The organism is Nocardia seriolae NBRC 15557 (assembly GCF_007990715.1).
Lineage (GTDB): Bacteria > Actinomycetota > Actinomycetes > Mycobacteriales > Mycobacteriaceae > Nocardia > Nocardia seriolae.
Map to the genome: position 1 here is coordinate 1 of NZ_BJWY01000026.1, position 57,671 is coordinate 57,671.

50 protein-coding genes and 2 pseudogenes (1 of these 52 running past the window's edge) are annotated in these 57,671 nt (G+C 68.5%); 30 read left to right on the plus strand and 22 right to left on the minus strand.

Going from position 1 to position 57,671, the window contains the following annotated elements:
* The first annotated feature begins 541 nt into the window (after positions 1 to 541).
* The 4 genes from secA to NS2_RS10940 all read left to right on the plus strand — a co-directional run bounded on the left by secA (position 542) and on the right by NS2_RS10940 (position 6,516).
* A complete protein-coding gene (gene secA, locus NS2_RS10925; RefSeq protein WP_081985838.1) occupies positions 542 to 3,319 on the plus strand; it encodes a preprotein translocase subunit SecA in 2,778 nt (925 codons plus the stop codon).
* A 76-nt stretch (positions 3,320 to 3,395) separates the two neighbouring features.
* Positions 3,396 to 3,635, plus strand: coding sequence for a hypothetical protein (locus NS2_RS10930; RefSeq protein WP_036548571.1), 240 nt, complete (start codon positions 3,396 to 3,398; stop codon positions 3,633 to 3,635).
* Positions 3,636 to 3,920: 285 nt separating this feature from the next.
* Positions 3,921 to 5,702 carry an AAA family ATPase gene (locus NS2_RS10935; RefSeq protein ID WP_261772275.1) on the plus strand — a complete coding sequence of 594 codons (1,782 nt, stop codon included), beginning with the start codon at positions 3,921 to 3,923 and terminating at the stop codon, positions 5,700 to 5,702.
* 10 nt (positions 5,703 to 5,712) lie between these two features.
* On the plus strand, positions 5,713 to 6,516 hold the full coding sequence (locus NS2_RS10940) for a helix-turn-helix transcriptional regulator (protein WP_033087425.1): 804 nt from the start codon (positions 5,713 to 5,715) through the stop codon (positions 6,514 to 6,516).
* Between the two features lie 36 nt (positions 6,517 to 6,552).
* On the opposite strand, the gene NS2_RS10945 is transcribed toward NS2_RS10940, so the two are convergent.
* Positions 6,553 to 6,870, minus strand: coding sequence for a hypothetical protein (locus tag NS2_RS10945; RefSeq protein ID WP_033087426.1), 318 nt, complete (start codon positions 6,868 to 6,870; stop codon positions 6,553 to 6,555).
* A 327-nt stretch (positions 6,871 to 7,197) separates the two neighbouring features.
* Here NS2_RS10945 and NS2_RS10950 point away from each other — a divergent pair, with 327 nt between their 5' ends.
* Positions 7,198 to 9,984, plus strand: a complete 2,787-nt coding sequence (locus tag NS2_RS10950; RefSeq protein WP_082062590.1) for a helix-turn-helix transcriptional regulator — start codon at positions 7,198 to 7,200, stop codon at positions 9,982 to 9,984.
* 27 nt (positions 9,985 to 10,011) lie between these two features.
* Here the strand turns inward: NS2_RS10950 and NS2_RS10955 are convergent, their stop codons facing one another.
* The 4 genes from NS2_RS10955 to aroA are packed head-to-tail and all read right to left on the minus strand — an operon-like array spanning position 10,012 to position 13,147.
* Positions 10,012 to 10,536 (minus strand): nitroreductase family deazaflavin-dependent oxidoreductase, encoded by a 525-nt coding sequence (locus tag NS2_RS10955; protein WP_045437136.1) that lies wholly within the window; start codon positions 10,534 to 10,536, stop codon positions 10,012 to 10,014.
* Between the two features lie 48 nt (positions 10,537 to 10,584).
* Positions 10,585 to 10,782 carry a hypothetical protein gene (locus NS2_RS10960; RefSeq protein ID WP_033087428.1) on the minus strand — a complete coding sequence of 66 codons (198 nt, stop codon included), beginning with the start codon at positions 10,780 to 10,782 and terminating at the stop codon, positions 10,585 to 10,587.
* A 59-nt stretch (positions 10,783 to 10,841) separates the two neighbouring features.
* Entirely contained in the window at positions 10,842 to 11,849 is a 1,008-nt protein-coding gene (gene rsgA / locus NS2_RS10965; RefSeq protein ID WP_071343668.1) for a ribosome small subunit-dependent GTPase A, read from the minus strand.
* Positions 11,846 to 13,147 carry a 3-phosphoshikimate 1-carboxyvinyltransferase gene (gene aroA / locus NS2_RS10970; protein ID WP_033087430.1) on the minus strand — a complete coding sequence of 434 codons (1,302 nt, stop codon included), beginning with the start codon at positions 13,145 to 13,147 and terminating at the stop codon, positions 11,846 to 11,848. Before aroA ends, rsgA begins: the two co-directional genes overlap by 4 nt.
* Before the next feature lie 105 nt (positions 13,148 to 13,252).
* Here aroA and NS2_RS10975 point away from each other — a divergent pair, with 105 nt between their 5' ends.
* Positions 13,253 to 13,543 carry a hypothetical protein gene (locus NS2_RS10975; RefSeq protein WP_033087431.1) on the plus strand — a complete coding sequence of 97 codons (291 nt, stop codon included), beginning with the start codon at positions 13,253 to 13,255 and terminating at the stop codon, positions 13,541 to 13,543.
* A gap of 54 nt (positions 13,544 to 13,597) precedes the next feature.
* Here NS2_RS10975 and NS2_RS10980 read toward each other — a convergent pair whose 3' ends face one another.
* Positions 13,598 to 15,106, minus strand: a complete 1,509-nt coding sequence (locus NS2_RS10980) for an aldehyde dehydrogenase family protein (protein ID WP_033087432.1) — start codon at positions 15,104 to 15,106, stop codon at positions 13,598 to 13,600.
* Positions 15,107 to 15,256: 150 nt separating this feature from the next.
* Between NS2_RS10980 and NS2_RS10985 the strand changes: the two genes are divergently transcribed.
* Positions 15,257 to 16,024 (plus strand): SOS response-associated peptidase, encoded by a 768-nt coding sequence (locus NS2_RS10985; protein ID WP_033087467.1) that lies wholly within the window; start codon positions 15,257 to 15,259, stop codon positions 16,022 to 16,024.
* 28 nt (positions 16,025 to 16,052) lie between these two features.
* Here the strand turns inward: NS2_RS10985 and NS2_RS10990 are convergent, their stop codons facing one another.
* The 4 genes from NS2_RS10990 to ybaK form a co-directional block, all read right to left on the minus strand.
* Positions 16,053 to 16,328, minus strand: coding sequence for a hypothetical protein (locus tag NS2_RS10990; protein ID WP_062614318.1), 276 nt, complete (start codon positions 16,326 to 16,328; stop codon positions 16,053 to 16,055).
* Between the two features lie 115 nt (positions 16,329 to 16,443).
* A complete protein-coding gene (locus NS2_RS10995) occupies positions 16,444 to 18,054 on the minus strand; it encodes an MDR family MFS transporter (protein ID WP_045437156.1) in 1,611 nt (536 codons plus the stop codon).
* A gap of 71 nt (positions 18,055 to 18,125) precedes the next feature.
* Positions 18,126 to 18,674: a MarR family winged helix-turn-helix transcriptional regulator gene (locus NS2_RS11000; protein WP_045437139.1), complete on the minus strand. Its 549-nt coding sequence runs from the start codon at positions 18,672 to 18,674 to the stop codon at positions 18,126 to 18,128.
* A gap of 118 nt (positions 18,675 to 18,792) precedes the next feature.
* Positions 18,793 to 19,287 (minus strand): Cys-tRNA(Pro) deacylase, encoded by a 495-nt coding sequence (gene ybaK, locus NS2_RS11005; protein ID WP_033087435.1) that lies wholly within the window; start codon positions 19,285 to 19,287, stop codon positions 18,793 to 18,795.
* Between the two features lie 347 nt (positions 19,288 to 19,634).
* Between ybaK and NS2_RS11010 the strand changes: the two genes are divergently transcribed.
* Positions 19,635 to 20,261, plus strand: a complete 627-nt coding sequence (locus NS2_RS11010; RefSeq protein WP_096490897.1) for a sigma-70 family RNA polymerase sigma factor — start codon at positions 19,635 to 19,637, stop codon at positions 20,259 to 20,261.
* 8 nt (positions 20,262 to 20,269) lie between these two features.
* A complete protein-coding gene (gene rsrA, locus NS2_RS11015) occupies positions 20,270 to 20,545 on the plus strand; it encodes a mycothiol system anti-sigma-R factor (RefSeq protein ID WP_033087469.1) in 276 nt (91 codons plus the stop codon).
* Between the two features lie 187 nt (positions 20,546 to 20,732).
* Here rsrA and NS2_RS38385 read toward each other — a convergent pair whose 3' ends face one another.
* On the minus strand, positions 20,733 to 20,807 hold the full coding sequence (locus NS2_RS38385; protein ID WP_153805149.1) for a 50S ribosomal protein bL37: 75 nt from the start codon (positions 20,805 to 20,807) through the stop codon (positions 20,733 to 20,735).
* A gap of 85 nt (positions 20,808 to 20,892) precedes the next feature.
* On the opposite strand from NS2_RS38385, the gene NS2_RS11020 reads away from it, so the two are divergent.
* Complete coding sequence (locus NS2_RS11020) at positions 20,893 to 21,114, plus strand: biotin/lipoyl-binding carrier protein (RefSeq protein WP_033087437.1); 222 nt, start codon at positions 20,893 to 20,895, stop codon at positions 21,112 to 21,114.
* A gap of 84 nt (positions 21,115 to 21,198) precedes the next feature.
* Positions 21,199 to 22,713, plus strand: coding sequence for a sensor histidine kinase (locus NS2_RS11025; protein WP_033087438.1), 1,515 nt, complete (start codon positions 21,199 to 21,201; stop codon positions 22,711 to 22,713).
* A 193-nt stretch (positions 22,714 to 22,906) separates the two neighbouring features.
* On the opposite strand, the gene NS2_RS11030 is transcribed toward NS2_RS11025, so the two are convergent.
* Both NS2_RS11030 and NS2_RS11035 read right to left on the minus strand, forming a co-directional pair.
* Positions 22,907 to 23,161 carry a WhiB family transcriptional regulator gene (locus tag NS2_RS11030; protein ID WP_033087439.1) on the minus strand — a complete coding sequence of 85 codons (255 nt, stop codon included), beginning with the start codon at positions 23,159 to 23,161 and terminating at the stop codon, positions 22,907 to 22,909.
* 257 nt (positions 23,162 to 23,418) lie between these two features.
* Positions 23,419 to 24,357, minus strand: coding sequence for a diacylglycerol/lipid kinase family protein (locus tag NS2_RS11035; RefSeq protein WP_147207156.1), 939 nt, complete (start codon positions 24,355 to 24,357; stop codon positions 23,419 to 23,421).
* A 221-nt stretch (positions 24,358 to 24,578) separates the two neighbouring features.
* On the opposite strand from NS2_RS11035, the gene NS2_RS11040 reads away from it, so the two are divergent.
* Positions 24,579 to 25,001: a hypothetical protein gene (locus tag NS2_RS11040; RefSeq protein WP_045437143.1), complete on the plus strand. Its 423-nt coding sequence runs from the start codon at positions 24,579 to 24,581 to the stop codon at positions 24,999 to 25,001.
* A gap of 108 nt (positions 25,002 to 25,109) precedes the next feature.
* Here the strand turns inward: NS2_RS11040 and NS2_RS11045 are convergent, their stop codons facing one another.
* The 4 genes and pseudogenes from NS2_RS11045 to NS2_RS36750 form a co-directional block, all read right to left on the minus strand.
* Positions 25,110 to 25,589: a GNAT family N-acetyltransferase gene (locus tag NS2_RS11045; protein ID WP_033087441.1), complete on the minus strand. Its 480-nt coding sequence runs from the start codon at positions 25,587 to 25,589 to the stop codon at positions 25,110 to 25,112.
* On the minus strand, positions 25,586 to 26,203 hold the full coding sequence (locus tag NS2_RS11050; RefSeq protein WP_033087471.1) for an acid phosphatase: 618 nt from the start codon (positions 26,201 to 26,203) through the stop codon (positions 25,586 to 25,588). Before NS2_RS11050 ends, NS2_RS11045 begins: the two co-directional genes overlap by 4 nt.
* Positions 26,204 to 26,224: 21 nt before the next feature.
* The gene (locus tag NS2_RS11055; RefSeq protein ID WP_033087442.1) at positions 26,225 to 27,472 is read right to left on the minus strand and encodes an Rv3212 family protein; all 1,248 of its coding nucleotides are present in this window, start codon (positions 27,470 to 27,472) and stop codon (positions 26,225 to 26,227) included.
* Positions 27,473 to 28,795: 1,323 nt separating this feature from the next.
* Positions 28,796 to 30,397, minus strand: a pseudogene (locus NS2_RS36750) (DEAD/DEAH box helicase); the annotation flags it as partial.
* Positions 30,398 to 30,807: 410 nt separating this feature from the next.
* Between NS2_RS36750 and NS2_RS11065 the strand changes: the two are divergent.
* Positions 30,808 to 31,842, plus strand: coding sequence for an alpha/beta fold hydrolase (locus NS2_RS11065; RefSeq protein ID WP_033087443.1), 1,035 nt, complete (start codon positions 30,808 to 30,810; stop codon positions 31,840 to 31,842).
* A gap of 18 nt (positions 31,843 to 31,860) precedes the next feature.
* Here the strand turns inward: NS2_RS11065 and NS2_RS11070 are convergent, their stop codons facing one another.
* Entirely contained in the window at positions 31,861 to 32,985 is a 1,125-nt protein-coding gene (locus NS2_RS11070) for an SGNH/GDSL hydrolase family protein (protein ID WP_033087444.1), read from the minus strand.
* A 163-nt stretch (positions 32,986 to 33,148) separates the two neighbouring features.
* On the opposite strand from NS2_RS11070, the gene NS2_RS11075 reads away from it, so the two are divergent.
* Both NS2_RS11075 and NS2_RS11080 read left to right on the plus strand, forming a co-directional pair.
* Entirely contained in the window at positions 33,149 to 33,850 is a 702-nt protein-coding gene (locus tag NS2_RS11075) for a ferritin-like fold-containing protein (RefSeq protein WP_033087445.1), read from the plus strand.
* Positions 33,851 to 33,973: 123 nt separating this feature from the next.
* Positions 33,974 to 34,201, plus strand: a complete 228-nt coding sequence (locus tag NS2_RS11080) for a DUF3107 domain-containing protein (protein WP_033087446.1) — start codon at positions 33,974 to 33,976, stop codon at positions 34,199 to 34,201.
* Between the two features lie 79 nt (positions 34,202 to 34,280).
* Here NS2_RS11080 and fasR read toward each other — a convergent pair whose 3' ends face one another.
* Positions 34,281 to 34,940 (minus strand): HTH-type transcriptional activator FasR, encoded by a 660-nt coding sequence (gene fasR, locus NS2_RS11085; RefSeq protein ID WP_033087447.1) that lies wholly within the window; start codon positions 34,938 to 34,940, stop codon positions 34,281 to 34,283.
* 194 nt (positions 34,941 to 35,134) lie between these two features.
* On the opposite strand from fasR, the gene NS2_RS11090 reads away from it, so the two are divergent.
* From NS2_RS11090 to NS2_RS11100, 3 genes are all read left to right on the plus strand, one after another.
* Entirely contained in the window at positions 35,135 to 36,337 is a 1,203-nt protein-coding gene (locus NS2_RS11090) for a DUF3152 domain-containing protein (RefSeq protein ID WP_147207153.1), read from the plus strand.
* 161 nt (positions 36,338 to 36,498) lie between these two features.
* A complete protein-coding gene (gene moeZ, locus NS2_RS11095; RefSeq protein WP_071343674.1) occupies positions 36,499 to 37,683 on the plus strand; it encodes an adenylyltransferase/sulfurtransferase MoeZ in 1,185 nt (394 codons plus the stop codon).
* Between the two features lie 179 nt (positions 37,684 to 37,862).
* Positions 37,863 to 38,714: a TIGR02569 family protein gene (locus NS2_RS11100; RefSeq protein WP_033087474.1), complete on the plus strand. Its 852-nt coding sequence runs from the start codon at positions 37,863 to 37,865 to the stop codon at positions 38,712 to 38,714.
* 115 nt (positions 38,715 to 38,829) lie between these two features.
* Here NS2_RS11100 and NS2_RS11105 read toward each other — a convergent pair whose 3' ends face one another.
* Together NS2_RS11105 and NS2_RS11110 are read right to left on the minus strand one after the other, a co-directional pair.
* Complete coding sequence (locus NS2_RS11105) at positions 38,830 to 40,290, minus strand: MFS transporter (protein ID WP_033087449.1); 1,461 nt, start codon at positions 40,288 to 40,290, stop codon at positions 38,830 to 38,832.
* A gap of 174 nt (positions 40,291 to 40,464) precedes the next feature.
* Entirely contained in the window at positions 40,465 to 41,148 is a 684-nt protein-coding gene (locus NS2_RS11110) for a FadR/GntR family transcriptional regulator (protein ID WP_033087450.1), read from the minus strand.
* Between the two features lie 238 nt (positions 41,149 to 41,386).
* Here NS2_RS11110 and NS2_RS11115 point away from each other — a divergent pair, with 238 nt between their 5' ends.
* The 7 genes and pseudogenes from NS2_RS11115 (at position 41,387) to NS2_RS11145 (ending at position 50,088) form a co-directional block, all read left to right on the plus strand.
* Positions 41,387 to 42,538 (plus strand): MFS transporter, encoded by a 1,152-nt coding sequence (locus NS2_RS11115; RefSeq protein WP_228102998.1) that lies wholly within the window; start codon positions 41,387 to 41,389, stop codon positions 42,536 to 42,538.
* A 258-nt stretch (positions 42,539 to 42,796) separates the two neighbouring features.
* Positions 42,797 to 44,305 (plus strand): nitrate/nitrite transporter, encoded by a 1,509-nt coding sequence (locus NS2_RS11120; RefSeq protein WP_063864964.1) that lies wholly within the window; start codon positions 42,797 to 42,799, stop codon positions 44,303 to 44,305.
* Positions 44,306 to 44,331: 26 nt separating this feature from the next.
* Positions 44,332 to 46,917, plus strand: a complete 2,586-nt coding sequence (nirB, locus tag NS2_RS11125; RefSeq protein ID WP_033087451.1) for a nitrite reductase large subunit NirB — start codon at positions 44,332 to 44,334, stop codon at positions 46,915 to 46,917.
* A 67-nt stretch (positions 46,918 to 46,984) separates the two neighbouring features.
* Positions 46,985 to 47,377, plus strand: coding sequence for a nitrite reductase small subunit NirD (gene nirD, locus NS2_RS11130; RefSeq protein ID WP_033087452.1), 393 nt, complete (start codon positions 46,985 to 46,987; stop codon positions 47,375 to 47,377).
* Positions 47,374 to 48,519: pseudogene (locus NS2_RS11135) on the plus strand (uroporphyrinogen-III synthase); the annotation flags it as partial. The gene nirD and the pseudogene NS2_RS11135, both read left to right, overlap by 4 nt.
* Positions 48,520 to 48,953: 434 nt before the next feature.
* The gene (locus tag NS2_RS11140; RefSeq protein ID WP_033087453.1) at positions 48,954 to 49,766 is read left to right on the plus strand and encodes a sirohydrochlorin chelatase; all 813 of its coding nucleotides are present in this window, start codon (positions 48,954 to 48,956) and stop codon (positions 49,764 to 49,766) included.
* A gap of 94 nt (positions 49,767 to 49,860) precedes the next feature.
* A complete protein-coding gene (locus NS2_RS11145) occupies positions 49,861 to 50,088 on the plus strand; it encodes a hypothetical protein (RefSeq protein WP_033087454.1) in 228 nt (75 codons plus the stop codon).
* 201 nt (positions 50,089 to 50,289) lie between these two features.
* Here NS2_RS11145 and NS2_RS11150 read toward each other — a convergent pair whose 3' ends face one another.
* On the minus strand, positions 50,290 to 50,919 hold the full coding sequence (locus tag NS2_RS11150) for a TetR/AcrR family transcriptional regulator (protein ID WP_147207154.1): 630 nt from the start codon (positions 50,917 to 50,919) through the stop codon (positions 50,290 to 50,292).
* A 146-nt stretch (positions 50,920 to 51,065) separates the two neighbouring features.
* On the opposite strand from NS2_RS11150, the gene NS2_RS11155 reads away from it, so the two are divergent.
* The 5 genes in view from NS2_RS11155 to NS2_RS11175 are tightly spaced (at most 58 nt apart) and all read left to right on the plus strand, a layout consistent with a single transcriptional unit that may run on beyond the window.
* Positions 51,066 to 52,418: a flavin-containing monooxygenase gene (locus tag NS2_RS11155; RefSeq protein WP_228102637.1), complete on the plus strand. Its 1,353-nt coding sequence runs from the start codon at positions 51,066 to 51,068 to the stop codon at positions 52,416 to 52,418.
* 15 nt (positions 52,419 to 52,433) lie between these two features.
* On the plus strand, positions 52,434 to 53,582 hold the full coding sequence (locus NS2_RS11160; RefSeq protein WP_033087457.1) for an EstA family serine hydrolase: 1,149 nt from the start codon (positions 52,434 to 52,436) through the stop codon (positions 53,580 to 53,582).
* A 58-nt stretch (positions 53,583 to 53,640) separates the two neighbouring features.
* Complete coding sequence (gene casG / locus NS2_RS11165) at positions 53,641 to 55,302, plus strand: steroid-24-oyl-CoA synthetase (protein ID WP_071343678.1); 1,662 nt, start codon at positions 53,641 to 53,643, stop codon at positions 55,300 to 55,302.
* A 6-nt stretch (positions 55,303 to 55,308) separates the two neighbouring features.
* Complete coding sequence (locus tag NS2_RS11170; protein WP_033087459.1) at positions 55,309 to 57,054, plus strand: N-acyl-D-amino-acid deacylase family protein; 1,746 nt, start codon at positions 55,309 to 55,311, stop codon at positions 57,052 to 57,054.
* A 13-nt stretch (positions 57,055 to 57,067) separates the two neighbouring features.
* On the plus strand, positions 57,068 to 57,671 hold the 5' portion of the coding sequence (locus NS2_RS11175; RefSeq protein ID WP_036552461.1) for an SDR family NAD(P)-dependent oxidoreductase. Its footprint extends 176 nt past the window's final position; 604 of the gene's 780 nt are visible here — the first part of the coding sequence; its start codon is at positions 57,068 to 57,070; the stop codon falls past the right edge of the window.

Consider the following 57,671-nt stretch of genomic DNA (forward strand, 5'->3'; position numbering starts at 1 on the left):
GGACACTAGTCCCTGCCTGCGCCCGCGTCAGTGCCCCCTGCCGAGGCGTCGGCTGTCCACGGCATATTCGCCGTCCGAGAGGCAAGCTATCGCAATCCGATCACCTGGGGGAATGGATGGGCCGCACTGCCCTGAATCCCACACCGTCGTCGGCGTCCCCTGCTCCGGCCGCGCGGGCGCAAGCCGTCGCACGCCGGACCCCCTACATCGTACGTCAGGGGTAACGAATCAGCTTTTGCTGCCAGGCGATTCACTGGCCGGTTGCTCCCTCATGTTCGCGGCGCGTCTCGTTCTGGACTGAGTGGAGCGGGGGAGCGAAGCGGAGGAGCGGAGGGAGGGAAGCGGAGGAGCGGAGGGAGGGAAGAACGAGACTTTCAGCGCCGCGAACCCGCCCGGAGCGGAGCGTAGGGCAGATGGCACTGCAGTTCAGCACCTACGATGGGCACCGGATTACCATGGCTAGTGATTGCGCGCCCGCGCGCAGGCTTCCCGCCGTGGTGGGGGGCTACCGACATACACCGACCAGAGGACTACAAGACCCGTGCCTGCGCTGAGTTTTTCAAGGTTGCTACGGATTGGTGAGGGTCGCACGGTCAAGCGGCTCGCGAGTCTCGCGGATGAGGTCATCGCCCTCGACGAAGAGTTCACAGCGCTCTCCGACGCCGAGCTGCAGGCCAAGACCGCGGAGTTCAAGGAGCGCTACGCCGACGGCGAGAGCCTCGACGAGCTGCTGCTGGAAGCCTTCGCGACCGCGCGGGAAGCGTCCTGGCGAGTGCTCAACCAGAAGCACTACAAGGTGCAGATCATGGGCGGCGGCGCCCTGCACATCGGCAATGTGGCGGAGATGAAGACCGGTGAGGGCAAGACCCTGACCTGTGTGCTGCCCGCCTACCTCAACGCCATCTCCGGCGAGGGAGTGCACGTCGTCACCGTCAACGACTACCTGGCCAAGCGCGACGCCGAGTGGATGGGCCGCGTGCACCGGTTCCTCGGCTTCGAGGTCGGCGTGATCCTGGGCGGCATGACCCCGGCCGAGCGCCGCGAGGCCTACGCCGCGGACATCACCTACGGCACCAACAACGAGTTCGGCTTCGACTACCTGCGCGACAATATGACCCACTCGCTGGATGATCTGGTCCAGCGCGGGCACAACTTCGCCATCGTCGACGAGGTCGACTCCATCCTCATCGATGAGGCCCGCACCCCGCTCATCATCTCGGGCCCGGCCGACGCCTCCTCGAAGTGGTACGCGGAGTTCGCGCGCATCGCGCCGCTGCTCAAGAAGGACCTGCACTACGAGACCGACATCAAGAAGCGCACCATCGGTGTGCATGAGGCCGGTGTCGAATTCGTCGAGGACCAGCTGGGCATCGACAACCTCTACGAGGCCGCCAACTCGCCGCTGGTGAGCTACCTGAACAACGCCATCAAGGCCAAGGAGCTCTACACCAAGGACAAGGACTACATCGTCCGCAACGGCGAGGTCATCATCGTCGACGAGTTCACCGGACGAATCCTGGTGGGCCGCCGCTACAACGAGGGCATGCACCAGGCGATCGAGGCCAAGGAAGGCGTCGAGATCCAGCCGGAGAACCAGACCCTGGCCACGATCACGCTGCAGAACTACTTCCGCCTCTACGAGAAGCTCTCCGGCATGACCGGTACCGCCGAGACCGAGGCGGCCGAGCTGCACCAGACCTACGGCCTGGGCGTGGTGCCGATCCCGACCAACAAGCCGATGATCCGCCAGGATCAGTCCGACCTGATCTACAAGACCGAAGAGGCCAAGTACGTCGCGGTCGCCGACGACATCCAGGAGAAGCACGAGCAGGGCCAGCCGGTGCTGGTCGGCACCACCTCGGTCGAGCGCTCGGAGTACCTGTCCAAGCTGCTGACCAAGCGCGGCATCGCGCACAACGTGCTCAACGCCAAGTTCCACGAGCAGGAAGCGCAGATCGTCGCCGAGGCCGGTCGCCCGGGCGCGGTCACCGTCGCCACCAATATGGCCGGTCGTGGTACCGACATCGTGCTGGGTGGCAACCCGGACATCATCGCCGACCTGCTGCTGCGCCGGCAGGGCCTGGACCCGGTCGAGACGCCCGAGCAGTACGAGGCGCAGTGGCATCCGACCCTGGATCGGGTCAAGGGGCAGGTCGACGAGGACGCCGAGGCCGTGCGCGACGCGGGTGGCCTCTACGTGCTGGGCACCGAGCGCCACGAGTCGCGGCGCATCGACAACCAGCTGCGCGGTCGCTCCGGCCGGCAGGGCGACCCGGGCGAGTCCCGGTTCTACCTGTCGCTGGGCGACGAGTTGATGCGGCGCTTCAACGGCGCGGCGCTGGAGTCGATCATGACTCGGTTGAACCTGCCCGACGATGTGCCGATCGAGGCCAAGATGGTCTCGCGCGCCATCAAGTCCGCGCAGACCCAGGTCGAGCAGCAGAACTTCGAGATCCGCAAGAACGTCCTCAAGTACGACGAGGTGATGAACCAGCAGCGCAAGGTGATCTACGCCGAGCGCGCCCGCATCCTCAACGGCGAGGACATGGAGGGCCAGGTGCAGGAGATGATCACCGACGTGATCACCGCCTATGTCACCGGCGCCACCGCCGAGGGCTACGTCGAGGACTGGGATCTGGAGAAGCTGTGGGGCGCGCTGAAGACGCTGTACCCCATCGGCATCGGCTACAAGGACCTCACCGGTGAGAGCGAGACCGGCGAGGTCGGCGAGCTGACCCGCGAGGAACTCCTCGACGCCGTGCTCGAGGACGCGCACGCCGCCTACGAGAACCGCGAGAACGAGATCGACGGTCTCGCGGGCGAGGGCAGCATGCGCAATCTGGAGCGCCAGATCCTGCTGAGCGTGCTGGACCGCAAGTGGCGCGAGCACCTCTACGAGATGGACTACCTCAAGGAGGGCATCGGCCTGCGCGCCATGGCGCAGCGCGACCCGCTGGTCGAGTACCAGCGCGAGGGCTTCGACATGTTCGCGGCCATGCTCGAGGGCCTCAAGGAGGAGTCGGTCGGCTTCCTGTTCAACCTCCCGGTCGAGGTGCAGCAGCCGCAGCCGGTCGGCGTGAACGTGGCCGCGGGCCTGCAGTCCCCGGTTGGCAACCGTCCGCTGCCCACTGAGGAGGACGCCGCGGCCGCGGGCAATGGCGCTCCGGCTGCCTTGCGCGCCAAGGGAATCGACGAGTCCGGCCCGCGCGCCCCGCAGCAAGCGTCGGCACTAGGCGAGCGAAACATGGTGAGCCCCGGGTGCTTACACCCGGGGCTCACCCATTTCCCTACCGGACCAGCATGTTCGGCTCGATCATGAAACGGTCATGAACGGTGCGGTGGAATGATCCCGGTCCGGTCGCCACAGGGCGATCGAGAAGGAAGGGATCACCATCATGCGCAAGACTTTCGCTGTCGCCGCCATGGCTCTGGGCATCGCCGGTTTCGGTGTTGCCACCGCGCACGCCGAGTCCTACTTCGGTGGCAACTACGCCACCATGGACGCGTGTGTCGCGGACGGCTCGAAGGGCTCCTGGACCACTCCGGACGGCATCGCGATCGACGGTGCCCAGGGCTGGCGGTACAGCTGCGATCCGCAGGCCGACGGCACGGTCAACCTGACCCTGTTCCGCTGATCCGATCGGCTTCCGAAGCGCTCCCGGCGAATTCGCCGGGAGCGCTTCGGTTTTCGGGTATCGTGACGGCGGCCGCCCCGCCCGAATCATATTCGGGCTTATTCCACTTTCTGGTGGCGTAATAAGTTGAGCACTCATATCGTACGAACGGGCCTGTGTGTTAATTCAATTCGGTGCCCGAGATTGTGATCTGTGCCATTCGAGGACAATTTGTGCCAGTTGTGAGGGCCGACTTGGTTGCAGGCTATTAGCTCGTCTAAGTTTCCGTGTGTGTGGGTGGATCAAGTGCTGTACGGGCGGGACCGAGAACGAATCCAATTGGATCGAGTTCTCGCGGCGGCACGGTCGGGGCGGGGTACGGCACTGGTGCTGTACGGCGACCCGGCCATCGGAAAAACGGCGCTGCTGCGCGCCGCCGTCGAACGCGCCGCGGACTTCCGCGTGCTGCGCTGCCAGGGCATACGGACGGAGTCGGAGCTGCGCTACGCGGCGCTGCACGAACTACTGTTGCCGGTCGCGGACCGGCTGAACACGCTGCCGCCGACGCAGGCGCGGGCCCTGGGCACGGTGCTCGGCGTCGACTCCGCGCCCGCCGATGTCTTCCTCGTGGGCGCGGCCCTGGTGCGGCTGCTGGCGGACCTGAGCGCCGCGGGGCCGGTGCTGCTGGTGGTGGACGAGGCCCGGCTGGTGGATCCGGAATCGGCGCAGGCCCTCATCTTCGCCGTCCGCCGCCTGTCCTCGATGCCCGTCGCGCTGCTGGTGGCGCTGCGCGACGATCCAGCGGACACGCTGTGGCGTGAACTGCCCGCCCTGCCGATCACCGGTCTGCCCGACGCCGAGGCGCGCCGCCTGATAGACGACCGGTTCGGTCCGCTGGGCGCGCTGCGCCTGGCCCGGATCCTCTCCGTGGCGGGCGGCAACCCGCTGGCCCTGCACGAATTGCCGGGCGTGGTCGGCGATCTCGCGGGCACCGCGCCCGAGCCCACACCGCTGGGCCCGGGACTGCGGGCGGCCTTCCGGGACCGGGTCGCGGGGCTGCCGAATGCGGTGCGAGTGCTGCTGACCGTGGCCGCCACCGAGACCCGCGGCGTGCGCGGCACCGTGACCGACGCGGCCGCCGCGCTCGGGGCCGGACCCGGCGCGTGGGAATTCGCCACGGCCACCGGCCTGCTCGCGGTCGGCGACGGGCGGGTGGAACGCACCCACGCCCTGCTGTGCGCCGCGGTCCACGATGCCGCCGCACCGGCCGAACGGCGTGCCGCCCAGCTGGCCGTGGCGGCCGCCCTGACCGCGCCGGGCGAGGCCGATCTGCGGGTCTGGCACCGGGCCATGGCGGCCGACCGGCCCGACGAGCGGCTGGCCGAGGTGCTCTCGACGCGGGCCGCCGACGCGAGCCACGGCTCGCTGGCGGCCGCCGCCATGATGCGCCAGGCCGCCGCCATCTCACCCGGCCCGGAGCAGGCCGGGGAGCGGCTGGCCGCGGCCGGTCGATTCGCTTGGGCCAGTGGCGATATCGCCTCCGCGCGCGGCCTGCTGGATCGCGCCGTCGAACGGCTGGGCGTGGAGCGGGCGGCGGCGGCCGGGCAGGGATTGGCCGGACTGCTGGAATTCATTGCGGGGGAACCGGAACGGGCCAGCCGGCTGCTGCTGCGCGACGCCGAACTGGTGGACGCCGAGACCGCCGCGAACCTGTGCGTGGACGCCGAACGCGCACGCTGGGCCGCCGGGCACCCCATCTTCGAGCTCGACCGCTCGGAAATCGGCCTGCGGGAAGGTATCTCGCGCTTCCACACCATGATCCGGCCGCTGCCGCCGGCGGCGCTGGTGCTGCTGTGGGGGCTGGCCGGTCCGGCGCTCGAGCCCTACACGCAGGCCGCGGCGCGACTACGCGGCAGTGCCGCCCCCGCCGCGGTGTCGCTGCTGCCGCAGCTGGCCATCATCCAGTTCGCCAACGGCCGCTTCCCGGCCGCCGAGCAGACCCTGGCCGAGGCGTTCGAGCTGGCCACCGCGGGCGGCGTGGAGAACGTGCTGGTCGCTGCGCGCGAAAATCGCCGCGCTGCGCGGTGATTCGGATACCGTGCTGGACGCCGCGGAGCGGACGCTGGCGCTGGCGCGGCCGCGGCGGGCGCAGTCGCTGGTCGCCTCGGCGCACTGGCACCTCGGCTTCCACGCGCTCAGCATGGGTGATCCGGAGACCGCCTATCTGCGCCTGCGCAGCCTCGCGCAACCCGGGCATGATGCCTGCCACCCGACCTACGCCCGGCTGGCCGCGGTGGATCTGGTGGAGGCCGCCACCCGGGTGGGCCGACATGCCGAGGCGCTGGGGTACTACACGGACATCCGGGACTGGGCCGTGCGCTCCCGCGCCGACTGGGCGGTCTCGGCCGCCTACGCCTGCCGGGCGCTGCTGCGCGCCGACGATCGCGCCGACCGCTACTTCCGGCGTGCCCTGGCCGTGCGCGGCACCCGTCACGACCTGAATCATGTTCGCGCCCAGCTGCTCTACGGCAAGTGGCTGCGCCGGGTGCGCCGCCGGGCCGACGCCGCCGAGCAATTGCGCTCGGCCGCGGAGGCTTTCGAGCGCATGGGCGCCAATCAGTGGGTGCTGCGCGCGCGGCAGGAACTGGAGCTCACCGGACGGCGCAGCGCACCGGTCACCGCGCACGGCGAGACCTCGGTGCTGACGGCGCAGGAGCAGCGGGTCGCCCGGCTGGCCGCGCAGGGGCTGACCAATCGCGAGATCGGCACCGAGTTGTTCCTGAGCCCGCGCACGGTGGGGCACCATCTGTCGCGGGTGTTCGGCAAGCTCGGACTCAGCGGCCGCGCCGATCTCGGCGATGTCGATTTCGACAACGGCATGCGAATCGTGCGGCCGCGCTGAGCTGTTCGGGTTGGCGCTGAGCGGTTCGGGGTCGGTTCACTCCAGGTGGACCGACTCGCCCCAATAGCGGGGATCCCAGTTGATCAGGATCATCCCGGCGACGCTGCCCGCGCAGCCGCCGCACGCGTGCACCTGGATCACATTGTCCACGTCCGTGTCACCTGCCAGCACGGCCCGGGTGGAGAGCCAGACCGCGCGCAGGTTCAGCGTCGCGGGCCGCCCGCAGCGCACGCACTCCGGCAGCGGTGCTCCCGGATCGTTGCGCCCGATCCGGACCTCCGGGGTGACGGGCGCGCCGGGCCCGAGGGCATCGTCGAGGAGCGGCGAAAATTCCTTGCGCTCACGGTCTTCCACCTCGGCAGGCTAACGACTTCCGGCCGCGCCCGCATCCCTCGTTCTCCGGGGACGGCGACCGCGATCCGGATCGGCGACCCCCTTCGGCGTCGATCCGGGATCGCGTGGGATGCGGGCGCGGAATGTTTATCCGGCGATCTTCTGGGAAAGCAATGGACGGGATATTCGCGGCTGCTCCCAATTCGGTCGCCAAATTCGTGCCCGCACAATACGCGTACCCGGTCGCCGCAAAATCGGTCGCTGTATCGGTCACCGTATCTGTCATTGTCCGCAAGACTCGGAATCGCATATCCCCCATGCAATCTCACCCGCTGGGACACGTCCGATATGGAATTTGTCGGCGTCTCGCGAATCGAGGTAACTTGCTATGTGCGCGAGATCGGGGAGCTCCTGGGGAGGGAGCGGGAACAGGCCGACCTGTCTCGTCTCCTGACCGAGGCGCGCGGCGGCCATGGCCGGGGAATGGTGCTCTGGGGCGAACCGGGGATCGGGAAAACCGCGCTGCTGCGCGATACCGAACAGCGCGCCACCGATTTTCGATCGATCGCCTGCCGGGGATTTCCGGCCGAATCCGAGCTGGATTTCGCGGCCCTGCACGAACTGCTGCTCCCGCTGACCGATCGCATTGCCGCGCTGCCCGCCCCGCAGGCGCGGGCGCTGGCCTCGGCTCTCGGCCGCGACACCCGCCCCGCGGACGGCTTCCTGGTGGGCGCGGCGCTGGTCACGCTGCTGGCATCGGTCGCCGCCGAACAGCCGCTGCTGCTGCTGGTGGTCGACGACGCCCAATGGGTGGACGCCGCGACCGCGCGCGCCCTGTCCTTCGCCATGCGCCGGCTGACCGGCAGCCGGGTGGCACTGCTGGCCGCGACCCGGGACTGCCCGGCGGTCTCGGTGTGGCAGGCGCTGCCGGTGCTGCCCATCGACCGGCTCGCCGACGCACCGGCGCGGCGGCTGCTGGCCCGGCGGGTGGGCGAGCTCGGTGACCCGCGGGCGGTCCGCATCCTGCGGGTGGCCGACGGCAATCCGCTGGCCCTGCGGGAACTGCCGGTCGATGCCGAGGAATTCGCGGGAATCGGCTGGGGCCCGGTGCCGTTCGGGCCCAAGCTGCGCTTCGCCTTCGCCGCCCGGCTGGCCGAAGTGAGCGAGCCGGTCCGCACCCTGCTGACCGTGGTGGCCGCCGAGGATCGGGGCATGCTGGACGCGGTCACCACCGCCGCGAGCGAGCTCGGCGTCACCGCCGCGGACTGGCAGACCGCCCTGGACAGCGGCCTGGTGGCGGTCACCGACGGCCGCGTGGAGATGCGCCAGCGCCTGCTCTGCGGCGCGGCCTACGACGCCGCGGCCCCGGCCCGGCGGCGTGCCGTCCACCTCGCCCTGGCGGCCGCGCTGCCGGGGGCCGACCACGCGGAACTGCGCACCTGGCACCTGGCCGCCGTCGTCGACGGCTCGAATCCCGAACTGGCCCTTGCGCTCTCGAACGGTACGGACCGGGTGTACCGCAATGCCGGGGCGCTGGCCGCCGCGGCCGTGCTGCGTCGTGCGGCCGCCATCACCCCCGATCCGGCGGTGGCGGGTGCGCGCCTGGCCAGCGCGGCTCGATTCGCCTGGGAGGGTGGCGATCTCGAATCCGCGCGCCGACTGCTGGCACTCGCCGATCAGCGCACCACCCCGCCGGAGACCGCGGCGGCCAGCGGCGGCCTGGCCGGGCTGCTCGAACTCTTCGTAGGCGAACCGGCGCGGGCGCGGGAGCTGCTGCTGCGCGACGCCGCAGCGATCGACGAGCGCGATTCGGCAATCGAACCGCGCGACAAGGCAATCGATGCGCACAGCACGGCCATCGGTGTGCGCGACAAGGCGATTGATATGCGCGAGACGGCCATTGGCGTGCGCGATTCAGCCGCAGCGGGTGGGTTGCGGCTGCTGGCCGACCGGGTGAACTGGGTGCTGGGAGCGGACGAGGACCCGGCCGTCCTCGCCGAACTCGACGACATCGACGCCGAATCCTCGCCCGCCGCGGCGGCCCGGCTGCTGCTGCCCGCAATGCAACTGGTGGAGTGGGGGCTGGCCGGGCGGGCGCTGGAACCGTACCTGGCGGTGGCCGCGGGCCTGCGCCACGCCGAGACCCGCGCCGCGGCGTTCGGACTGCTGCCGCAGGTGGCCATCGTCCAATTGGCCTGTGGCCGTTGGGAAGCGGGGGAGCAGACCCTGGACGAGGCGTTCGACCTGACCCGCGGCTCGGGCCCGGACAACAATATCCTCGCCGAGTGCTGGGCCGTGCGCACCCGGCTGGCCGCCCAGCGTGGCGAGACGGAGGTGGTCGCGCAGGGCATGGAACGCACGCTGGCCGTGGCCCGCCGCCACGAGATCCCGTCGCTGACCGGACTCGCCTACTGGAACCACGGATTCCACGCGCTCACCACCGGCGACGCCGAGGCCGCCTACCGCCGCCTGCGCGGGCTGTACCTGCCGGGGCACGAGGCCGCGCATCCGACCGTGGCCCGGCTGGCCGCACTCGACATGGTCGAGGCGGCCTGCCGCACCGGCCGTTTCGATGACGCCGCCGCGGGCGTCGAGCTGATCACGGCCTGGGCCGAGCACTCCCGGGCCCGCTGGGCCCTGGCCGCCGCCGATATCGGTCGCGCCCTGCTGGCCGAGGAGGACCGGGCCGAGTATTACTACCGGCGCGCCCTGGCGCTGAGCGAGCCCCGGCCCACCAACTTCGCCCGCGCCCGCGCCCAGCTGCTGTACGGCAAGTGGCTGCGCCGGGTTCGTCGCCGCCGTGATGCCGCCGAGCAATTGCGTTCCGCCGCCGACGCTTTCGAGTTCATCGGGGCGAGCGCCTGGGTCGGGCGCGCCCGCAACGAACTCGAGCTCACCGGCACCGGCGCCAAGCCCGCCGGCGGCGCCACGCCGCTCACCGCGCAGGAGTCCCAGGTGGCCCGGCTGGCCGCGCAGGGCCTCACCAATCGCGAGATCGGTGCGGAGCTGTTCCTGAGCCCGCGCACGGTCGGGCATCACATGTCCCGCATTCTCGAAAAGCTCGGCCTCACCGGCCGTTCCGAATTGCGTGGCATCGATTTCGACAATGGGATGCGGCTGATGCGGCCACGGTGAAATCGATGTCAGCGAATTCTCGGCAAGTTAGATGCGGGTGAGCTCGAAGAGCCGGCACCGGCGTTCGCCCGCCAGTCGTTGCTCCATGGCGTAGCCCGGCCAGAAGTCCAGCGCCCGCCGCCAGGCCCGATCCCGGTCACCGCCGGACAGCCGGGTGACCCGGACCGCGAAGCGCTCCTGCCGCACCCGCAGTTCGGCGCGCTCGACGGCGCGCAGATTCGCCGACCAGGCGGGCTGTCCGGGGCGACCCCAATTCGACGACACGATCAGAAAACGTTTCTCGTCGAGGGGATCCGGCACGTAGAGCAGGGTGACCGTGCGCGGAATGCCGGTGTGCCGGCCGGGCACCGTCAGCTCGAGCGCCGGCAGCCCGGCCACATCCAGGATGCCCTTGCGGTCCTCGGTCACCCGCCGCGTGAATCGCTCCAGGGCGAAGACGGCCGGGGCCATGCGCATGACCGTGCGGCGGCGGGCCAGGGCCCGGCCCAGCCTGGGAAGTGGATTCCAGCGCGCGGGTGCGTCGGGGCGGCGACGCCAGTCAGCGAAGACCATGCACCGATTATGTTGCTGCGCGGCCGCGACGGCGTTGCGGCACGGTGGTCACGGGGCCCAACGTGCCCGATCCCACTCGTCCTGCCAATCGTGCGGGTCGGCGGGGGAGCGGTCCTCGTCGTGCTCGCGCGGCAACTTCTCGTTCGCGTCCCGGTTCTCGTCCCGTGCGGCCGGTTCGTTCCGTGCGGCTTTGGCGATTCGATGCCGCCGCTCACTCGGCGGCGGCTCGGGGATTTCCTTGCTCATGTCATCCCTTCGTGCCGGTTATGCGCAAAAGGTATCGAATGAGCTATTTTATGGCTAACTCAGGGTTCGGTGTTGCCGCGAAACCACGGGTCATTGGAATTCAGGGCCGTGAGCAACCGGCGAATGGCCGCCACCCGCAGCTCCTTGCCCGGCAGCTGATCGAGCGCGCACTCCGGGTCGGCGGGCGGCCCGAGGTGGGTGCAGCCGCGCGGGCAATCCTCGATGGCCTCGGCCAGATCGGAGAACGCCTGGATGACATCGTCGGGCGTGATGTGGGCCAGGCCGAAGGAACGCACACCCGGGGTGTCGATCACCCAGCCGCCGTCCGCGAGCGGCAGCGCCACCGACTGCGTCGAGGTGTGCTTGCCCTTGCCGACGCCCGAGACCTCGCCGACCGCCCGATCCGCGTCCGGCACCAGCCGGTTCACCAGGGTGGACTTGCCGACCCCGGAGTGCCCGATGAGCGCGGTCAGCTTGTCGTCCAGCAGCTCCAGCACCGGCTCCACCGGATCCTCGATGCCGCCGTAGACAATGGTCAGATCCAAATCCTCGAAGGCCGAGGCGAATTCGGAATCGGCCGCCAGATCGTGCTTGGTGAGGCACAGAATCGGTTGCAGCCCACCGACATACGCGGCCACCATGGCGCGTTCCACGAACCCGGTGCGCGGCGGCGGGTCGGCCAGCGCCACCACGATGAACAGCTGCTCGGCATTGGCCACCACCACCCGCTCGAACGGGTCGGTGTCATCGGCGGTGCGGCGCAGGACGGTTCGCCGATCGGCCACCCGCACGATGCGGGCCAGGGTGTCGGGCTTGCCGGACAGGTCACCGACCACGTCCACCCGGTCGCCGACCACGATCGGGGTGCGCCCGAGCTCGCGCGCCCGCATGGCCGTCAGCGGCCGGTCCGGATCCCCGTCCAGCACGCACCCCCAGCGGCCGCGGTCCACCGAAACCACCATGGCCGCTTCGGCATCCAGATGCTGCGGCCGGGTCTTGGTGCGCGGCCGCGAGCCCTTGCCGGGGCGGACCCGGACGTCGGACTCGTCGTACTCGCGGCGGCTCAGCGCTCCGCTCCCGGCTTGCCGGAGTTACCCGCTCCGGCCAGCATGCCGTCCCACAGTTCGACGAAGCCGGGGAGCGTCTTGGCCGTGGTGCCGATGTCCTCGATCTCCACGCCCGGCGTGACCAGGCCGATGATCGCTCCGGCGGTGGCCATCCGGTGGTCGGCGTAGGAACGCCACTGCCCGCCGGTGAGCGGATTGGGCACGATGGCCAGCCCGTCCTCGGTCTCGGTGACCTTGCCGCCGAGGCGGTTGATCTCGGTGGCCAGCGCCGCCAGCCGGTCGGTCTCGTGCCCGCGCAGGTGCGCGATGCCGCGCAGCCGCGACGGCGAATCCGCCAGTGCCGCAAGGGCGGCCACGGTCGGCGTCAGCTCGCCCACATCGTGCAGGTCGATGTCGATGCCCGCCAGGCGTTCCGGGCCGCGCACGGTCAGCACGCCGTCGAAGATGCGCGTCTCCGCGCCCATGCGCACCAGGATCTCCCGGATCACATCGCCGGGCTGGGTGGTGTAGCGCGGCCAGTGCGGAATGCTCACCTCGCCGCCGGTGACCGCGGCCGCGGCCAGGAACGGGGTGGCATTGGACAGGTCCGGCTCGATCTCCCAGTCCACCGCGCGGATCGGGCCGGGCGCGACGGTCCAGGTCTGCGCCTTGCGCGGATCATTGGGCGCGTCCACGCGAACATCGGCCCGCCGCAGCATTTCCACCGTCATCTCGATGTGCGGCATGGACGGCAGCGCCGCGCCATCGTGGTTGACCGTGACGCCCTGCTCGAACCGCGCCGCCGAGAGCAACAGCCCGGACACGAACTGCGAGGAACCCGAGGCGTCGATGGTGACCGGCCCGCCGCGCAGCGAGCCCGTGCCGTGCACCACGAAAGGCAGCAGGTCGCCGTCGATGTCGAGGCCCAGCGTCCGCAGCGCGTCCAGGATGGTGGTCAGCGGCCGCGCCCGCGTCTGCTCGTCGCCGTCGAAGGCGACATCGCCGTGCGCCAGCGCCGCCACCGGCGGCAGGAACCGCATGACCGTGCCCGCCAGCCCGCAATCGACCATGGCGCTGGTGAATTCGGCCAGCGGGGTGACGGTGAGCGTCTCGGCCTCGCCCTCGATCCCGACGCCCATGGCCCGCAGCGCCTCGATCATCAGGTTGGTGTCGCGGCTGCGCAGCGCACCGGTGAGGGTGGACGGCCGATCCGCCAGCGCGGCGAGGATCAGCGCCCGGTTGGTAATGGATTTGGACCCGGGCAGGGTCACGGTCGCGTGGACGGGAACTCGGACGTGGGGCGCGGGCCAGAAAGTCACCTGCCCATCTTCCCAAACGATCGGCGGCGCGCGGGCCTCCCGTCCCTTTCTCGCCTGCCCGATTCGCCCTGGATATATACGTATATGGGTACGTATACTGGGTCGGTGATCGATCCCATCAGCCTCGTCATCGGGGGCGCGCTCGTGGGCGGCGGCTGGCTCGCGGGCCGGTTCGGGTCCCGCCGGACCAAGGCCGAGGCGAAGGCTCCGGCGCTGTGCGGCTGCGGTCACGACCTGGCGCTGCACGACCGCGAAGCCGGACACTGTCACGCCGAGATCTTCCGCAAGACCGGCGCGGGCATCAAGGCCTGGGCCCCGTGCAACTGCCAGCGCTACACGGGCCCGACGCCGCTCGAGGAGTTCTTCAGCCCGACGCCCCTGCCGCCCAATTCATAACGCACAACGCCGGTCCCCTTGACGGTGACCGGCGTTGCCGCACAGGCTATTTCGTTACTTGGCGCGCCCGTGGACGAACGGCACGATCTTGCGCAGCAGCTTCATGGTGCGGTCCGTGCGGGTGTAGGACAGCAGTGCCATGCCCGGAATGGTGAAGCGCTGCACCGCGATCGAATGCGGCCGCGAGAACTCCAGCAGGCCCGGCGCACCGTGGATGCGGCCGATGCCGGAGTCCCGGACGCCGCCGAACGGCAGGCCCGAGATGGCGGCGTAGGACAGCACCGAATTCACCGACGTGCAGCCCACTTCCAGCCGCCGGGCGATCTCCATGCCCTGCTTCTTGGAGTACACCGCCGAGCCGAGCCCGTACTTGCTCTTGTTGGTCAGCTCCACGGCTTCGTCGACGCCGTTGACCGTGCGGATGGTGACGGTCGGCCCGAAGGTCTCCTCGCACACCGCGTCCGAGGACTCGTCCACGTCCACCAGCACCACCGGTTCGATGAAGGGGCCCTTGACGGATTCGGGTCCGCCCAGCACCGCCTTGCCGCCGTTCTTGATGGCGTCCTCGATGTGGCGGCGCACGATATCGATCTGGCTGGGCATGGTCATCGGGCCGTAGGCGGCCTTGGCGTCCGAGCCCGGCTTGATGTCGGTGAGGATGCGCTTGACCTCGGCCACGAATTCGTCGGCGATCGACTTGTCCACGTACACCCGCTCGACGCCCGCGCAGGTCTGGCCGGAGTTGGCCGTCGCGCCCCAGGCGACCGCGTCGGCGGCGGCCTTGATGTCGGCGTCGGCGGCCACGATCACCGCGTCCTTGCCGCCGCACTCGAGCAGCACCGGGGTCAGCGTGTCGGCGGCCGCGGCCATGATCTTCTTGCCGGTCGCGGTGGACCCGGTGAAGGCCAGCTTGTCGACGCCGGACTTGACCAGCGCCGCACCGGTCGCGCCGTAGCCGTTGATGGCGACGAAGACCCCGTCCGGCAGCTCCGGATTCGCCTCGGCGAACGCCTTCGCGACGAAATTGCCGATGCCCGTGGAGTATTCACTCGGCTTGAAGACCACGCAGTTGCCCGCGGCCAGCGCGTAGGCGATGGAACCGTTGGGGGTGTACACCGGGTAGTTCCACGGCCCGATGATGCCGACCACGCCCAGCGGGCGATACTCGAGATGGGCCGCGAAGTTGGACATGAACATGCCCGGCGCGACCTTCTTGGGCTTCAGTACCTTCTCGGCATTGGAGGCGGCCCACTTGATGTGTTCCAGGGCCAGCATCAACTCCAGAAAAGCGTCGTCGAGCGGCTTGCCGTTCTCGGCGTGGATGAGCTCGCTCAGCTCGTCGGACTTCTCGACCAGCTTGCTGCCCCAGCGCAGAATGTGGCGCTTGCGCTCGGCGTAGGTGAGTGCGCCCCAGGTGGCGGCGGCGGTCCGGGCCTTGGCAACGGCCGCGTGCACCGCCGCCTCATCATCGATCCGGTAGGTGGCGAGGGTCTCGCCGGTGGCGGGGTTGACCGAAGTCAGTGTGTCGGCCTGATCGAGCGGGGCGGTTTCGGTGGCAGTCATGATTGGCGGCAATCCCTTGCGGATGAGAGTGTGATGAGACGAACGTCTCACACCACCCAAGTGATGTCAATTGCCATCACATCGCGGGCGATTCATCTCGCGATCACCGGTGACGCCCCTTTGTCGGTCTCTGGTGGCAGCATGGTCGACATGTGCGGTAGGTACGCGACAACGACGAATCCCGCGAAGCTGGCCGTCGAGCTCGACGCTATCGACGAGACCGGCGACAAGGGGTTCAACCCCAATTACAACGTGGCCCCCACCAATCAGGTGCTCACGGTCGTCGAACGGTACGACCGCGACCATCCCGAGGACCCGGCCACACTGCGCATCCGGGCGATGCGCTGGGGCCTGATCCCGGTGTGGACCAAGGCTTCCGAGCCCGGCGTCCCGGTCAAGGGCAAGCCGCTGTTCAATGCCCGCGCGGACAAGGCCGCGACCACGGCTTCCTTCCGCGACGCGGTGAAGAAGCGCCGCTGCCTGGTGCCGATGGACGGCTGGTACGAGTGGGTCACCGAGGCGGACTCGCTCGGAAAGGCCGTCAAGCGGCCGTATTTCATGTCCAAGTCCGACGGCGGGCGGCTGTACATGGCCGGGCTGTGGTCGGTCTGGCGCGATCGCAGCCTGGGGGACGAGGCGAAACCGCTGCTCTCGTGCTCCATCCTGACCACCGATTCGGTCGGTGATCTCACCAAGATCCACGACCGCATGCCGCTGCCCATGCCGCGCGAGCACTGGGACGCGTGGCTGGACCCGGACCATCCGGCCCCGGAGGAACTGCTGGAAACGCCGTCGCCCGAGGCGGTTTCGGACATTCTCGTGCGCGAGGTGCCGTCGCTGGTGAACAGCGTCAAGAACAACGGTCCCGAGCTATTGGGCACGGTAGACGAACAGGCCGGTCAGATCAGCCTGATCTGACCGGCCCGCAAGGGGGTGTTCGCGCCCGCTACCCGCACTTCACGGTCGGGAGCGGGATATTCAGGGTGCACTTGAGGGTGTCGGCCGCCGAGTCGATCATCTTGGTGATCAGCCCACCGCCGAGCTTCTCCGCTTTGTCGAGATGTTCGTCCTTTTTCGGCTGCTGCCCGTTGTCCGGTGCTCCCGGGTTGGGGAAACTCGGATTGACCGGTGCGGCAGTCGCGGTGGCGACCGTGAACGGGCCGGACGCCAGTGCCAGCGTCAGCGCTCCTGCCGCAACAGCGATGCGAATGGACAACCTCATCACATCCTCGGGTTCGAATCGGACCTTGTGGACAAAAGGTTCACAACCAGCTCTCTGCTCGCTCCCAAGTAACTCACAGAAAACCACCCGAATTGTGAAATGACAGTGCCCGGACTTACGCGGCTTCCTCGGCGGCTTCCTTCCGGGCCTGGATGCCGCCCGCGGTCCGCAGCGGCACTTCCTTCCAGAACAGCACCAGGATGAAGCCGATCAGCGACACGACCGTGGCCGACAGGAACACCCGGTCCATGGAATCGGCGAAGCCCTCCTTGAAGGGATGCGCCAGCGTCGGATTCAGCTGCTGGACCACCGAGCTGTCACTGAGCACCTGGCTCACCACCGCGGGCGCGGTCTGCGGGTTGGACAGGCCCAGCACGACCTTCTTGTCGACCGAGTCCGGACCCTTCACCGCTTCCTGTGCCGCCTGCATGTAGGCCGGGTCGTTCCGCACGCCCTCCAGCGAGGTGGTGATGTTCGGGGCCAGCTGTGTGAACAGCACCGACAGGAACACCGCCACGCCCAGCGTGCCGCCGATCTGCCGGAAGAAGGTCGCGGCCGCGGTGGACACACCCATGTCCTTGGGCGGCAGCGCGTTCTGCAGCGCCAGGGTCAGCGGCTGCATCAGATTGCCCAGGCCGAAGCCGGTGATGGCCATGAAGATCATGACGACCCACAGCTTCGTGTCGGCCGAGACCAGGTGCAGCAGGAACAGCCCCGAGGTCAGCAGTGCCGCGCCCACCGGCGGGAAGTACTTGTACCGCCCGGTCTTCGAGATCAGCTGACCCGCCAGGATCGAACCGGTCATCATGCCCGCCACCAGCGGCAGCATGAGCAGACCCGCCTTGGTCGGGCTCGCGCCCTGCACCACCTGCAGGTACTGCGGCAGCAGCGTGATGCCGCCGAACATGGCCGCGCCGACCACCACCGAGATGACCACGCCGAGGGCGAAGGTGGAGTTCTTGAACATGCGCAGCGGAATCAGCGCCGCGTCGCCCTGCTTGGCCTCGACCGCGATGAAGGACAGGATGCCGACCGCGCCCAGGATGTAGCACAACAGGGAATGTCCACTGGTCCAACCCCATTCGCGACCCTGCTCGGCCACCACCAGCAGCGGCACCAGGCCGACGATCAGCGCCGAGATGCCCATCCAGTCGATCGGCACCTTGGTGACGGGACGCTTGGGCAGCCGCAGCACGCGGGTCACCACGGCCAGGGCGATGATGCCGACCGGCACGTTCACCAGGAACACCCAGCGCCAGCCGGTGACGCCCAGGATCTGGTCGGTGCCCGAGAGCAGGCCGCCCACGACCGGGCCCACCACGCTGGAGGTGCCGAACACGGCCAGGAAGTAGCCCTGGTAGCGGGCGCGCTCCCGGGGAGACACGATGTCGCCCATGATGGTCAGCGCCAGCGACATCAGGCCGCCCGCGCCCAGGCCCTGGAAGGCCCGGAAGGCGGCCAGCTCGTACATGGAGGTCGCCATGGAACAGGCCAGCGAGCCGACCACGAAGATGGAGATGGCGGCCAGGTAGAACGGCTTGCGGCCGTACATGTCCGAGAGCTTGCCGTAGAGCGGCGTGGCCAGGGTCGAGGTGATCAGGTAGGCGGTGGTCACCCACGCCTGCGCCGAATAGCCGTGCAGCTCATCGGCGATGGTGCGGATGGAGGTCGACACGATGGTCTGATCCAGGGCCGCCAGCAGCATGCCCATCATCAGGCCGCTCATGATCGCCAGGATCTGCTTGTGGGTGAAGCCCGCCGAATTGACTTCGGGCTCCGCCGCTTCCGTTGTGGTAGTCACGAATTGTTCTCCGCGGGTGCGTAATAGGACTGAAGGTCTTTGTGTGCCGCGATATCGGCCAGCATGCGCTGCCGGGTCGCCTCGTAGCCGTCGACGAAGCGCCGCAGCAGTTCCGAGAAGGTCTCCCGTTCCCCGGGGGCCCAGTCGGCCAGCATGCGCCGCAGCGAGTCGTTGCGGCGGGTCCGGATCTGGGCGGCCACCGCCCGGCCGGACTCGGTCACGTCGAGCACGCTCACCCGCCCGTCGGCCGGGTCGGCGCGGCGTTCGATGAGTCCGCGCTTGACCAGGCTCGCGACCTGGCGGCTGATGGTCGAGGCGTCCGAGTAGAGGGCCTCGGCCAGTGCGCCCGAGCGCATCGGGCCGCCGTGGATCAATTGGAAAAGAATGCTGAACGCGGCCGGTTCGATCTCGCCCTGGGTCAGGGTCGCGATCTGGGCATTGGTGCGGTCACGCAGCTTGGTGAGCCGGGCGATCTCGTAGGCGATGGCGTCGACAAGGCCGTCGTCGATGTCGGTCCAGGTAGTCGCGGGTCCATCGTCGATCACGGTCGGTCTCACCTCCTTGTATCAGGCAACTGCTTGTATGCGTCAACTAGTTGTACGGCGCAAGTATTCCCGCATGATCGCCAAATAGCAAGTTTTTCCGGAGGTTGTGTCTCCGCTCTCAGCCGTTCGCGACCGGAGCAGTCACCGCATTCGTGAGTCGTACCAGGTCAGTGGGTGCGAGCTCGATCTCGAGCCCGCGCTTGCCCGCACTGCACAGCACCCGGTCCCAGCCCAGCGCCGACTCGTCGATGACCGTCGGCAGCCGCTTCTTCTGTCCCAGCGGCGAAATCCCGCCCAGCACATAGCCGGTCGTGCGTTCGGCCTTGGTCTTGTCGGCCATGGCGGCCTTCCCGCCGCCCAGCGCCGCGGCCGCCGCCTTCAGCGACAGCGTGGTCGGCACCGGCAGCACCGCCACCGCGAGCCCGCCCGAACCCAGCTCGATCACCAGCGTCTTGAAAATCTGCCCGGCGGTAACCCCGAGCTCTTCCGCCAGCGCTTCGACGGCCTCCGCACCGTACGAATCACTGCGCGGGTCATGGGTATACGCGTGCACCCGATGATCCACTTCCGCCTGCACCAATGCCTTGATCGCCGGGGTCGAAGCAGCAGCCATGGCCTCACCCTAACCACCGCGCGCAACCGGATTTCGGGTGCTGGGAACAGGGCGACCGCCCTGCCTGTTGCATGCGATACGCGCTTCACAGCAACCGCGGGGCCCACGGTAGGCGAGCGCAGGCAGCCATTCACAAAGGAGGAAGTCGGGTGACCGTTCTGGTCGAGGAGCCCCCGGTGTGGACCAGTTTCCTGGCCGAATCCCTGCTCGCGGTAGATTCGAGTGCTACGGCGATCGAAGGGATCAGTGTGACGAGCGACGACGAAACGGTCGATCGCCTGCGTGATGACGACTCGGACAGCGAGAGCATCGACGCCGGGGAAGACCAAGCGGTCGACTACGACGAAGTGGGCGAATCCGGTGCCAGGAGCACCGAATCCGCCGCGGAACTGGCCGCGCGATTCGAGCGTGACGCGCTCCCGCTGCTGGACCAGCTCTACGGTGCGGCGTTGCGCATGACCCGCAACCCGGCCGATGCCGAGGACCTGGTGCAGGAGACCTTCGCCAAGGCGTACCAGGGGTTCAAGTCCTTCCGCGAGGGCACCAACCTGCGGGCCTGGCTGTACCGCATCCTCACCAACACCTACATCAACTCGTATCGGAAGAAGCAGCGCCAGCCCGCGCAGTATCCGACCGACGAGATCACCGACTGGCAGCTGGCCTCCACCGCCGAGCACACCTCCACGGGTCTGCGCTCGGCGGAGATGGAAGCCCTCGAGGCGCTGCCGGACGACGACATCAAGGCCGCTCTGCAGGAGCTGCCCGAGGAATTCCGGATGGCGGTGTACTACGCCGACGTGGAGGGCTTCCCCTACAAGGAAATCGCCGAGATCATGGGAACTCCCATCGGTACCGTCATGTCCCGGCTGCACCGCGGCCGCAAGCAGCTCAAGGGCCTGCTCGCGGATGTGGCGCGGGAACGTGGATTCAATCGATCGGGCAACGACGCGGCTCGTGAGGAGGTAACCCAGTGAGCGATGACATGGACGATCTGGACTGCTCGGCGGTGCTCGCCGATGTCTGGTTGCTGCTGGACAACGAGTGTGACGCGGCGGTCAAGGAGCGGCTGCGCGAGCACATCGACCGCTGCTCGCCGTGCATCGAGGCCTACGGCCTGGAGGAGAAGCTCAAGTCGCTGCTCAACCGCAAGTGCGGCGGCGACCGCGCCCCGGACTCGCTGCGTCAGCGCCTGACCATGGAGATCCGCACCAGCTACACGAGCGTCGAAACGCGCATCGTGACGGATCCGGAGAAGTGATTTAGTGGCGACCGGGGTAACTCCCCGGGTACGTCCAAAATAGATTCGGCACCCGACCGCCGGTACGAGTGCGGGACTTGGAACGGCACGTAGCCGTCCGCTGAAGTCTCGGGGAGGCGGAACAGAGCGACACCTCTTCCCGTGGGAAGTGGTGCCGCTCAGCATATTTCGAGCTTATCGAGACAGCTCAGGCGTTCGGCCGCTTGCCGTGGTTGGCTGCGTTCTTCTTGCGGCCACGCTTCTTACGTCCACGCTTACCCATTAGGTAATCTCCCTTCAGTCGGTCGCCATTCTTTCACGTGTGGTTGGCTGTACCTTCAGGGGCTACGGGCTACTCAACGCGAGAGGTGTGCATGGCTGAGGAAGTGAAGGCCGAGATGGTGTCGACCGTGCAGGAGATCCTGGTCTCCGTCGGTGATGAGGTGAAGGTCGACGATCCGGTCGTCATGCTCGAGTCGATGAAGATGGAGATCCCGGTCATCGTCGAGTCCGCCGGCAAGGTCAGCTCGATCAACGTCAAGCCCGGCGACGTGCTCCAGCCCGGCGATCTGATCGCCGTCATCTCTTAAAGCGAGAAGCGCCGCCCGCTACCGCCTCGCGTCCGTACCGCGTGGGAACATACCCTCGACGTGGGAACAGAGGAGCGTGGGTGAATGTCGACACTGAGTGATCTACTGGCCGAGCACACCGATCTACCGGGTGCGGCCGTCGACCATTTGCAGCGAGTGGTGGGGGACTGGCAGCTGCTGGCGGATCTGTCCTTCGCGGATCTGCTGCTCTGGGTGGGGACCGGCCCGATCAGCGAGGGCGCGGAAGTGGTGTGCGTATCCCAGTGCCGCCCGACCACCGCGCCGACCGTGCACCCGGAGGACCTGGTCGGCACCCTGGCCGCCAAGGAAGCCAACCCGCACGTTTTCGAGGCGCTGCTGAACCACGACATCGTGCGCTTCGAGACCGACACCGTGCTCACCGGCGTCTACCACCCGCATCCCGTGCACGCCATGCGTGAGGCCATCCCGGTCCGGGTCGGCGACGACATCATCGCCGTGCTCGGCCGCGACACCGACACCCAGCGCCGCAAGATGCGCTCCAGCCTGGAGATCGCCTACATGTCCTGCGCGGACGACCTGTGCCAGATGGTCGCCGACGGCACCTGGCCCGCGCTCGAGGACCGCACCGGCGCGCACTCCAGCCCGCGCGCGGGCGACGGTTTCATCCGCCTCGATACCGAGGGCACCGTCGTCTATGCCAGCCCCAACGCGCTCTCGGCCTATCACCGCATGGGTTTGCAGAACGATCTGGTCGGCCAGGATCTGGCCCTGACCACCCGTTCCCTCATCACCGACCCGTTCGACGCGCAGGAGGTGGTCGGCGATATCCAGGCGGCCCTGGCCGGAAAGGCCGGGCGCCGAATGGAAGTCGAGGCGCGCGGCGCGACCGTGCTGCTGCGCACCCTGGTGCTGCGCCCGCACGGCGAGCTGGCCGGGGCCGCGGTGCTGGTCCGCGACGTGACCGAGGTGAAGCGGCGCGACCGCGCGCTGCTGTCCAAGGACGCCACCATTCGCGAGATCCACCACCGGGTGAAGAACAATCTCCAGACCGTGGCCGCGCTGCTGCGGCTGCAGGCCCGCCGCACCGAAAACGAAGAGGCGCGACTGGCATTGACCGAATCGGTCCGCCGCGTCACCTCCATCGCCTCGGTACACGAAATGCTGTCCATGTCGGTTGACGAAGAGGTCGATCTGGACGAGGTGGTGGACCGCCTGCTGCCGATAATGGCCGACGTGGCGACCGTCCACACCGCCCGTATCAAGGTGCGCCGGGCCGGATCGCTGGGCGTCTTCTCCGCCGAACGCGCGACGCCGCTGGTCATGGTGCTGACCGAGCTGGTGCAGAACGCCATCGAGCACGCCTTCGACGCCGGCGAGAACGGTACGGTCACAATCCGTTCCGAGCGTTCGGCCCGCTGGCTCGACGTCATCATCAGCGACGACGGCCGCGGTCTGCCCGACGGATTCAGTTTGGAAGGCTCGGACCGGCTGGGCCTGCAAATTGTCCGCACACTGGTCACGGCCGAATTGGGCGGGTCGATCGGACTTCATCCGGGAGCCGATGTCGGCACCGACGCGGTCCTGCGCGTTCCCCTGGGACGTCGTTCCGCCCGCTGAAATATCAACTGCGGCGCATAAGTTCGGGCGTAGTGAAAAATTTGCGCCCGAACTTTCGTTCGAAAGAGCGAATCCCGCTCACCGAGAATTCGGTTCTTTGCACACATAAGCCCGGCACCTGTATTGGTGCCGGGCCGAATCGCGCTGCGGCCCCGAGGCTGGGTTGGGCCGTAACGCCTTGTCGTCTAGCTGGTTAGACGACGCTGCGGGTACGCGTGCGCGCGTTGCGACGCTTCAGCGCACGACGCTCGTCTTCGCTCATACCACCCCACACGCCGGCATCCTGACCCGACTTCAGGGCCCAGGACAGGCAGTCAGCGGTGACGGGGCAGCGCGCGCAGACCAGCTTGGCATCGGCAATCTGCGCGAGCGCCGGACCACTGTTACCCACCGGGAAGAACAGCTCGGGGTCCTCGTCGCGACAGATGGCCTTGTGGCGCCAGTCCATTCCTCTGCTCCTTTGCTAGGGCGCGCTCATAGCGCTGCCCCTCGGGTTTGTGGTCCGTTCACTTGTGCGACTCGAATGTTTCCGCACGGTTGCTTGTGAATGCTTTCACGAACACCGTAGATGTCAATAGATACCTGGTGCACCGTGGGGAAGCTCACGCTGTAAGACCCCTACATGGGGGTCCGCCGTGTCATTTGTACTCGGTCTAGCGGGTTTTCGCAGCGCAACAGCGATGTTTCTCAGGTGTGTCGAACCGGCTAGGGCTTCGGCGCGACCACATCGAGGATATCCGGGACGGCTGTGAAATTCACCATGTTGCGTCGCCCGATGAAGTCGCCGTCGATTTGCAAGCCGATCGGTTCCTCTGCCGTGACGGTTACCGCAGGTACGTCGTCTTCCCGAAACAAATTGTGGCCCTTGGGATCCCCCTGGGCGGACAGCAACTGTCGCGCGATCATGAGGGTGGGCAGGACACCCATGGTGCGCATGGCAAACACCCCGAGACCCGATTCGAAGGTGGTGCCCGGGTTGGTGACCACGGGCGTGTTGTCGAGATAAGTCCAGGGACTGGCATTGGTCACGAATGCGTAATGCACGTCCGTGACCGGTTCGTGACCTGGAATGTTCAGGGTCACTTGCGGGGCATGGCGTTTCGCGCGAAAGAACTGCTTGACCGTGGTGCGCAGATAGCGAGCGGGCGTGGCGGCCTTGCCGTTCGCGCGCTTGCCGTCGATGACCTCGCACACATCGGCGTCCAGGCCGACGCCCGCGCTGAAACAGAACCAGCGATCGTCGGCGACGCCCAGACCGATGCGGCGGTCCGCGTCATCGGACAGCAGATCGATGAGCTGATTGGTGGCGGTCACCGGATCCGGCTCGATGCCGAGCGAGCGCGCGAACACATTCGCCGAACCGCCGGGAATGACGCCGAGGCGCGGCAGCCATTCGCGCTGCGGTTGGCCGGGCAGCGGCAGGAAGCCATTGATGGTCTCGTTCACCGTGCCGTCCCCGCCGTGCACCACGATCAGATCCATGCGGGTGTCGGCGGCCCAGCGCGCCAATTCGGCGGCGTGCCCCCGGTGCTCGGTCTGTCGAACGGTGAGCTGAGTGCGGCTTTCCAGCGCGTGAGCGAGCAGATCGCGGGTGGACCGAGTGGTCGCGGTGGCATTCGGATTCACGATCAGCAGGGTCCGCACAGTGCCTATTTTGCCTCCGCTTCGCTCCGGCGGGTTCGCGGCCCCTAAGTCTCGTTCTTCGCTCCTCCGCTCCTCCGCTTCGCTCCCGTCTTCCGCTCCAAGCGCGGGGAGGCGGAGCACAGTCCAGAACGAGACGGCCGCGAACCTCGAAGTGCCAGTTCCGAACTGGTTTATGCCGTGCGGGTGCTTCGCACAACGACGCTCGGTCGTAGGCTGGCGGGGTGGCTGAGCAGAGTGGCGGCGAGAAGAAGACCGAGGTCGTGCCGACGACCGTGCGGGTGGCGGGCGCGCTGGTCGCGCTCGAGGGCGCGCTGGGTCTGGTCGCGATGGTGGTGCTGATCGTCGTCGGGGCGAACGGGTCGGCGCAGAGCCCGAAGAACAGCTATCTCACCGCCGGGTACGCGGCCATTCTGGGCAGCGCGGTGCTGGCGGCGGGGATCGGGCTGATGCGCGGGAAGCGGTGGGGGCGGGCCATCGCGACGCTGACGCAGCTCTTGCTGCTGGGGGTCGCGTACTACATGTTCACCTCGGACCGGCCCGAATTCGGCGCGCCGCTGGGGTTGCTGGCGCTCGGGGCGCTGGGGTCGCTGTTCGCGCCGGAGTCGAACAAGTGGATGGCCGCGGGGTACGGGACTCCGGAGTAGGGCCCGGCTCGGCCGGGCTGCATTGGGTCGTAAGGGCGGCTCAGTAGCCCGCAGGCGGATTTTTGGACGCTCGCCCACATGGCCTGAGCGAGCGCTTTGCCCGAGTCGTCAGTCGTCCGCGTGTGCCGCCAGCCGGGCCAGCGCCGGACCGGCCAGCCGGTAGCCGGTCCACTCGTGCTGGTTCACCGCCCCGATCGACTCGTAGAAGTCGATGCTCGGGGTGTTCCAGGTCAGCACCGACCACTCGAAGCGGGCGTAGCCCTGCTCGACGCACTCGCGGGCCAGCGCGGCCAGCAGGCTCTTGCCCAGGCCGTGGCCGCGGGCCTCGGGCTTGACGTAGAGATCCTCGAGGAAGATCCCGTGCACGCCCTTCCAGGTGGAGTAGTTCAGGAACCAGATCGCGCAGCCCACGATGCCCCGATCGTTCTCGGCCACGTGCGCGTACAGCGCCGGCTTCGGCCCGAAGAGCGCCTCTCGCAACTGCTCCGCGGTGAGCGTGCACTCCTCGCGCAGCTTCTCGTATTCGGCCAGGTCGTAGACCAGATCGACGAGTGCCGGGAGATCGGCGGGAGTGGCGCGGCGGATCATGCGGCGGAACCTTCCTGCGGGTCGAGCGGCGGAACCAGGTTGTGATGGACCACGGTTCGCGCCTGGTGATCATGTCCCAGCACCGTAACCGCGGCCGTGGACATGAAGAACCGGCGGCCTTCGATCACCTCGAATTCGCACCAGCGGGCGATGAGTACGCGCGAGAAGTGGCCGTGGCCGACCAGCAGCACGTCGCGGGCGGACAGTTCCGGGACGACCCTGGACAGCACGTGGTCGGCGCGCTTGCCGACCTGCTCGGCGGTCTCGCCGCCGGGGGTCTCGCCGGTGAAGATGGTCCAGCCGGGGGAGCGCTGCTGGATCTCGGGCGTGGTGAGGCCCTCGTAGTCGCCGTAGTCCCATTCGACGAGGTCGTCATCGATGACGGCCCCGCGCAGCCCGGCCAGCTCGGCGGTGCGTACCGCGCGCTCCCGAGGGCTGGTGAGGATCAGCGGGTCGCGCAAATTCAAGCCCGCCAGGAGTTTTGCGGCGGCGCGGGCCTGCGCCTCGCCGGCCTCGGTGAGCGCGCAGTCGGTGCGGCCGGTGTGGCGGCGCGCGGCCGACCAGGCCGTCTCCCCGTGTCGCAGCAATATCAGCCGGTGCTCGCCAGCGCTCATGGCATTGAGCATGCCGGACGGTCAGGCGGCCGGGCCGCCGACGCCGTAGAGCCGGGCGCCGCGGCGCTCCAGGAAGGTCTGACCCGATACCGCCAGCGAGATGGGCTCGTTGTGGTAATCGCTGCGCTGCAACGGGATTCGGCTGGTCTGCGCGCCGGTGTTCTGATCCAGGACGGCCAGGCCGTCGGCGACCGGGACGATGAGCTGACCGGCCATCATGGCGGGCGTGCCGAGCACGTGCTGGGTGCCCCACAGCGGGTCCAGGGTGGTGAGGTTGAGGGCGATGAGGTTCTCGCCGGTGAAGACGAAGAAGCCGGTCGACAGCCGCGCCACCATGGCGTCGTCCGCGAGCGGGGTCGAAAGCTGTTGGGTGGCAAGCAGATTGCCGCTGACGTCGTAGATGGTCAGCACCGGCGGGCTGGTCTGGGTACCCGGCAGGTAGAGCGCGACCCGGGTGTCGGACACCGCCAGCACCCGCGCGCCGTCCACCGCGCCGCCGGGCTCGTTGAGCACGTGCGAGCTGTAGTCCTCGGGCATGGTGCCGTCTTTGGGCGCGGGATTGAGGATGGACAGCCGGTCCGCGGTGTCCTTCCCGCAGCGTTCCAGCACCGCCACCCGGCTGGGCGCGGAACCGGCCGAGATCAGACGGCAGTCGCTGCGCGGCTGGGTGTGCGGATTGACCGGGGCGTCGACGTAGCCGTACTCGAGGGTGCGGACCAGATCCGAGCGCCACAGCTCGAGCCGGTTCGCGCCGAGCGCCAGCACGTAGGTGCCGTCCGGCCACAGGGTGATCTTGTCGTCCATGTAGCTGGAGCGCGCGGTGACCCGGGAACCCTGCTCGGCGTTCAGCAGTGTGGTCTGACTGCAACCGCGGTCTTCCTTGAAGCCGGGTTCGGTCCGATAGGTGGCGATGACGGTCCCGAACTGGACCTCCACCGCGCACAGCGGCAGATCCCGCTCGTACTTCCAAACCTGTTCGCCGGTGCGGGGATCGCGCCCGGTGACGGCACCGCCGTCGGCGGTGATGGCCACCCCGCCCACCACCAGCGAGCGCATGGCCGCGTCGTCGGGCTGCTGCCACAGCTCCCTGACCTGGCCGGGCACCGGCCCGCCGGTACTCGGCACGGGCAGATCGACGGTGGCGGATTGTGCGTGCGTGCCGCGCACGCCACTGGTCAGCACCACGACCGCTGTCGCGATCGCCACCAGAGCGGCGATCGCGACAGCGGTGAGAATATCGGCGCGCGTCCGCCGCTCGGGTGCGAGCACGACAGCGAGAGTAGCCGATCCGGGTGATTACGCGGAGGCGGCGACCGCGGTGTCAGCCGCGACCACGACCTCCGCCTCGACCTTCTTGCGCCGCGTCCGCTTCACCGGAGCCGCCGCGGCGGCCTCGGATCCGTTTGCCGCAGCACCGGACTCGGCCGCCTCGACCGCGGGCTTCGCGGCTTTACGGGTCCGCTTCTTCGGCGCCTCGGCGGGCGCGCCCGCATCGGCTCCGGCCGTGCCGTCCACCGCGGCTGCCTCGAGGGCCTTGGCAGTGCGCTTGCGCGTGGCCTTCTTCGGTGCGTCCGCGTCACCGGACTCGAGGGCCGCGGCCGGCTCGGCTTCGGCGCTCGTGGCCTTGCGGGTCCGCTTGCGCGGGGTGCTCAGCACCGGCTCGGCCGAATCGCCACCGGCGGCAGCCGATTCCACCGCGACCACGGCCGCCCCCTCAGCAGTGGCACCGGATTCGGCCGCTCCGGCCTTGGTGCTGCGCCGCGTGCGCTTGCGCGGCGCCTCGGACACCGCGTCGGAGGCGGGTGCCGAATCGGCCACGGCGGCAGCACCGTTCGCAGTCGTCTCGGCTGCCTCGGCCTTGGTGCGGCGTGTGCGCTTGCGCGGTGCGTCGACGGCGGCTTCCGGCTCGGCGGCGATCTCCGCCGCGTCCGCGGTGGTCACCACGGCGGCCGAAGCGTCTGCGGCCGAACCGGATTCGGCCTTGGTGCTGCGCCGTGCGCGCTTGCGCGGTGCCTCGGCGACGGCCTCGGCGGCCGGTGCCGCAGCGTCGGCGACGCTCGAATCGCCCGTGGCCGTCTCGGATCCGGCGGCCTTGGTGGCGCGACGGGTCCGCTTGCGCGGTGCCTCCTCGGCGACCGGCTCGGTGGCCGAGGCGCTCTCGGCAGTGACCGTGGCGCTTTCAGCGGTGGCCGTGGAGCTCTCGGCGGTGGCCGAAGCGTCTGCGGCCGAAGCGGATTCGGCCGCCTTGGCGCTGCGGCGGGTGCGCTTGCGGGGCGCGGCCGCGTCGGCCTCGGTGGTGGTCGGCTCGGGGCTCGCCACGGCGGGCGCGGTGGCCACGACCGCCTGGGCCGGAGCATCCGAGAAGAGCGCCGGGGCGTCCGAGAAGAGCGCCGTGGCGGTCCCGTCGGCACCGGCGGCCACGCCGTTCGTGGTGGCGGGGGCCGATTCCCGGCCGGTGGCGGCGATTTCGGGTGCGCCCGAGTCGCCGGAACCCCTGCCGCGGCGGGTGCGATTGCGGCTGCGGCGGGGGCGGTTCGAGGAATCGGCCGAGTCCTCGGCGACGGAATCCTCTGCCGCGCTGTCGCTTTCGGCGGCAACCTCGGCGGTGGCGGTAGCGGCCGTGGCCTCGACCGGGGTGGCGCCACCCTTGCCACGACGGCGGCGGCGACGACGGCGACCGGACTTCGCCGGGTCGGCGGTCGAGTCCGTTTCGGCGGCAGGGGATTCCGTCACCGTGGTCGCGGTGGTGGCCTCATCCTCGGCCTTGCCGCCGCGGGTGCGGCGGCGGTTGCGGCTGCGGGCGGTGCGGGCCTCGCGCTCGACGACGACGGCGTCCTCGTCACGTTCGGGCTTGCGCTTGCGCACGATGCCGGTCACGCCCTCGGGGATGCCGAGTTCCTCGTAGAGGTGCGGGGAGCGGGAGTAGGTCTCCACCGGTTCGGGGATGCCGAGCTCGAGGGCCTTGTCGATGGAGGCCCAGCGGTGCAGCTCGTCCCAGTCGACCAGGGTGACCGCGACACCGGTCTTGCCGGCGCGGCCGGTGCGGCCGATGCGGTGCACGTAGGTCTTCTCGTCCTCCGGGCACTGGTAGTTGACCACGTGGGTGACGTCGTCGATATCGATACCGCGGGCGGCCACGTCGGTGGCGACCAGCACGTCGATCTTGCCCTCGCGGAACTTCTTGAGCGCCTTCTCGCGGGCGATCTGCCCGAGGTCGCCGTGCACCGCGCCGACCGCGAAGCCGCGCTCGGCCAGATCGTCGGCGACCTTCTGCGCGGTCCGCTTGGTGCGCGCGAAAATCATTGTCGCGCCGCGGGTTTCGGCCTGCAGAATGCGGGCGACCAGCTCGCTCTTGTCCAGTGCGTGCGCCCGGTAGACGAACTGCGCGATGCGGTCGTGCACCGCGGACTCGTGATGCTCCTCGGCCCGGATGTGGGTCGGCCGGCTCAGGAAGGTGCGGGCCAGGGTGATGATCGGGCCCGGCATGGTGGCCGAGAACAGCATGGTCTGGCGCTGCTCGGGAACCATATTGAGAATGCGCTCGATATCGGGCAGGAAGCCCAGATCGAGCATCTCGTCGGCCTCGTCGAGGACCAGCACCTGCACCTTGCCCAGGATCAGGTGGTTCTGCTGGGCCAGGTCGAGCAGGCGGCCCGGAGTGCCGACGACCACGTCGACACCGGCGCGCAGCGCGGCGATCTGCGAGTTGTAGGGGCGGCCGCCATAGATGGAGGTGACCCGCACCTTGGTGCCGCCGTTGTCGGCCAGGTACTTGCTGGCGTTCTCCAGATCCTCGGTGACCTGCATGCACAGCTCGCGGGTCGGCACGATGATCAGCGCGCGCGGCGTGCCGTCGAGCGCCTTGGTGCCGGAGCCGCCGGTGGCGATGCGGTGCAGCAGCGGCACGCCGAAGCCGAAGGTCTTGCCCATACCGGTGCGGGCCTGGCCGATGAGATCCTCACCGGCCAGCGCGAGCGGCAGGGTGAGTTCCTGAATGGCGAAGGTGCGTTCGATGCCGATCTCGGCGAGGGCCCGGACGATTTCCGGCCGCACGCCCAATTCGGCGAAGGTGGGAGCCAGGTGGGTGTCGTCGAGTTCGGCGGTCAGCAGCGTGTCCGCGACACCAGGTTCCTGCTCTACGGTGATCTTGCTCAGGGTTCTTGCCTTTCCTCGTTTATCGCGTCTCGCGCGCACGAGGCGTGGGGCGGACCCGGTCGGTCCGCGACGACCACTTGATCCGTTTCTCGCCGCTGCGGGATGCCTCTCCGGTGGATGGGCGTCGACCTGGCGCGGCGGTGCAGTGCTGCGGATCGGAGTGCGCGCACATTTTCCATTGGACTACGGGCATGGAATTTCCGCGTCCGCGGAGATTGTAGCGTGATACGTCCTTCGCCCTGTTTTCCGCCACCGCTAATGTGCGGCGTTATTGTGCTGGTGGGCGTGCTTATCAACGGTCGCGCGGGGCTGATCTCCGGTTTCGCATTGCCGTTAATGATTGTGGCGCAGCATAATTCGTCGGGGGCGGCCGCGCCGGTCACGCGCCGGACAGTTGAGTTGCTCACATGTGTGATACACCGTGTACCACTATCTGCGAAGGTTGTGCCGTGAGCTTGGCAGACACCGTGACAAAAGCCGCCCAGAATCTGTGGGCCCTGACCTTCGGGGATGGCATCGAGGCCCCCGAACCGACCCCGTCGACGGTGCTGTCGGACACACCCCACCGCGAACTGCGCCGCTACGACGGCTCGGGGGACGACGACCCGGCCGTGCTGCTGGTGCCGCCGCTGGCCGCGCCCGCCTTCTGCTTCGACCTGCGCCCGGATCAGAGCCTGGCCCGGTTCCTGCTGGAGTCCGGCTGTGCGCCCTATCTGGTCGACTACGGCGAGATCACCTTCGAGGACCGCCGCATGGGCTTTGAGACCTGGATCGACGACATCCTGCCCGAGGCCATCCGCCAGGTGTCGGCCGATCGCGGCGGCCGCCCGGTGGATCTGGTGGGCTGGTCCATCGGCGGCACCCTGGCCTTGCTGACCGCCGCGGCCGACCAGACCCTGCCGATCCGCTCGGTGACCGCGGTCGGCGCGCCGCTGAGCTACGACCACATGATCGGCGCGCGCGAACTGCGCAGCCTGGCCCGGCTCGACGGCGGCCGCACCGCGACCGCCGCCATCCGCGCCGTCGGCGGCGTCTCGGCGCGGTTGACCCGCTTCGCCTACCGCGCCACCGCGTGGGATCGGGAACTCAAGCGGCCCTTCTTCATTGCGAGCAATCTGTCGGATACCGCGACGCTGGCCCGAATGGAGACCATCGACCGGTTCCAGAACTCGCTGCCGGGTTATCCGGGCCGGTTCTACAACCAGCTGTGGGGCCGTTTCATTCTCAACAACGACATCGGCAAGGGCGTTGTGCACCTGGGTGATCAACAGGTCGCGCTGGCCGACATCACCCAGCCGGTGCTGCTGGTCGGCGGGCCGAACGACGTGATCACCGCGGCCGCCGCCGTCGAGCACGGCACGAAGACGCTGACCGGTGCCGCGGAGGTGCGGTACGAGACCGCACCCGGTTCTCACCTCGGCATTCTCATCGCCCGCGACACCACGTGGACGTATCTGGACAAGTTCCTGCGCGACCTCGCCTGATCGAACGTCGTTGCCCGATCACGCGTTCGGGTACGGCCGCAACGCGGGCCACGACTGCCGATCGAGCCGTCCCACACTGTATTTCGGGACCATGACGTCCACGATCTCGCGCGCGATGAGCTGATAGACCGCCTGTGTCGGGTGCGCGAGGTCGCTGGTGGTGAGCGCGCGCCGGATGGCGGGCGGAGTCGTGTCGGTCATGCCCAGGTACGGCACCGGGCCGTGGTCCTGGGCCAGCGGCGTGAGCTGGAAGGCCGGCTGGTGGGTCGAGACGTGCTGCATGAACCGGTCCATCGACACGAAGCTGATATTGGCCGGGGTCGCGCCGGGCCCGTCCTTCGGGCCGGGTGACGGCCAGTGCCCGGCCAGGTATTGCAGCGCGTCGTTGAACTTCGCGACGTTCTTCACCGCCTGTTCCACCGAGGCCTCGCCCTTGTCGGAGGCCTTGTCCTGGAAGCGAACCGACACCATCGGGCTGGGCAGGTCGATGAGCATGAAGTGCTCGAGGGCCGGGTTGGTGGACAGCGAACTCGGGATCAGGTTCACCAGCTCGCAGATGTCGCGGATCATCGGGCCGATTCCGGTGCCGGGCTTGGTGGTGGTGGCGTCGGGGACCGGCCGGGCGACGGTGATGAGATCGTTGAGCCCGATCCAGATGATGTGCAGGGTCGGCCCCGGGAATTGCTCCTGGGTCATGCCCCGCGCGGCGGGCGGGGGATTCTTCTGCAGTTCCCGGCGGGCGGCGATGTACTTCTCGACCTGGGCGCGCAGGTGGCCGAGCGCGCCGCCCTTGTCCTCGGTGTCGTCGGCCGCGACCGCGCCGCCCTCGGCGTAATTGGCGTAGAACACCGGGAACTGCAGGGCATTGGCGGTGGCGCCCAGGACCATCGAGTCGGTGGTGAGTTTGCGGTGCGGTGCGGTGGCCTCCTCGGTCTCCTTCTTGTTGGCGCGGATGAGCGGTTGACCGCCGATCCATTCGACGAGGTAGTCGGTCCAGTTCTTGCCGTCGCTGTAGCGACCCACCTCATTGGTGCGCATCATTCCGGCGGCGCGGGCGAACATTCCGGCCGGGGATTCGCGCTTGATGCCGATGTCGGAGAGGGAATCGCCGAGGACGATGAGATTCTGGATTGCGGTGGGCATGAGTGACTCCGCGAGGGTGACGGATACCGATGCCCCGAGCCGCTCGGTATGTACTACGAATAACTAAGTGGCACATGGTCTTTCGAACAATTCGAGCGTACGACGCATGACGTGTCGCCGATGGGTGAATGCCGGTCGTTTTCTGCCGCTAGGGTGGGGACCCATGGGAGCAAACTCGTCCACCGCGCTCGGCGCTGCGTCGGAATCTTCCGACGGCCGTATCCCCGCTGAACACCCCGGCGTCACCGATCTGTTCGCCGTCCTCGCCTACGGTGAGATCTCCGCCTTCTACCGTCTCGCCGAAGAGGCGAAGCTGTCGCCCACGCTGCGCGGCAAGGTGGCCGTCGCCAAGATGGCGGGCAATGAGTCCGAGCATTTCAAGACCCTCGAGCAGGCTCTCGCCGACCGCGGCGTGGACGTCTTCGACGCCATGGCCCCGTTCGTGCGTGCGCTGGACGCCTACCACGCCTCCACCGACCCCTCCACCTGGCTGGAGTCGATGGTGAAGTTCTATGTCGGCGACGGCATCGCCGCCGACTTCTACACCGAGATCGCCGGCGCCCTGGCTCCCGAGGTCGCCGACGTGGTGCGCGATGTGCTCGCCGAGACCAGCCACTCCGAGTTCGTGATCGAGGAGGTGCGGACCGCGGTCGCGCAGAACCGGTCCGAGCGCGACCGGCTCGCGCTGTGGGGCCGCCGCCTGCTGGGCGAGGCCATCACCCAGGCGCAGTACGTGATGGCCCAGCGCGACGAGCTCACCGAGCTGGTGCTGGTCGCGACCGGCGACCTGAACGGCATCGCGACCCTGTTCGAGCACATGCAGAACAGCCACGCCGAGCGCATGCGGGTGCTCGGTCTGGCCTGAGGTGTCGCGGTCCGGCCCGAGGTCGCTGTTCGCTGACAGCGCAGGCGGTGGCGGTCGGACGCCGTCTCGCCTGCACTAGCCTGATCAAAGACAGCTACAGGACTCTAGGTTCGGAGGTTGGCCGTGGAGGTCAAGATCGGCATTTCGGATAGCCCGCGCGAGCTCGTGATCAACAGCTCGCAGACCCCCGCCGAGGTGGAGGCGGCCGTCACCGGCGCGCTCCAGGGCGAGGGCGGCGTCGTGTCGCTGACCGACGACAAGGGCCGCAAGTTCCTGATCCAGGCTTCCAAGGTAGCCTACGTGGAGATCGGTACGCCCTCCTCGGGCCGCGTCGGCTTCGCCGCCGTCTAGTTTCGATCGAACGAAAAGAATTGGCCCGCCGACTGAGGCGGCGGGCCAATTCTTTTGATTCAGCGAGAGAGCTTATCTCTCAATCGATCGGGTGCAGGGGCACGTGCTTGAGGCCGCCCCAGCACAGCGCGACCGTGGTGTCGACGGCGTCGTCCTTCGGAATCGGGCGGTCGGCTTCGAGCCAGTAGCGCGCGCTGAGCTGGCTCGCGCCGACGAGTCCGACGGCGAGCACGCGGGCGCGGTAGGGCTCGAGGCCGGAATCGTGGGCCACCAGGTCGAAGACCGCGTCCACGCACGCCTCGGTGGCCTGCTCGACCCGGCGCTGCACCTGCGGCTCATTGGTCAGATCGGATTCGAAAACCAGCCGGAAGCCCTGGGTTTCGTGATCGACGAAGTCGAAGTAGGCCTGCACGGCGGCGCGCACGCGCTGCTTGTTGTCGGTGGTGGAGCGCAGCGCCTGGCGCACGCTCGACACCAGGGCGTCGACGTAGTTCTGCAGCACCGCCAGGTACAGCTCGAGCTTGCTCGAGAAGTGCTGGTAGAGCACCGGTTTGCTCACTCCGGCGCACTGCGAGATCTCGTCCATGCCCGAGGCGTGATAGCCGCGGTGCACGAAGACCTCGCTGGCTGCGGCGAGTAGCTGCGCCCGGCGCGCCTCGCGGGGCAGGCGGGTGCCGCGCTTGCTCGTCGCCTCGGATGACATACGGTGCGAAGTCATCCGGTCCACGAGGTCAGTCATTTCCGATCTCCCAGTTGATTCCCGGCGGGAAGGATGTCACCGGGCGGTATCCCCCGAACGATACTCGCTCGGGGGGCCGGTGCCGATCCAGGTTCCGAATATTGTGGCGTCGATTATGCGAGGCCGATCACAACTGTGTAGCACATGTTCCGATTTGTGAGATCTGCCGCATTAGCGTGAGATATCTCGCAGCAATGGAAGCCGTCCCGACGGCGCCCGCGTGCGCGGCCTCGCGCTGTGAGAGTCTGTCAGGCGTGACCGACCATGGGGGCAGCAATTCCGGCGGACGCGATCCACGCCGCCCCGTGGGGGCCGGCGTGCCGAGAAGCGCCGGATCCACGCGACGGGGAAGACCCACCGGGCCGATCTACGATCCGCTCGGTTTGTACTCCGACAGCGGCACTTCGCAGACCGGCCCGTCGGTATCGCCTCCGCAGCCCGTCTCCTCGCATCAGCCCCTGCGGGCCCGCTGGGATCCCACCGCCCCGCCCGCCGACGGCCCCAACCGGCCCCGGCCCGACCGCGAGGCCAAGAAGCAGAGCCCGCTCGGCCGCTTCGTCAATACCTACGGCTGGCGCGCCTACGCCCTGCCGGTGCTGCTGGTGATCACCATCGTGGTGGCCGTGGACGCCCTGCGCCACACCGGCGACAGCGCCGCCGGACTGCCCGGCTTCGGCCGCCTCAGCGAGCACACCGACAAGCCCAGCGGCATTATCGGCGGCGCGCCCAAGGGGGACGGGAAGTACGCCGCGGATCTGCCCTCGGGCGCGGTCCCCGCGGGCGGGCCCTACACCGACACCGGCAAGGGCACCTGGCATCTGGTGCCGGGCACCACCGGGCAGGTCGGGACCGGCTCCGAACACGTCTTCAACTACACCATCGAGGTCGAGGACGGAGTGGACACCGCGAGCCTCGGCGGCGACGACGCCATCGGCAAGATGATCGACGCGACGCTGGCCAATCCCAAGTCCTGGACCCATGATCCGCGCTTCGCCTTCCATCGCGTGGACACCGGCAATCCGGACTTCCGCATCTCGTTCACCTCGCGCGACAGCACCCGCAAGTCCTGCGGTTTCGAAATCCCGGTCGACTCCTCCTGCTACAACGCCGATCTCGGCCGGGTGCTGCTGTCCCAGGTGCGCTGGGTGCGCGGGGCGCTCTCGGACGAAGGGGATGTCGGGTCCTACCGGCAGTACATGATCAATCACGAAGTGGGCCATGCCATCGGCTATCACGAGCACCAGCCGTGCGAGACCGACGGCGGGCTGGTCCCGGTGATGATGCAGCAGACCTTCGGGATCAAGAACAACGACATCGCGAAGCTCGATCCCGAAGGCGTGGTGCCGATGGACGGAAAGTCCTGCCGCTTCAACCCCTGGCCCTACCCCCGGGGCTGAGACTCCCCGGCCTGTTCCTTGTGTTCGGCCTTCCGACAGGGCTTCGGCCCCGCTCCGGCACGCTCGCGCCCGCGGCTAGTCTTGGGGAATAACGCAGCCTGCCCCGGTGTTGCAGAAGTGGCCGCGAGTATCCGGCGAATTCGATTGAGGAGTCCGAAGACGTGTCATCGCATCCCTCCCTGCCGCCCCTGGTGGAGCCGGCGGCGGAGCTGACCCGCGACGAGGTCGCCCGCTACAGCCGCCATCTGATCATCCCGGACCTCGGGGTCGACGGGCAGAAACGTTTGAAGAACGCGCGCGTGCTGGTGATCGGCGCGGGCGGGCTCGGCTCCCCGGCGCTGCTGTACCTGGCCGCGGCCGGTGTCGGCACGCTCGGCATCGTGGAGTTCGACGAGGTCGACGCCTCCAATTTGCAGCGCCAGATCATTCACGGCCAGTCCGATATCGGCCGTTCCAAGGCCGACAGCGCGCGGGACTCGATTCTGGAGATCAATTCCGGAATCAATGTGGAGCTGCACAAGATTCGCCTCGAGCCCGACAATGCGATCGAGCTGTTCGCGCAGTACGACCTGATCGTGGACGGCACCGACAACTTCGCCACCCGCTACCTGGTCAACGATGCCGCCGTGCTGGCGGGCAAGCCGTACGTGTGGGGTTCGATCTACCGCTTCGAGGGTCAGGTCTCGGTCTTCTGGGAGGACGCCCCCGACGGTCGCGGCATCAACTACCGCGATCTCTACCCCGAGGCCCCGCCGCCGGGCATGGTCCCCTCCTGCGCCGAGGGCGGCGTACTGGGCGTGCTGTGCGCCTCGATCGGCTCGATCATGGTGACCGAGGCCATCAAGCTGATCACCGGCATCGGCGACCCGCTGCTGGGCCGTCTCATGGTCTACGACGCACTGGACATGAGCTACCGCACCATCAAGCTGCGCCGCGACCCGGAGCGTCAGCCCATCATCGAACTCATCGACTACGACGCCTTCTGCGGCGTGGTCTCCGAGGAGGGCCAGGCCGCCGCGATCGGTTCCACCATCACCGCCCGCGAACTCAAGGAGATGCTCGACGCGGGCAAGGATGTGGCGATCGTCGATGTGCGCGAGCCGGTCGAATGGGACATCGTCCGCATCGACGGCGCGACCCTGATTCCCAAGGACCGCATCCTGTCCGGCGAGGCCCTGGCCGAGCTCCCGCAGAACACCCCGATCGTGTTGCACTGCAAGACCGGAATCCGTTCCGCGGAGGCCCTGGCGGCGCTGAAGAACGCCGGTTTCTCCGACGCCACCCACCTGCAGGGTGGAATCATCGCCTGGGCCAACCAGGTTGACCCCAGCCTGCCGGTCTACTGAGCGAAGGTCTTGATTGATCGGGACGTGACAACTGATTTCGGAAGGATCCGGGTAACTCATCGGGAACGTCCGAAATTGGGGACATGCCCGAACGCAACGCGCGTGCGACACTCCGTACGGCTCCCAGTCTGGCCTTAAGTCGCGGGGAGGCGGGACAGCGGTAGCGTACGCGCGTGACCATGACTGCTGTGGAACCTCCCGAGCATGTGCGCTCGACCTTCGGGTTGCGCGAGGAGGCGCCGGTTCCGCTGGGGAACTGGGACGGTGGCTGGCGGCTGGGTGATGTGGTGCTCAGCCCGGTGACCGATCACGCGCGGGCCGCCTGGTCGGCCAAGGTGCGCGAGACGCTGCGGGTGGACGGGATCCGGCTGGCGCGGCCGGTGCGGGCCACCGATGGGCGATACGTCGTATCCGGGTGGCGGGCCGACACCTATCTCGAAGGGGTGCCGGAGCCTCGGCACGATGAAGTGGTGTCGCTGTCGCTGCGATTACACCAGGTGACGGTTCAGTTGGAGCGGCCACGGTTTCTGGCCGCGCAGCCGGTCGCGCCGTGGGTGGATATGGATGTCTTCGCCGCGGCGGATCGTGCTGCGTGGGAAGCGGTTCCGCTGCGCACGCTCAAGATGGGCGGCCTGCTGCCCTCGACCTCGCCCGACGGCGACCGCAGCCTGATCTTGATCACCCAGCTGTCCACCCTGCGCAAGCCGGTGACCACGCCGTCGCAGCTGGTGCACGGGGATCTCTTCGGAACCGTGCTGTTCTCGGGCAATTTCGCGCCCGGCCTGACCGATATCACCCCGTACTGGCGGCCCGCGCCGTGGGCCGCGGCGGTCATCGTGGTGGACGCGCTGTCCTGGGGCGGCGCCGATGACGGGCTGCTGGAGCGCTGGGCCGATCTGCCCGAATGGCCGCAGATGCTGGTGCGGGCGGTCATGTTCCGGCTCGCGGTGCACGCCCTGCATCCGCGGTCGACACCGGAGGCGTTCCCGGGACTGTCCCGGACCGCGGACATGATCCGCCTGATGCTCTGATCGGAAACGAGAAATGAAAGGCCGCGCCGGGCGACGAATCCGGCGCGGCCTTTCTACTCCCCGAGGGGTGGGGAGCTTTGGAAGAGCGTGGCTTCCAAAGCTTTCGGTTCCTTCGTCAGACGCTGGCGTGGGCCAGCGAGGGCGCCCGGCCGACGGCGAAGGAGGAGCGCAGGTAGAACCACCAGGTGATCCCGCCCATGACCAGGAACGCGGCCGCGTACGCCCAGAAGGCCGGAACCATGGTGTGGTAGTGGGTGTTCGAGAGCCGCAGCGCCTGCTGCAGGATCCAGCCGCCCGCCGCGCCGATCGCACCGATGACGCCGATGGCCGCGCCCGCCTGTCGCTTCGCCGAAGCCAGGGCGACCGTGATGTCCTGCTCGGTTTCCGCGGCGTGCCGCCGGGCCTCCGCGCCGAAGATCGACGGAATCATCCGGTAGGTGGAGCCGTTGCCGATGCCGGTGAGCACGAACAGCAGCAGGAACGAGGCCAGGTAGAGCGGGAAGTTCTTGGCGTGCAGCGCCGTCACGATGAGCGCGGTCGCCACCGCCATGCCGCCGAAGACGTACACCGTGATCTTCGCGCCGGTGAGCTTGTCGGCGATCCACCCGCCGAACGGGCGGCTGAAGGAACCCACCAGGGCGCCCAGGAAGGCCAGGTTGCCCAGGGTGCTCATCCAGCCGATCTTGGCCAGGCTCGGGAAGTTGGCCTTGAGCAGGGTCGGGAAGGCGAAGGAGAAGCCGATGAAGGAACCGAAGGTGCCGATGTAGAGGATGGCCATCACCCAGGTGTGATGGTTCTTCAGGGCCAGCCTGTAGGAGCTGCCATCGGATTTCGCGCCGTGCAGCGAGTCCATGTAGCGCAGCGCGCCGAACAGCGCGATCAGGATGAACGGAATCCACACCAGCACCGCGAGGGTGATGCCGAAGCGGTAGCCGCCCGGGTTCTTGGCGAAGATGTGCGTGCCGAGGGTGATCAGCAGCGGCACGAACAACTGGGTCTGTGCCACGCCGAGATTGCCGCCCGCGGCATTGATGCCCAGCGCGGCGCCCTTCTTGCCCTCGGGGAAGAAGAAGTTGATATTGGCCATCGACGACGAGAAGCTGCCGCCGCCGACACCGGCGGTCGCGGCCAGCAGCATGAACACCCACATGGGGGTGCCCGGCTGGTTGATGAAGTACACCAGGCCCAGCGTGGGCAGCAGCAGCATGGCCGCGCTGAAGGCGGTGAACGCACGCCCGCCGAAGCGCGGGATGGCGAAGGTGTAGGGCACCCGCAGCGCCGCGCCGACCAGGGTCGGGGTGGAGGTGAGCAGCAGCGCGTTGTTCACCGCGTCGGGATTGTTCTTGCCCAGGAAGGCGAATCCGGCCGAGCCCATGGCGGTCACCACGCTGGCCCACAGCACCCAGACGCTGAATCCGAGGTTTTCGGCGAATACCGAGAAGATCAGATTCTTGCGGGCGGTCTGTTTACCCCCGTTTTCCCAGAATTCATTGTTATCCGGTTCCCAGCGGTCGATCCATCGCCCACGTCGTTGATAACTGAAGGCGGTATCGGGTGCCTCTACTACGGTTGCCATGAGCAGCTGTCCTCTCGGCTGTCGCGACCGCCCTCATCGTCGGTCCCCGGTACTGGAGGGGATCCGTTGCGGTCGCGTCAACCGTAGGAACAGCTCTTTACGCCTGAATGGCTTTCGGTGACGGGAGCGGTAATTCCCGCTCACTTTCCGGTGTTACGCGCGGTGACCTTCCGGTTACTCGAATTTCGTATCAAGCGTCCGGTATTCGGCCATGAGCGAGTCGAGGAAGCAGTTGGCGGTGCAGGCCGCTCGTTCCGGATCGCCGTCGATCACCGCCTGCACCAACTCCGCGTGCTCGTCGTGGTAGCTCTCGCCCTCGCGCTCGGAGCGGAAGCGGATCCCCGCGGCGATGACGGGCAGCAGCGAGTCGTAGAACTCCAGATATACCGCATTGTGGCTGGCGACGACGATGGCGCGGTGGATTTGCACGTCGGCCTCGATGGCGGCCTCGAAGTCGGTGTCCCAGAAGCGGGTTCGCTTGTCGAGCAGTCGCCGCAGGGTCGCTATGTCGGTCTCGTCGCGGCGGGTGGCGGCCAGCCGGGCGGCGGTGGTGTCCAGGGCCTGCCGCAGCTCGAGCAGATCGCGCTGCTGGGCGTCGGCGAAGTACGAGGACAGGGTGCCGCCGAGGCTGGAGGTGGAGATGACGTAGGTGCCCGAGCCCTGTCTGCGCTCGAGCATGCCCGCGTGCACGAGCGCCTGCACCGCCTCGCGCACGGTATTGCGGCCCGTGCCGGTGAGTTCGGTGAGTTCGGGCTCGGTGGGGATACGCGAGCCGACGGCCCAACGGCCGGAACGGATTTCGGCACGAAGCTGCTCGGTCACCTGGGCGATGAGGCTCGTGCGACGGACTGGTTGCACGGGGACAGAGTACCTTGCCTCACATTCGTTGCATCACATCATCGGGTCATCCTATGATTTCGCGGTGACCGCGACGATGGATGAGACGATGACCGCCCCGCGGGGGAGCGCCCCCGCCCGCCCCCGACCCGTCGATCGCGAACCCGTCCCGCTCCCCGCCGACCGGAAGCAGGCACCGCACGAACTTTCGCGCCGCGCCCTTTTCGAGGGCCGCCTGCTGGTGTTCGCCGCCATCGTCATGTCCGCGCTCACCCTGCGCGTCGCCGTGACCGCGTTCTCCCCGCTGGCCGCCCGCATCGGCCAGGACATCGGCTATTCCACCGCCGTGGTGGGTGTGTTCGGCATGCTGCCGACCGCCATGTTCGCCCTCGGCGGTCTGATCACCCCGATCCTGTCGCGCCGCCTCGGCCTGGAACGGACCGCGCTGGCGGCCATGCTGATGACCGGACTCGGTTCGGCGCTGCGGGCCATCGTGCCCGACACCTGGGAGCGACTGGCCTTCTCGGCGCTGGCGCTGGCCGGCATGGGTATCGGCAATATCGTGATCCCGCCGCTGGTGAAGCGGTACTTCTCCGATCGGCTGGCGCTGCTCAGCTCGATCTACATCGTGATGGTGCAGCTGGGCACGGTGTTCCCGGCGCTGATCACGGTGCCGCTCGCGGATGCGCACGGCTGGCGGCTCTCGCTGGGCATGTGGGCCGCGCTGGCCTTCGCCGCCGCGCTGCCGTGGATCGGCGTGCTGCGGGTGCGGCGCGCGCACGCCCGCTTCGACACCAGCGAAATGCCCTCGGAGACCGACGAACCCACCGGCAAGGTGTGGCGCTCGCCGCTGGCCTGGGGCATGGCCTTCATGTTCGGCATGACCTCGCTGATCACCTACGCCCTGTTCACCTGGATGCCGACGATCTTCGGTGACGCCGGCGCCGGCGCCTCTTTCGCGGGCAGCATGGTCGGCATCTTCGCGCTGATCGGCCTGGTGGCCGCGCTCAGCGCGCCGACCCTGGTGGGGCGCATGGCCAATCCGTTCCCGGTGGTGATCGGCTGCGCGGTGTTCTTCTTCATCGGATTCGCCGGGCTGCTGATCGCGCCCATGAGCGCGCCGCTGGTGTGGGTGCTCGCCCTGGGCCTGGGGCCCTCGACCTTCCCGATGGCCCTGACGCTGATCAATCTGCGCACCCGCACCGGCGCCGGTTCGGCCGCCCTGTCCGGCTTCACCCAGGGCGTCGGCTATTCCGTGGCATGCGTGGGCCCGCTGCTGTTCGGCGCGCTGCACACGATGACCGGAGGTTGGCTGGCACCCTTCGCCTTCCTGACGGTGGCGGTCTGCGTCCTGGTCGGCGGCGCGTGGGTGGCGTGCAAACCGCAGCTGCTCGAGGACACCTGGAAGTAAATTCACGGTTCGAGTTGCCGAGCCGTGAGGTTGGGTCCATGCTTTGTGGCAGGGCTCTCACCTCACGGCTCGAATTCTTGTTTTCAGGCACTTTGTGACCAGTGGAAACCGTTGTGTCACACGGCCGAAACATATGGTCACTTCTCACGCCCGGCGACCGGATTTCGTGAGCAACCGTTGATTTGACGGTCATTTCGCGCAGCATTCGCGCAATACCCGTTTCCTACCTTGGGCCTATCCAGATTTCAGGAGGGCCCCTTGTTGAAGACGCTGACCCGCAAGCACGACATCGAGCATTGGGATGCCGAGGATGTCGCGGCTTGGGAAGCCGGTGGTAAGGACATCGCGCGCCGCAATCTGATCTGGTCGGTCTTCGCCGAGCACATCGGGTTCTCGGTGTGGTCGATCTGGTCGGTCATGGTGCTGTTCATGCCGACCGCGGTCTTCCACATCGATCCGGCGGGCAAGTTCTTCCTGGGCGCGGTGCCGACGCTGGTCGGCGGCATCATGCGAATCCCCTGCACCGTCGCCACCGCCAAGTTCGGCGGCCGCAACTGGACCATCGTCAGCGCCCTGGCGCTGCTGGTTCCGCTGCTGCTGACGCTGTACTTCATCAACCAGCCCGGGACCTCCTACACCACGTTCCTGATCGTGGCGGCCTTCGCGGGCCTGGGCGGCGGCAACTTCTCGTCGTCGATGGCGAACATCAACGTCTTCTACCCGCAGCGGCTCAAGGGCTGGGCGCTGGGCATGAACGCGGGCGGCGGCAATATCGGCGTGCCGGTGGTGCAGCTGATCGGCCTGGCGGTCATCGCCACGCTGGGCAACGCCTACGGCAATGCGTCGGTGGTGTGCGCGGTGTACCTGGTCGTGGTCGTGGTGGCGGCGCTGGGCGCGGCGCTGTTCATGGACAACGTCAAGAACCAGAAGGCCGACCTGTCCAACATGATCACGGCCCTGAAGGTGCCGCAGTCGTGGGCCATCGCCTTCCTCTACACCGCGACCTTCGGCTCGTTCATCGGCTACAGCTTCGCCTTCGGCCAGGTGCTGCAGATCAACTTCAAGGCCGGTGGCGCGGCGGCCGCGGCGGCCACGCTGCACGCCGCGCAGATCGCCTTCATCGGCCCGCTGCTCGGCTCGCTGGCCCGCCCCTACGGCGGCAAGTGGGCCGACCGGATCGGCGGCAGCCGGGTCACCCTCTACATGCTCGGCGCGATGACGGCCGCGACCGTGGTGGTCGCCCTGGCCAGCACCATGGGCGATCACGCGGGCCGGCCCACCGGCCCGGTGCTGGCCCTGATGATCGGCGGCTTCGTGGCGCTGTTCGTCATCTCCGGCATCGCCAACGGTTCGGTCACCAAGATCATCCCGTCGGTGTTCGCCGCGAAATCCCGCAGCCTGCCCGGTGATTCGGCGAGCCGTGCGGCCTGGGCGCAGAACACCTCGGGCGCCCTCATCGGTTTCGTCGGAGCCATCGGCGCGCTCGGCGGTGTCGGCATCAACCTGGTGCTGCGCAGCTCCTACGCCTCCACCAAGTCCGCCACCACCGCGTTCTGGATCTTCATGGCCTTCTACGTGGTGTGCGCGGCGGTGTGCTGGGCGGTGTTCCTGCGCCGTCCCTCCGCCCGCTCCCTGGCCAAGGGCACCGAGGCCAAGGACACCGAGATCGACTCCGACGTCGTCGTCGAGGCCGAGGCTCTGGTCCTGGAGGCCGAATCCGGCTCCACCGCAAGCGATTCCCCGTCCACTTCGTCGGCTCGCGCCTGACCCTTCCATTCTCGAAAGGGACCGTCATGACCCACAGCATCGAACGCAAGACCGTCGTCGTGGTCGGCCACGGCATGGTCGGACACCGCTTCGTCGAGGCGCTGCGCTCCCGTGACGAGGCCGGGACCTGGCAGGTCATCGTGCTCAGCGAGGAGAAGCTGGCCGCCTACGACCGGGTCGGACTGTCCTCCTACGTCGGCATCTGGGAGACCTCGGCGCTGGCGCTGCCGGGCAATGCCTACGAGGGCGACGAGCTGGTGCAGGTGCGCCTGGGCGTGAAGGCCGACGTCATCGACAAGGCCACCCGCAAGGTCACCACCTCCACCGGCGACGTGATCGCCTATGACGCACTGGTGCTCGCGACCGGCTCCTACGCCTTCGTGCCGCCGGTGCCGGGTCACGACCTGGAGGGCAACTTCGTCTACCGCACCCTCGAGGATCTCGACGGCATCCGGGCCGCGGCCGAGGCGGCCGGTCCGGGCGCGGTCGGCGTGGTGGTCGGCGGCGGTCTGCTCGGCCTGGAGGCGGCCAATGCGCTGCGGCTGCTGGGCATGACACCGCACGTGGTCGAGTTCAACAAGTGGCTGATGCCCGCCCAGATCGACGAGGGCGGCGGCGCCATCCTCGAAAAGCTGGTCTCCGAGCTGGGTTTGAGCGTGCACACCGGCGTCGGCACCTCCACCATCGAGACCATCGAGGACGGTTCGGCCGCCGAGCGGCTCAAGGTCACCTTCTCCGACGGCAGCGAACTGCGTTCGGCCCTGGTGGTTTTCGCCGCCGGTGTGCGGCCGCGGGACGAGATCGCCCGCAGCGCCGGGCTGGATGTCGGCGAGCGCGGCGGTGTCATCACCGATCTGGGCCTGCAGACCTCGGACCCGAACATCTACGCCATCGGCGAGGTCGCCGCGGTCGAGGGCGTCTGCTACGGCCTGGTGGCCCCCGGCTACAGCACCGCCGAGGTGGTCGCGGACCGCCTGCTCGGCGGCGCGGGCGAATTCCCGGGTGCGGACATGTCCACCAAGCTCAAGCTGCTCGGCGTGGACGTGGCCTCCTTCGGCGACGCGCACGGTCGCACCGAGGGTGCGCTGTCGGTGGTGCTGCACGACGCCGCCAAGGGCACCTACGCCAAGCTCGTCGTCTCCGATGACGCCCAGACCCTGCTCGGCGGCATCCTGGTCGGCGACGCCACCCAGTACTCGGCGCTGCGCCCGCTGGTCGGTCGCCCGCTGCCCGCCGACGCGGCCGCGCTGATCTCCCCGGCCGGTGCCGAACTGGGCGCGGACGCGCTGCCCGACGACGCCCAGATCTGCTCCTGCAACAACGTTTCCAAGGGCTCGATCTGCGGCGCGATCGCCGACGGCGCCTGCGACGTCCCGGCCATCAAGAGCTGCACCAATGCCGGAACGTCTTGCGGCGGTTGCGTTCCCATGCTCAAGAAGCTGCTGGAGCAGTCGGGTGTGGCGGTCTCCAAGTCGCTGTGCGAGCACTTCGCACAGTCGCGCGCGGAGCTGTTCCACATCATTCAGTCGACCGGCATCCGCACCTTCTCGGGCCTGATCGCCAAGTACGGCACGGGATCCGGCTGCGATATCTGCAAGCCGACGGTGGCCTCCATCCTGGCCTCCACCTCGAGCGATCACATTCTCGACGGCGAGCAGGCGTCGCTGCAGGACACCAACGACCACTTCCTGGCGAACCTGCAGAAGAACGGCACCTACTCGGTGGTGCCGCGCATGCCCGGCGGCGAGGTGACCGCCGAGCAGCTCATCACCATCGGCGAGGTGGCCAAGGAATTCGACCTGTACGTCAAGGTCACCGGCGGTCAGCGCATCGACCTGTTCGGTGCGCGGGTGGAGCAGCTGCCGCTGATCTGGAAGCGCCTGGTCGACGCGGGCATGGAATCCGGTCACGCGTACGGCAAGTCGCTGCGCACGGTGAAGTCCTGCGTCGGTTCCACCTGGTGCCGCTACGGCCAGCAGGATTCGGTGGGCATGGCGGTGCTGCTCGAAAAGCGTTACCGCGGCCTGCGTTCCCCGCACAAGCTGAAGCTGGCGGTCTCGGGTTGCGCCCGCGAGTGCGCGGAGGCGCGCGGCAAGGACGTCGGCGTCATCGCCACCGAGCACGGCTGGAACCTGTACGTGGGCGGCAACGGCGGCCTGACGCCCAAGCACGCGGTGCTGCTGGCGGGCGATCTGGACGACGAGACGCTGATCAAGTACATCGACCGCTACCTGATGTTCTACATCCGCACCGCGGACCGGTTGCAGCGCACCGCGCCCTGGCAGGAGGCCCTGGAGGGCGGCCTGGACTACCTCAAGCAGGTGGTCTGCGAGGACAGCCTGGGCATCGCCGCCGACCTGGAGGCTGCCATGGCCAAGCACGTCGAGGGCTACAAGGACGAGTGGGCCGCGGTGCTCGAGGACGAGGGCAAGCTCTCGCGCTTCGTGTCCTTCGTGAACGCGCCCGAGGAGACCGATCCGACCATCGGGTTCGACGAGACCGGTGAGCGCAAGGTGCCGGTGCTGCTCGGCATTCCGGACATTCCGGTCGGCATGACTGATATCTCTGCCGCAACAGGCCAGGTCGCCGAGTCCGCCACGCACGGGAAATGACTGCTTAACCGCTTGGAAACAGGACGTCGGTACCAATAGGTACAGGCCGTTCGGAGGAGAGTTACCGATGACCGTGATCGACACACCAGGCACCGCGACCAGCATCAGCGGCTGGACCCAGGCTTGCCGACTGGATTCTCTGATTCCGGGCCGCGGCGTGGCGGTTCTGCTCAAGGGTGGCCGGCAGGCGGCCCTGTTCCTCACCACCGACGGCACCCTATACGCCGTCGGCAATATCGATCCCTTCGGCCGGGCGGCGGTCATGTCGCGCGGCCTGGTCGGCGACCGCGGCGGCGTGCCGGTGGTGGCCTCGCCGCTGCTCAAGCAGGCGTTCTCGCTGATCGACGGGAGCTGCCTGGACGACGGATCCATCTCGCTGCCGGTGTACGCGGTTCGCGTGGTGGACGGTGTGGTCGCTGTGTCCAACGACCCCGTCCAGTTCCCCGGCGGTCCGGCATGACCGAGGTCGACGGCGGTACCCCGCTCGCTGGATTCACGGTCGGCATCACGGCCGCCCGACGCGCCGACGAACTCGGCACCCTGCTCGCCCGCCGGGGCGCGAACATCGTTTCAGCCCCGGCCATCCGGATCATTCCGCTCGCCGACGACACCGAGCTGGAGCGCGTGACGCGCCGGCTGGTCGACGACCCGCCGCAGATCACGGTGGCCACCACCGGCATCGGCTTCCGCGGCTGGATGGAGGCCGCGGAGGGCTGGGGCCTGGCCGAGGAGCTGCGCGACACCCTGGGCTCGACCCGCATGCTGGCCCGCGGCCCCAAGGCCAAGGGCGCGATCCGCGCCGCGGAACTGCGCGAGGAATGGTCTCCCGCTTCCGAATCCAGCGCCGAGGTGCTGGATCACCTGCTGGCCGAGGGCGTCGAGGGCGTCCGCATCGCGGTGCAGCTGCACGGCGCGACCACCGAGTGGGAGCCGGTTCCCGACTTCTGCGAGGTGCTGCGCATGGCCGGGGCCGACGTGGTCCCGGTTCCGGTCTACCGGTGGGTCCCGCCGGACGACCGCACCCCCATGGACCGCCTCATCGAGGGCATCGTCACCGCCGGACTGGACTGCGTGACCTTCACCAGCGCCCCCGCCGTGGCGTCACTGCTCATGCGTGCCAAGGAGACCGGGCTGCTGGAGGCCGTCCTGCACGCCTTCCGCACCCGGGTGCTGCCCGCCTGCGTCGGGCCCATCACGGCCGCCCCGCTCGAGGAGCTGGGCGTGACCACCTCCATGCCCGGCCGCGCCCGGCTGGGCGCGCTGGCCCGGCACGTCGCCGAGGAACTGCCCCGGCGCGCCAATCGGATTCAGGCCGCGGGCCACAATCTGAGCGTGCGCGGCGGCTGCGTGGTCGTCGACGGCCAGGTGCGTCAGCTGGCGCCCGCGCCGATGGCGCTCATGCGTTCGCTGGCCCGCCAGCCCGGTCGCGTGGTCTCGCGCGAGGATCTGCTCGCCGCCCTGCCCGGCGGCGGTGACGACACCCACGCCGTGGAGACCGCCATCGCCCGCCTGCGCGCGGGCCTGGGCACCCCCAAGGCGATTCAGACCGTGGTCAAGCGCGGTTACCGGCTGGCGCTGGACCCGGCCGAACGCATCGACAATCCGCACCCGGAACCGGCGGGTCCGGCCGGCCGCCAGCCGTCCCCGGCGCACTCGGCGGGCCTGGGCGCACGCCGCGAGATGCCGTCGCGCGGCTTCGGCGGACGCCCGGTGCCCGAGGTGCCCCCGGCCGGTGCGGCGCCGCGCCGGCCCGGCTCGCCCAGCGCGGTCAACGGTGCCGCGCGTCCCGCGATGGCCCCGACGGTCGCCGGAAACGGTGTCGCCCGGCCGGTCTCGGCCGCCGAGGCGCAGCCCAACGGCGCGGTGCGACAGCCCGGCGGCGCAGTACGGCAGCCGGGCGGCGCGGTGCGACAGCCCGATAGTGCGGTGCGGCAGCCCGGCGGCATGGTGCGCCAGCCCAAGGGTGCTGTACGGCAGTCTTTTCCGGCACGGTCGTTCGGTCCGGCGGGTTCCGCGGGCCCGGCCCGGGGCGTCTGGTGAGTGCCCCCGCCCTGGTCCTGGTGGCGCACGGCACCAGGAGCACGCGGGGCGTGGAGATGATCGCCGATCTGGCGGCCGCGGTGACCCGGGAGCTGAGTGCCTCGGCCTTCTCGGACGCGGCCCGGTTCGGGATCCCCGAGACAGGTGCCGGTGCCGATTTCGGGGCCGCATCGGCATCGTTGCGTGAATTGGCGATCACGGCCGCGCCGACGGTGCGGACCGCGTTCGTGGATGTGCTGGGGCCGTCCCCGGCCGAGGTGTTGCGGGAGCTGGATCCGGTTCCCGCCGTGGTGGTCCCGGCGTTCCTGGCCTCGGGCTACCACGTGTATCAGGATGTGCCGCGAGAGGTGGCCGCGAGTGCGCACGATGCGGTCGCGGTCACCCAGGCCATGGGTCCGGACCCGGCGCTGGCGGAGGTCATGCGGCTGCGACTGCGGGCCGCGGGCTGGCAGCCGGGCGACGCGGTGGTGTTCGCCGCCGCGGGGTCCTCGGATGCCCGTGCGCGCCGGGACGTCCAACGGTCGGCGAACCTGCTCTCGGAGCGGCTCGGCACCCCCGCCCACCTGGCCTACATCGCCACGGGCGAGCCGCGGGTGCCGGAAGTGGTGGCGGCCGTGCGGGCTTCGGGCGCGCGCCGGGTGTTCATCGCCTCGTACCTGCTCGCGCACGGGCTGTTCCACCAGCGCCTGCACGAGGCCGGTGCGGACGGTGTGGCCGAGCCGATCGGCGTCCACCCCGCCATCGTTAGTTTGCTGGTAAGTCGCTACACCTCTGCGGCACATGCTCTTTCGGTCGCGAAAGCCGCCTGAAACGAATCGCCCGAAACTACGATGGCTTGGCGGTTCCGGAAATACGTGCCAGTCTTTCAAGCGACATTTCCATATTGATTGGGAGGACCTCGTCTTGAAGAAATTCGCTGTCACCGCAGGGCTGATCGCGGCGTGTGCCGCAGGCACTTTCGGTACCGCTGCCGCCGATGACGACCAGGGTGTCGTCGTGGGTGTGGACCCGGCGGGTGCGTGCGCTTTCTACCACCTGACCCCCGAGCAGTGCCAGCAGGCGCTGCAGCCCGGCGTCGGCATGACCGTTCAGGGCCAGGCGTGGACCGGTTACAACGTGGGCGTTCACTGAAACGCTCAAATTTCACAATTCGATTCGGGTCGGCACCTTCGGGTGCCGACCCGAATCGTTTGCTGGGGCCTGTGATCTCCGCCACGGTCGCTAGCCGTTTGCTATCGCAATGCAACGTTTTCGGCCCCTATCACGGGACTGCATCGCCGACCGAATCGCGTTCCCGCTGAGTGGAACCGCCGCGTCCGATCGTCGGGCGGATCAGCCCTTCGGCGTTTGCAACGCCGGATACCAGATGTCGGTGAGGACGTTCGCGGCTTCCTCGGCCGAGACCTCGATGGTGCCCTGCATGGCCCACCGGGTGAAGAACCGTTCCAATTGGGCCACAAGCAGTTCCACGCGCAGGCGCGCCTCCTCCTGGCGGTCGGCGGGCCAGCGGGACAGGTACGAGCTCATGACATTGGGCAGGGCCATGATGCCTTCCCTTGCCACCTCGCGGAATTCGGGTTCCAGGGCGGTCGCCTCGTCCCAGGCGGGCAGCAGATCCTTGTAGTCCTGGAACCAGTCGATCGCCCGGCGCATCCAGGCCGCGAACTCCTCGCGCGAGCCGGTGTCGAGCACGTGGTCGAGGTCCGCGTAGAAGTGCTGGACGCTGGGCAGCGTGCCCTGTTCGGCAATGGCGCGCAAGACATCCGGCTTGCCGGTGAAGTGCAGGTAGAAGGTGGCGCGGCTGCAGCCGACGGCGGCGGCGATGTCATCCACGCGAACCGGTGCGTAGCCCTGGGTGGTGAACAGTCCCTTGGCGGCCTCGATGAGCCGGCTGCGGGTCTGCCGCTTCTGTTCGTCGCGCAGGGAGGTGCGGCGAGAGGTGTCGCTGTCGGATCGGGTCACGCCTGAATGATAGACGTAAGTCGACTCACTAGACACGGTGTCTAGTTAGTGTTAGCGTGTGTGGTACATCACGTCCGGCAGGGGAATGTGACCCATGGCCGCACCAGGAGAGTGAATTGGCTGCGCTATCTGCACAGAATCGTGAATTGCCCAGGGTCTGCGTCATCGGCGCGGGACCGTCCGGCATCACCGCCGCGAAGCGGCTGGCCGAATACGGCATTCCCTTCGATTGCTACGAGGCCTCGGACGAGGTGGGCGGCAACTGGTATTACAAGAACCCCAACGGGATGTCGGCCTGCTACCAGAGCCTGCACATCGACACCTCGAAGTTCCGGCTCCAGTTCGAGGATTTCCCGGCCCCCGAGGAATGGCCCGACTTCCCGCATCACAGCCAATTGCACCGGTATTTCCAGGATTACGTCGACCACTTCGGCCTCCGGGATCGAATCCTGTTCGACAACAAGGTGATCTCGGCCGAGCGGGGTGACGACGGCCTGTGGACGGTCACCACCGATCAGGGCTGCGTCGAGACCTACGACGCGCTGATCGTGGCCAACGGCCACCACTGGGATCCGCGCACCCCCGACTACCCGGGCGAGTTCGACGGCACGCTGATCCACTCGCACGCCTACAACGACCCGTTCGACCCGGTCGATATGCGCGGCAAGCGGGTCGTGGTGGTGGGCATGGGCAATTCGGGCCTGGACATCGCCTCGGAGCTGTCGCAGAAGTTCATTGCCGAGAAGCTGTGGGTGTCGGCGCGGCGCGGCGTGTGGGTGCTGCCCGAGTACGTCAACGGCAAGGTCGGCGACACCCAGGTGGTGCCGGCCTGGATGCCGCCGAAGGTGGCGCTCAAGCTCAAGCAGCGCTTCGTGGTCAAGAACCGCGGCCGCATGGAGGATTACGGCCTGCCCAAGCCGGATCACCTGCCGTTCGAGGCGCATCCGTCGGCGAGCGAGGAGTTCCTGCACCGGGTCGGCTGCGGCGATATCGCCTTCAAGCCCGCCATCAGCCGATTGGACGGCAGGACGGTGCATTTCGCGGACGGCACGTCCGAGGAGGTGGATGTCGTGGTGTGTGCCACCGGGTATCACATCAGCTTCCCGTTCTTCACCGACCCGGCGCTGCGGCCCGATGGCAACAACAAGCTGCCGCTGTGGCGTCAAATGGCGCTGCCCGGTGTCGACAATCTGTTCTATCTCGGTCTGGCACAGGCGATGCCGACCCTGGTGAACTTCGCCGAGCAGCAGTCCAAGCTGGTCGCGGCATACCTGACCGGCAATTACGCGCTGCCCTCACCCGCCGATATGGCCGCGGACGCGGCACGGGTCGAGGCGGAACGCGCCGCGCGCTACTACAGCTCGCCGCGCCACACCATCCAGGCCGACTTCGACATCTACGTCCGGGAGCAGAAGAAGGAGCTCGCGGACGGGGCGCGGCGCGCTGCGGCGGCGGGGAACCCGCTGCCGGTACCGGGCCGGGCAGCGGTCCGGGTCTAGGGGAGGGGTAGCGGAATGAGCAACGTCGCTGGATTCTGTGCCGACGAATTCTCGTCTGTCCGTGCGGCATTCACCGAGCAGGTGGAGTCGGGCGCGGAGCTGGGCGCTTCGGTCTGTGTGACCGTGGACGGCGAGACTGTGGTCGATCTCTGGGGTGGTTACGCCGACCCGGAAAAGGCCCGGCCGTGGACCGAGGACACTCTGGTCAACACCTTCTCCATCACCAAGACCATGGTGGCGCTGTGCGCGCTGCTGCTGGTGGATCGCGGTGAGCTGGACGTGCACCAGCAGGTGGCCCACTACTGGCCGGAGTTCGCGGCCAATGGCAAGGCCGATATCGAAGTGCGGCACCTGCGTTCGCACACCTCGGGAGTCTCGGGCTGGGAGGCCCCCATTGTGCTGTCGGACATCTACGACACCGATGCGGCCGCGGATCGCCTTGCGGCGCAGGCACCCTGGTGGGAGCCGGGCACCGCGTCGGGCTATCACGCCATGAACTACGGCCACCTGATGGGCGCGGTGATCAAGCGGATCACCGGGCGTCCGCTGGGCCGGTTCTTCGCCGAGGAGCTGGCCGGTCCGCTGGGCGCGGACTTCCACATCGGCATGGCCGCAGGCGATCTCGATCGCATCGCCACCCTGGTGCCGCCGGAGCTGCCGGAGTTCGACCGGTCCCTGCTGCCGCAGGACAGCGTCATGTTCAAGACGCTGTTCCAGCCGCTGCTGGACTTCGCCGAGGTCGGCACGCCGGAGTGGCAGCGGGCCGAGCTGGGCGGCATGGGCGGGCACGGCAATGCCCGCTCCATCGCCCGGTTGCAGTCGCTGATCAGCAATGGCGGGGCGCTGGGTGGCCGGAAGTTCCTGTCGGACAAGACCATCGAGCTCATCTTCGAGCCGCAGTCCGACGGCGTGGATCTGGCCATCATGATGCCGCTGCGCTTCGGCATCGGCTACGGCCTGCCGCAGCCGCAGACCGCGCCGCAGGTGCCCGACGGCAAGGTGTGCTGGTGGAACGGGCTCGGCGGGGCGCACGTGGTCAACGACCTGGAGCATCGGGTCACCTTCGCCTACGCCATGAACCGGATGGCGCCGGGCCTGATCGGCTCCGACCGCGCCGACGCCTATCTGAAAGCGACCTTCGACACAGTCCTGGGGCGTGCGTGACGCGCTTCACTCGGGCAAGCTGCGAAGGTTGCCGCAATCGGATTCGAGGACTTGATTCATGACCAACGCCGTTGACCTCCAGGCATTCGCCGCGCAGATCGCCGGAAAGCTGACCGGTCCGGGCGGGCCGTTCGAGATGACGGTCGAGCAGGTGCTGGGCGCGCCGCAGCCGGTGTTCAAGCATCGCCACGGCTCGCTGCTCGAGCTGCTGGAAGCCTCCCGCGAGCTGGGCGACCTCGACTACCTGGTGTCCGCGCGGACCCGCTACACCTTCGCCGAGCACTACGCGGCCGCCGGTGCGCTGGCCGCGGCGCTGGCCGAACGCTACGGCGTCGGCAAGGGCGACCGCGTCGGCATCCTGGCCGCGAACGCCGCCGAGTGGGTGCTGACCTTCTGGGCCGCACAGCGGCTGGGCGCGATTCCCGTCGGCTATAACGCCTGGTGGGCCCCGCGTGAGATCGCCTACGGCTTGGAGCATTCCGCGCCGAAGGTGCTGATCGCCGACGCCAAGCGGGCCGCACTGGCCGCCGAGACGGGCACCGATATCCCCGTGCTCACCATGGAGACCGACGTGCCCGCGCTGCTCGCGGAATTCGCGGGCGGCAATCCGAGCGCGGAGCTGAGCGAGGATGATCCGGCGATCATCCTCTACACCAGCGGCACCACCGGCCGCCCCAAGGGCGTGGTGCACACCCAGCGGAACCTGGTGGCCGTCGCGGACTACCACCGATTCATGGACGCGCTCGCCGCCGGTTTCCGCGGCCAGGTCTGGGACGGCTCCCCGGCCGCGCGCCGCTACCTGGCGACCATGCCGCTGTTCCACATCGCGAGCCTGCACAATCTGTCGATCCCGCGGCTCACCACCGGTGATGCGGTGGTGTTCCCGACCTCGGGCGAGTTCGATGCCGAATCGCTGCTGAAGCTGGTGGAGACCGAGCGGGTCACCAACTGGGCGGCGGTGCCGACGCTGGCGAGTCGCATTCTGGGCGTGGACATCTCGAAGTACGACCTGTCCTCGCTGACGGCGTTCTCGCTGAATTCCGCACCGGCCTCCCCGGCCCTGGTGCAGCGGCTGCGCGAGCGGTTCCCGGTCGCGCTCCAGGGTCTGACCACCAGCTACGGCTGCACCGAGTCCGGCACCGCCGCGACCGTCGCCACCCCGCCGGAGCTGGCCGCGGACAACGAGACGGTGGGCCGCGCGGTGGTCGGGGTCTCGATCGAGGTCCGCGATCCCGACGGCAAGGTGGTGCCCGACGGCGAGGAGGGCGAGATCTGCGTGCGCAGCCCGTACGTCATGCTCGGCTACTGGAACAACGAGGACGCCACCGCGGCGGCCATCGACGAGCACCGCTGGCTGCGCACGGGCGATTTCGGCACCCTGCGCGCGGGCAAGCTCTACATCTCCGGCCGCCGGTCGGATCTGATCCTGCGCGGCGGCGAGAACGTCTACCCGCAGGAGATCGAGAACGTCCTGGACGAGCATCCGGCGGTGCGGGAGTCGGCCGTGATCGGCGTCCCGCACGAGGATCTCGGTCAGGAGGTGGCCGCCATCGTCGTTGTGGACCAACCGGATTCGACGACCGCGGACGAGCTGCGCGATCACGTGGCCAGGCAGCTGGCCTACTTCAAGGTGCCGGCCCGCTGGCTGATCACCGCGGAACCCCTGCCGCGCAATGCCACCGGCAAGGTGCTGCGCCGCGATCTATCGCTCGGGGAGTGAATTCCTGTGTACGACACCATTATCAAGAACGGGCGCTGGTTCGACGGGACGGGCGCGCCCTCGGCCCTGCGCAATCTGGGCATCCGGGACGGGCGGGTGGCGACCGTGTCGGCCGCGCCGCTGGACGAGACCGATTGCGCGCGAGTGATCGACGCGACCGGCCGCTGGGTGCTGCCGGGCATGATCGACATCCACACCCACTACGACGTGGAGGTGCTGCTGGATCCGACGCTGTCGGAGTCGCTGCGGCACGGGGTGACCACGCTGGTGCTGGGTTCCTGCTCGCTGTCCACGGTGCACGTGGCGGGGCAGGACGCGGGTGACCTGTTCGGCCGGGTGGAGGCGATTCCGCGCAAGCACGTGGTCGCCGCGGTCGACGGGTTGAAGACCTGGAACAGCGCGCACGGGTACGTGCAGGCGCTGGAGTCGCTGCCGCTGGGCCCGAATATCGCCGCCTTCATCGGACATTCGGATATTCGCACCGCCCAGCTGGGTCTGCGCCGGGCGACCGATCCGGCGGTGAAGCCCAGCGAGGCGGAGCTGTCGGCCATGGAGCACAAGCTGCGCGAGGCCCTCGACGCGGGCTTCGTCGGCATGTCCTCGCAGCAGCTGCTGTTCGACAAGCTCGACGGCGAGGTGTGCCGGTCGCGCACGCTGCCCTCGACCTATGCCACCGCCAAGGAGCGGCGGCGGCTGAATCGGATACTGCGCGACCGCAAGCGGGCGCTGCAGGGCGGTCCCGACGTGGCGCGGCCGCAGAGCCTGATCGCCATGGCGGCCGGCAGCCTGGGCATCTTCCGGCCCGAGCTGAAGGTGAGCCTGCTGTCGGCGGCCGACATCAAGGCGATTCCCGGCGTGGTGAAGATCTTCCCGTTGATCGGCAAGGTCCTCAACCGGCTGGGCGGCGACTTCCGCTGGCAGCATCTGCCGGTCCCGTTCGAGGTGTACTCCGACGGCATCGACCTGCCCGTGTTCGAGGAATTCGGTTCCGGCGCAGCGGCTCTGCACCTGTCCAACCAGCTGGAGAAGCGGCACGAGCTGTTCGCCGATCCCGAATACCGGCGGCAGTTCCGCAAGGACTACGACAAGAAGTGGGGCCCGCGCGTGTGGCACCGGGACTTCTTCGACGCCGAGATCACCGAATGCCCGGATCCGAGCGTGGTCGGCAAGACTTTCGGTCAGGTCGGCGTGGATCGCGGCGGCATCCACCCGGTGGACGCCTTCCTCGACCTGCTGGTCGAGCACGGCTCGGGGGTGCGCTGGCGCACCACCATCTCCAACCACCGTCCCGAGGTGCTCGACGTGCTGGCCGCGGATCCCAGTATGCAGCTGGGCTTCTCGGACGCGGGCGCGCACCTGCGGAACATGGCCTTCTACAATTTCGGGCTGCGGTTCCTGAAGCGGGTGCACCGGGCGCAGCAGCAGGGGCGGCCGTTCATGACGGTCGAGCACGCCGTGCACCGGGTTACCGGGGAGCTGGCCGACTGGTACGACCTCGACACCGGCCACCTGCGCGAGGGCGATCGGGCCGATGTGCTGATCATCGATCCGGCCCGCCTCGACGAGAGCCTGGAAGCCTACGCCGAGAACCCGATTCCCGAATTCGACAACCTGTCCCGCATGGTCAACCGCAATGACGACACCGTCACCGCGGTGCTGGTCAACGGCGAGTACGTCTTCGGACTCGGCGAGAAGGCGGCGGGGCTGGGCAAGGAGCGCACCGGTGAATTCCTGCGCGCCGGACGCCGCTGAGGAGCGAAATACTGTGAATGCCAATAGATTCGACGGTCGCACGGCGGTCGTCACGGGTGCCGCGTCCGGCATCGGCGCCGCCATCGCGGCCGCGCTGATCGCCGAGGGCGCGAATGTCGTCGGACTCGACTTCGACGAGGCCGGACTCCGGAAGCAGGCCGCCGAACTGGGGGAGTCCTTCGTCCCGGCGGTCGCCGACGTGACCGACGAGGCCCAGGTCGAAGTCGGGATCGCGGTCGCCGCAACACGTTTCGGCGGTCTGGACGCCGCCTTCAACGCGGCCGGAGCCTCCCGCATCGGCGCGGTCACCGATCTGCTGGAGGCCGACTGGGACTTCACCATCGACCTGATCCAGAAGTCGGTCTTCCTGTGCACGAAACATGAAGCCCGCCTGATGAAATCGAGCGGCGGCGGCGCGATCGTGAACATCTCGTCCCTGGACGCCCGCGTTCCCATGCCCGGTGGCAGCCCCTACTCCACCGGCAAGGCGGGCGTGGTGATGTTCACCAAGAACGCCGCCCTGGAGCTGGCCCAGCACCGGATCCGGGTGAACGCCATCCTCCCCGGCCTGGTGGACACCCCGCTGGTGGCCGCGGTCATGGGCTACGAACCGGCCA

What these genes read in the sequence shown, in the direction of transcription:
- NS2_RS11115 (WP_228102998.1), top strand. Translation starts at nt 41,387, where the DNA reads ATGTCCGCGCTCACCCTGCGCGTCGCCGTGACCGCGTTCTCCCCGCTG.
- casG (WP_071343678.1), top strand. Translation starts at nt 53,641, where the DNA reads ATGACCAACGCCGTTGACCTCCAGGCATTCGCCGCGCAGATCGCCGGA.
- NS2_RS10950 (WP_082062590.1), top strand. Translation starts at nt 7,198, where the DNA reads ATGGAATTTGTCGGCGTCTCGCGAATCGAGGTAACTTGCTATGTGCGC.
- NS2_RS10930 (WP_036548571.1), top strand. Translation starts at nt 3,396, where the DNA reads ATGCGCAAGACTTTCGCTGTCGCCGCCATGGCTCTGGGCATCGCCGGT.
- NS2_RS10995 (WP_045437156.1), bottom strand. Translation starts at nt 18,054, where the DNA reads ATGAGCGGCCTGATGATGGGCATGCTGCTGGCGGCCCTGGATCAGACC.
- NS2_RS11050 (WP_033087471.1), bottom strand. Translation starts at nt 26,203, where the DNA reads ATGAGCGCTGGCGAGCACCGGCTGATATTGCTGCGACACGGGGAGACG.
- NS2_RS11090 (WP_147207153.1), top strand. Translation starts at nt 35,135, where the DNA reads ATGGAAGCCGTCCCGACGGCGCCCGCGTGCGCGGCCTCGCGCTGTGAG.
- NS2_RS10960 (WP_033087428.1), bottom strand. Translation starts at nt 10,782, where the DNA reads ATGAGCAAGGAAATCCCCGAGCCGCCGCCGAGTGAGCGGCGGCATCGA.
- nirD (WP_033087452.1), top strand. Translation starts at nt 46,985, where the DNA reads ATGACCGTGATCGACACACCAGGCACCGCGACCAGCATCAGCGGCTGG.
- NS2_RS10955 (WP_045437136.1), bottom strand. Translation starts at nt 10,536, where the DNA reads ATGGTCTTCGCTGACTGGCGTCGCCGCCCCGACGCACCCGCGCGCTGG.
- NS2_RS11075 (WP_033087445.1), top strand. Translation starts at nt 33,149, where the DNA reads ATGGGAGCAAACTCGTCCACCGCGCTCGGCGCTGCGTCGGAATCTTCC.
- NS2_RS11070 (WP_033087444.1), bottom strand. Translation starts at nt 32,985, where the DNA reads ATGCCCACCGCAATCCAGAATCTCATCGTCCTCGGCGATTCCCTCTCC.
- NS2_RS11030 (WP_033087439.1), bottom strand. Translation starts at nt 23,161, where the DNA reads ATGGACTGGCGCCACAAGGCCATCTGTCGCGACGAGGACCCCGAGCTG.
- nirB (WP_033087451.1), top strand. Translation starts at nt 44,332, where the DNA reads ATGACCCACAGCATCGAACGCAAGACCGTCGTCGTGGTCGGCCACGGC.
- NS2_RS11100 (WP_033087474.1), top strand. Translation starts at nt 37,863, where the DNA reads ATGACTGCTGTGGAACCTCCCGAGCATGTGCGCTCGACCTTCGGGTTG.
- NS2_RS10985 (WP_033087467.1), top strand. Translation starts at nt 15,257, where the DNA reads ATGTGCGGTAGGTACGCGACAACGACGAATCCCGCGAAGCTGGCCGTC.
- ybaK (WP_033087435.1), bottom strand. Translation starts at nt 19,287, where the DNA reads ATGGCTGCTGCTTCGACCCCGGCGATCAAGGCATTGGTGCAGGCGGAA.
- NS2_RS11160 (WP_033087457.1), top strand. Translation starts at nt 52,434, where the DNA reads ATGAGCAACGTCGCTGGATTCTGTGCCGACGAATTCTCGTCTGTCCGT.
- NS2_RS10980 (WP_033087432.1), bottom strand. Translation starts at nt 15,106, where the DNA reads ATGACTGCCACCGAAACCGCCCCGCTCGATCAGGCCGACACACTGACT.
- NS2_RS11105 (WP_033087449.1), bottom strand. Translation starts at nt 40,290, where the DNA reads ATGGCAACCGTAGTAGAGGCACCCGATACCGCCTTCAGTTATCAACGA.
- NS2_RS11025 (WP_033087438.1), top strand. Translation starts at nt 21,199, where the DNA reads ATGTCGACACTGAGTGATCTACTGGCCGAGCACACCGATCTACCGGGT.
- fasR (WP_033087447.1), bottom strand. Translation starts at nt 34,940, where the DNA reads ATGACTGACCTCGTGGACCGGATGACTTCGCACCGTATGTCATCCGAG.
- NS2_RS11045 (WP_033087441.1), bottom strand. Translation starts at nt 25,589, where the DNA reads ATGATCCGCCGCGCCACTCCCGCCGATCTCCCGGCACTCGTCGATCTG.
- rsrA (WP_033087469.1), top strand. Translation starts at nt 20,270, where the DNA reads ATGGACGATCTGGACTGCTCGGCGGTGCTCGCCGATGTCTGGTTGCTG.
- NS2_RS10990 (WP_062614318.1), bottom strand. Translation starts at nt 16,328, where the DNA reads ATGAGGTTGTCCATTCGCATCGCTGTTGCGGCAGGAGCGCTGACGCTG.